Here is a 57,671-nt window from a genome sequence, read left to right on the forward strand (position 1 = left end):
GCGGCTACACCGTCGTGTCCAACGACCACGAGTACGTCGTGGACGCCCGGGACCGGCGTCTGCCGCTGGCCCACTGGCCGCTGTGCGGCCTGTTCATGGTGCTCGCCGCGGTGCGCATGGCCGCGACCGGCAACTGGGACGACGCGACGGGGTGGGCCGGCGTGCTGTTCTGGCCCGCCTTCGCCGCGTTCCTCAACGTGGTCGCGCTCATGCTGCCGAAGATGCGGCTGACACTGCGGATCGACCACTGGGGGATCGCCGTGTCCCGGGGCCGGCGGTCGGCGACGTACGCCTGGGAGGACGTTCTCGCCGTGCGTGTCCGGCAGGTGTATGTGCGGGGGCGCAATCAGCGGGTGTTCGGGCCGCATGTACGGCTGCGGCCGGGGGCCCCGGAGCCGCCGCGGATGTTCCGCGGGCGGGACGGGTGGTGGCTGGTGATGGCGCTGCACTTCCGGGAGAGCGTGCCGGCGGACCTGGCGGATGCGCTCAGCCGCTTCTCCGGGGGGCGATGGCGGGGTTGAGCGTGCCCCTGAAGACGAAAGACCGCGCAGTTCCCCGCGCCCCTGAAGGGGCGCGGGGAACTGCGCGGCCGACACCGACGCGCCCGCACCCTCTCACCGGCGGTCGCCTGGTGGTGGGGGGGGGGCGGCTACCCCCCGTGGCAGCCGCCGCCCCGAGCCCGGCAAGAGGCCTACTTGTTGTCCAGCAAGTTCTGCACCTTGCCGCGTATCTCGTCGTTCGCGAGCCCGCGGATCGTCAGCGTCGTACGGCGACGCAGCACGTCGTCCGCCGTCTCCGCCCACTCGTTGTCGCGCGCGTACACGACCTGCGCCCAGATCTCGGGCGCGTCCTCGTGCACACGCCCCGCCAGCTCCGGGTTGTCCTCGGCGAGCCGGGCGATGTCGAACGCCAGCGAACCGTAGTGCGTCGCCAGGTGCTTGGCGGTGTCGGCGCCCATCCGCGGACCGGCCGAGGGGGAGTCGACCAGGAGCCGGTGCGCGACCGCGCGCGGATTGGCGACACCGGGCAGCGGCAGCTTCTTCGGCAGCGCGGAGATCGGCTCGAAGTCCTCGCCGAGCGGCCGCCCCGGCAGCGTCTCCAACTGCTTCATGACGGTCCGGCCGATGTGCCGGAAGGTGGTCCACTTGCCGCCCGCGACGGACAGCATGCCGCCCCGGCCCTCGGTGACGACGGTCTCCCGCTTGGCCTTCGACGTGTCGCCGGGCCCGCCGGGCAGGACGCGCAGCCCCGCGAAGGAGTACGTGATCAGGTCGCGGGTCAGCTGCTTGTCGCGGATCGAGAACGCGGCCTCGTCCAGGATCTGGGCGATGTCCTTCTCGGTGACCGAGACGTCCGCCGGGTCGCCCTCGTACTCCTCGTCGGTCGTGCCGAGCAGCAGCATGTCCTCCCACGGGAGGGCGAACGTGATGCGGTACTTGTCGATCGGCGTGGCCAGCGCGGCCTTCCAGGGGGAGGTGCGCTTGAGGACAAGGTGCGCGCCCTTGGAGAGGCGGATGGACGGCGCCGCGTTCTCGTCCTCCATCTTGCGCAGGTGGTCCACCCACGGCCCGGTCGCGTTCAGCACGAGGCGCGCCGACACACCGAACTCGTCGCCGGAGAGCGTGTCCTTCAGCTCGGCGCCGGTCACCCGGCCCCGGGTGAAGCGCAGACCGGTGACCGCCGCGTGGTTGAGCACGGTGGCGCCCGACTCGACGGCCGCGCGGACCGTCATCAGCGCCATCCGCGAGTCGTTCATCTGGTCGTCGCCGTACACGGCCACGGCCTTCAGGTTGTCCGTACGCAGCTCGGGAACGTCCTGCGCGGCCTTCGACGGCGAGAGCAGATGCCCCACGCCGTCACCGAAGGCCGACAGCGCCGAGTACGCGAAGACACCCGCGCCCAGCTTCGCCGCGCCGTGCGGCCCGCCCTTGTACACGGGGAGGTAGAACGTGAGCGGGTTCGCCAGGTGGGGGGCCACCTGACGGGAGACCGCACGGCGCTCGAAGTGGTTCTCCGCCACCAGCTTCACCGCGCCGGTCTGCAGGTAGCGCAGACCGCCGTGGAGCAGCTTGGAGGAGGCGGAGGAGGTCGCGCCGGCGAAGTCGCCGGCGTCGACCAGGGCCACCCGCAGACCCGACTGCGCGGCATGCCAGGCGGTGGAGATGCCCAGGATTCCGCCACCGATCACCAGGAGGTCGTATGTCGACTTGGACAGCTGCTCCCGGGTCTCGGCGCGGCCCACTGCCTTCGCATGGAACGCGGCGGAGCCGTTGGCCGGGTGCGTCCCAAGAGCCGGGACACTCTGCAGGGTGGTCATTGCGAATTACTCCTCGTCAGCATCGTCTTCGAGCCAGCCCATGGTCCGTTCGACGGCCTTGAGCCAGCTCTTGTACTCACGGTCGCGGGTCTCCGCGGCCATGTTCGGGGTCCATTCCGCGGCCCGCCGCCAGTTGGCGCGCAGGTCCTCGGTGTTCGTCCAGAAGCCGACGGCGAGACCGGCGGCGTAGGCGGCGCCGAGGCAGGTGGTCTCGGCGACCATCGGGCGCACCACGGGGGCGTCCAGGACGTCGGCCAGGGTCTGCATCAGCAGGTTGTTGGAGGTCATGCCGCCGTCGACCTTGAGGGCCGTCAGCTCGACGCCGGAGTCCTTCGTCATGGCGTCGCTGATCTCACGGGTCTGCCAGGCGGTGGCCTCCAGGACGGCGCGCGCGATGTGCGCCTTGGTGACGTACCGGGTCAGGCCGGTGATCACACCGCGGGCGTCGGGACGCCAGTACGGGGCGAACAGACCGGAGAAGGCCGGCACGAAGTACGCGCCGCCGTTGTCCTCGACCGACAGCGCGAGCGTCTCGATCTCGGCGGCGGACTTGATGAGGCCCATCTGGTCGCGCATCCACTGGACGAGCGAGCCGGTGACGGCGATGGAGCCCTCAAGGGCGTACACCGGCTTCTGGTCGCCGATCTGGTAGCCGACGGTGGTCAGCAGGCCGCTGTACGAGTTGATCAGCTTGTCACCGGTGTTCATCAGCATGAACGTGCCGGTGCCGTACGTGGACTTGGCCTCGCCCTCGGCGAAACAGGTCTGGCCGAACAGGGCCGCCTGCTGGTCGCCGAGCGCGGAGGCGACCGGGATGCCGCCGAGCAGGTCGCCCAGCTTGCCGCCGGTGACCTCGCCGTAGACCTCGGCGGAGGAGCGGATCTCGGGCAGCATGTTCAGCGGCACGCCGATGGACTCGGCGATCTTCGGGTCCCACTGCATGGTGTGCAGGTTCATCAGCATCGTGCGGGAGGCGTTGGTGACGTCGGTGACGTGCCGGCCGCCGTTCACACCGCCCGTCAGGTTCCAGATGACCCAGCTGTCCATGGTGCCGAAGAGGATGTCCCCGGCCTCGGCGCGCTCGCGCAGGCCCTCGACGTTGTCGAGCAGCCAGCGGGCCTTGGGACCGGCGAAGTACGAGGCGAGCGGCAGGCCGGTCTCGCGGCGGAAGCGGTCCTGGCCGACGTTGCGGCCGAGTTCCTTGCAGAGAGCGTCGGTGCGGGTGTCCTGCCAGACGAGGGCGTTGTGGACGGGCTCACCGGTGTTCTTGTCCCACAGCAGCGTCGTCTCGCGCTGGTTGGTGATGCCGATGGCCTTGATGTCGTCGCGGGTGATGCCGGCCTTCTCGACGGCCGAGGCGACGACCTCCTGGACGTTGGTCCAGATCTCGGTGGCGTTGTGCTCGACCCAGCCCGGCTTCGGGAAGATCTGCTCGTGCTCCTTCTGGTCGACGGAGACGATCCGGCCGTCCCGGTCGAAGACGATGCAGCGGCTGGACGTGGTGCCCTGGTCGATGGCGGCGATGAAGGGGCCGGCGGTGTGCGCGTCGGTCACGGTGTGCTCCTGAAGGTCCGTGGGTTCCGTGGGTAAGAGGCTGGCTTACGGCGTATTGCTTCCGGCTCCGGCCGACGTCCGTCCCGTACCGGACGGACGTCGGCGCCGAGCGGACGTACGGCTCTAAGCAAATGCGACGTTGTAGATGCCGGCGGCGATCGCTCCGCCGATCAGCGGACCCACGACCGGGATCCAGGCGTAGCTCCAGTCCGACCCGCCCTTGTTGGGCAGCGGCAGCAGGGCGTGCACGATGCGCGGGCCGAGGTCACGGGCCGGGTTGATCGCGTACCCCGTCGGGCCACCGAGCGAGAGGCCGATGCTGACGACCACCAGGGCGGTGATCAGCGCGCCCAGCGTGCCGAGACCCTTGCCGCTGTCGTTGAGCCCCTGGGTGAGGACGGCGAGCACCAGCACGGTCGTGCCGATGACCTCCGTCGCGACGTTCTGCCAGGCGACCCGGACCTCCGGGCCGGTGGAGAAGACGCCGAGCACCGGGCCCGCCTTGGCCTCCCGCGCCTCCACGGACTTGACGTCCTGCGCACCGGGGCCGCCCACGATCTCGCGGTCGGTGAGGTGCGCGAGGAACTGTCCGTAGTACGCGATCCACACGAGCGCCGCGCCGATCATGGCGCCGAGGAGCTGGCCCGACCAATAGGTCAGGACGTTGCTCCAGTCGTCGTCCTTGATCGCGATGCCGAGGGTGACGGCCGGGTTCAGATGGGCACCGGAAAGAGGCGCCGAGGTGTACACGGCGGTCAGTACCGCGAAGCCCCACCCGAAGGTGATGGCGAGCCAGCCGGCGTTGCGTGCCTTGGAGGCCTTCAGCGTGACGGCGGCGCACACGCCACCGCCCAGCAGGATGAGTATGGCGGTACCTATGGTCTCGCCGATGAAGATGTCGGAGCTGGACACCCGCGACTCCTTTGTCCTTCGTCCAGGGGAAGGCGAACCCCGGGTCCCTCCGGTGGTTCGCGACCTCAGGTGAGGTCGTTGCCGGCCCTTGGCCTTGTCACACTCTAACGCGTATTGCCGGTAGGTGTTCGACAATGCCGACCGATGGACGGGAGTCTTGCTCTGCCAATACCACCTCGTCAAGGCCTCTGTTATCGAAAGCACGATCGTTATTGATTGCTGTGACCTATCGATCATGAGAACGGCCGCACACCGCGTGCGAGCAGGAACGTTCCGTGGCCGGGAGGGCACGAAGAAGGCCGGTACGTCGATGACGTACCGGCCTTCTTCCCACGATCGGGGGCCCGGACTCGGCCCGGCCCCGGTCAGGGTCCGCTCAGGGCCCGGCGCGGACCAGGCGCGGACCCGGCGCGGCCTCAGAACCGACCGGCGCCCAGGTCCCTGGAGACCGAGCGCGCGCAGTCGCGGACGGCGGCGATCAGCTCGGGACGCAGCTCGCCGTCCTTGTCGCAGACCCGCTCCACCGCCCCCGTGACCCCCACCGCGCCGACGGGCATCCGCCGCTGGTTGTGAATGGGCGCGGCCACCGAGGCCACGCCCGTCCAGGTCTCCTCGACATCGGCCGCGTACCCGCGCGCGCGGGTGAGGTCGAGGACGTGCTCGAACGCCTCGGGCGCGCTGACCGTGCGCGCCGTGAACTCCTCGCGCTCGGCCTCCAGCACCTCGCTGTGCGCCACCGGGTCGTACGCCGACAGGACCTTGCCCAGCGCCGTGGAGTGCAGCGGCTGCATGGCCCCGACCTCCAGCACCTGCCGGCTGTCGTCGGGCCTGAACACGTGGTGCACGATCAGCACGCCCTGCTGGTGCAGCACCCCCAGATAGACGCTCTCGCCGCTGGAGCGGGCCAGGTCGTCGGTCCACACCAGGGCGCGCGCCCGCAGTTCGTGCACATCGAGATAGGTCGTCCCCAGGCGCAGCAGCTCGGCGCCCAGCTGGTAGCGCCCGGAGGGCCCGTCCTGCTCGACGAACCCCTCCTGCTGCAGTGTGCGCAGGATCCCGTGGGCCGTGCCCTTCGCCAGACCCAGCGACGAGGCGATGTCCGACAGGCCGAGCCGTCGCTCCCCGCCCGCGAGCAGCCGCAGCATCGCGGCCGCCCGTTCGAGCGACTGGATGTTCCGTGCCATCGCCGTCGTGCCCTCCGTCCCCTTGGACCGTCGGTCGCCGCTTCGCTGCCACCGTTCGGCAATGTCGAACATTACCGCTCACCGTCGACCTCCCGCTAATGGGTGGTCGTGATGAGTTGCGAACGCATCCCACCCGGCGCCGGGTACGGATCGCACGTCCGTCCCGTGGACGCTCCCGCCCGTCCGGTGCCGCCGCGGGCTACCCTGACGGCGTGCGCCTTCCACAAGAAGCGCAAAGCCGACAGCCGTCGCACTCCAGGGAGCATCTTCCATGGCCTCGTTGCCGAACCCGTCCCTTCCGTCCGAGTCGGCCTACAGCCGGACTCGAACCGACGCCCTCCGCGAGGCGCTCGCCACCCGGGTGGTGGTGGCCGACGGCGCGATGGGCACCATGCTCCAGGCACAGGACCCGACCCTCGACGACTTCCAGAACCTCGAGGGCTGCAACGAGATCCTGAACCTCACCCGCCCCGACATCGTGCGCTCCGTCCACGAGGAATATTTCTCCGTGGGCGTCGACTGCGTCGAGACCAACACCTTCGGCGCCAACCACGCGGCCCTCGCCGAGTACGACATCGCCGAACGCGTCTACGAACTCTCCGAGGCCGGCGCCCGCATCGCCCGCGAGGTCGCCGACGAGTTCACCGCCTCCACCGGACAGCAGCGCTGGGTGCTGGGCTCCATGGGCCCCGGCACCAAGCTGCCGACCCTCGGCCACGCCCCGTACACGCTCCTGCGGGACGCCTATCAGCGCAACGCCGAAGGCATGATCGCCGGCGGCGCCGACGCGCTGCTCGTGGAGACCACCCAGGACCTGCTGCAGACCAAGGCGTCCGTGCTGGGCGCCCGCCGGGCCCTTGACACCCTCGGCGTGGACCTGCCGCTGATCGTCTCCGTGACCGTCGAGACGACCGGCACCATGCTCCTCGGCTCGGAGATCGGCGCCGCGCTCACCGCGCTCGAACCGCTCGGCATCGACATGATCGGCCTGAACTGCGCCACCGGGCCCGCCGAGATGAGCGAGCACCTGCGCTATCTGGCCCGCCACTCCCGCATCCCGCTGTCCTGCATGCCGAACGCCGGCCTCCCGGTCCTGGGCAAGAACGGCGCCCACTACCCGCTGACCGCGCCCGAACTCGCCGACGCGCAGGAAACCTTCGTCACCGAGTACGGCCTCTCCCTGATCGGCGGCTGCTGCGGCACGACCCCCGAACACCTGCGACAGGTCGTCGAGCGCGTACGGGACCTGACACCCGCCCCGCGCAACCCGCGCCCCGAGCCCGGCGCCGCCTCGCTCTACCAGACCGTGCCGTTCCGTCAGGACACCTCGTACATGGCGATCGGGGAGCGCACCAACGCCAACGGCTCGAAGAAGTTCCGCGAGGCCATGCTGGAGGCCCGCTGGGACGACTGTGTGGAGATCGCCCGCGACCAGATCCGCGAGGGCGCGCACATGCTCGACCTCTGTGTCGACTACGTGGGCCGCGACGGCGTCGCCGACATGGAGGAACTGGCCGGCCGCTTCGCCACCGCCTCCACCCTGCCGATCGTCCTCGACTCCACCGAGGTAGACGTCATCCGCGCGGGACTGGAGAAGCTCGGCGGACGCGCGGTCATCAACTCCGTCAACTACGAGGACGGCGACGGCCCCGACTCCCGTTTCGCGAAGGTCACCAAGCTCGCCCAGGAACACGGCGCCGCACTCATCGCCCTCACCATCGACGAGGAGGGCCAGGCGCGCACCCCCGAGCACAAGGTCGCGATCGCCGAGCGGCTCATCGCCGACCTCACCGGCAACTGGGGCATCCACGAGTCGGACATCCTCATCGACACCCTGACCTTCACCATCTGCACCGGCCAGGAGGAGTCCCGGGGCGACGGCGTCGCCACCATCGAGGCGATCCGGCAGCTCAAGCAGCGCCACCCCGACGTCCAGACCACCCTCGGTCTGTCGAACATCTCCTTCGGCCTCAACCCGGCCGCGCGCGTCCTGCTCAACTCGGTCTTCCTCGACGAGTGCGTCAAGGCCGGCCTCGACTCGGCGATCGTGCACGCCTCGAAGATCCTGCCGATCGCCCGCTTCACCGAGGAGGAGGTCACCACCGCCCTCGACCTCATCTACGACCGCCGCCGCGAGGGCTACGACCCGCTGCAGAAGCTGATGGCCCTCTTCGAGGGCGCCACCAGCAAGTCCCGCAAGGCGGGCCGCGCGGAGGAACTCGCCGCACTGCCCCTGAACGAGCGGCTCAAGCGGCGCATCATCGACGGCGAGAAGAACGGCCTCGAACAGGACCTGGACGACGCCCTGACGGAGCGCCCGGCCCTCGACATCGTCAACGAGACACTCCTCGACGGCATGAAGGTCGTCGGTGAACTGTTCGGTTCCGGCCAGATGCAACTGCCGTTCGTGCTCCAGTCCGCCGAGGTCATGAAGACCGCGGTGGCCCACCTGGAGCCGCACATGGAGAAGACCGACGACGAGGGCAAGGGCACCATCGTGCTGGCCACCGTGCGCGGCGACGTCCACGACATCGGCAAGAACCTCGTCGACATCATCCTCTCCAACAACGGCTACACCGTCGTCAACCTCGGCATCAAGCAGCCCGTCTCCGCGATCCTCGACGCCGCCCAGGAACACCGCGCCGACGTCATCGGCATGTCGGGCCTCCTGGTCAAGTCCACGGTGATCATGAAGGAGAACCTGGAGGAGCTCAACCAGCGCAAGATGGCCGCCGACTACCCGGTCATCCTCGGCGGCGCCGCCCTCACCCGGGCGTACGTCGAACAGGACCTCCACGAGATCTACGAGGGCGAGGTCCGCTACGCCCGCGACGCGTTCGAGGGCCTGCGCCTGATGGACGCCCTCATCGCCGTCAAGCGGGGCGTGCCCGGCGCGAGCCTGCCGGAGCTGAAGCAGCGCCGGGTGCGGGCCACCGCCCAGACGGTCGTCGAGGAACGCCCGGAGGAGGGCGCGGCCCGCTCCGACGTGGCCGTCGACAACCCCGTCCCCGAGCCGCCCTTCTGGGGTACCCGCGTCATCAAGGGCATCCAGCTCAAGGAGTACGCGACCTGGCTCGACGAGGGCGCCCTGTTCAAGGGCCAGTGGGGCCTCAAGCAGGCCCGCACGGGCGACGGGCCCACGTACGAGGAGCTGGTGGAGACCGAGGGCAGGCCGCGCCTGCGAGGCCTCCTGGACCAACTCCAGACGGGCAACCTCCTCGAAGCGGCGGTCGTATACGGCTACTTCCCCTGCGTCTCCAAGGACGACGACCTGATCCTCCTGGACGACCAGGGCAACGAACGCACCCGTTTCACCTTCCCGCGCCAGCGCCGCGGCCGCCGGCTGTGCCTGGCCGACTTCTTCCGCCCCGAGGAGTCCGGCGAGACGGACGTCGTCGGCCTCCAGGTCGTCACCGTCGGCTCCCGGATCGGCGAGGAGACGGCGAAGCTCTTCGAGGCGAACTCCTACCGCGACTACCTCGAACTGCACGGCCTGTCCGTCCAGCTGGCCGAGGCCCTCGCCGAGTACTGGCACGCGCGCGTGCGCTCCGAACTCGGCTTCGCGGGCGACGACCCGGCCGAGATGGAGGACATGTTCGCGCTCAAGTACCGCGGCGCCCGCTTCTCCCTCGGCTACGGCGCCTGCCCCGACCTGGAGGACCGCGCGAAGATCACCCGCCTCCTGGAGCCGGAGCGCATCGGCGTCCACCTCTCGGAGGAGTTCCAACTCCACCCGGAACAGTCCACGGACGCGATCATCATCCACCACCCAGAAGCCAAGTACTTCAACGCCCGCTGACCACAGGGGGCGCGGGGAACGGCGCAGTCTCTCTCGCCTTGAGGGGCGCGGGGAACGGCGCAGTCTTTCGCCTCGAGGGGCGCGGGGAACGGCGCAGTCTTTCGCCTCGAGGGGCGCGGGGAACGGCGCAGTCTTTCGCCCTTGGGGGCGCGGGGAACGGCGCAACCAACCACGACGCACCGCCACCCGCCCAGGCACCCCAGCCCCCGCCAGGGACCCGAGAAGCGCCGGCGCGAGCACAGACGTACACTGGTCGGTCCAGCGCAGGCCGGTTCCCCAGGAGGGAACCGGCCTTCTCGTCCCTTAAACGGAGGTGCGCCTATGACCAGTACGGTCCCCCCGCCCGGCACCCGGACGGCCGAAAGCTCCACCCTCCAGGCAGTCCTCCTGGACATGGACGGAACCCTCGTCGACACGGAGGGCTTCTGGTGGGACGCCGAGGTCGAGGTGTTCGCCCAGCTCGGCCACCGGCTGGACGACGCCTGGCGCCACGTCGTGGTCGGCGGCCCCATGACCCGCAGCGCCGGCTTCCTCATCGAGGCCACCGGCGCCAGAATCACCCTCTCCGAGCTGACGGTCCTGCTGAACGACGGGTTCGAGAACCGCATCGCCCGCTCCCTCCCTCTGATGCCCGGCGCCGCGCGACTCCTCGCGGAGCTGGCCGCGCACGGCGTCCCCACCGCGCTGGTCTCCGCCTCGCACCGCCGCATCATCGACCGCGTCCTGCTCTCGCTCGGCGCGCAGAACTTCACCCTGACCGTCGCGGGCGACGAGGTGGAGCGCACCAAGCCCTTCCCCGACCCGTATCTGATCGCGGCCGCCGGGCTCGGCGCGGATCCGACGAGGTGCGCGGTCATCGAGGACACCGCGACGGGCGTGGCCGCCGCCGAGGCCGCGGGCTGCCATGTGGTGGCCGTACCCTCCGTGGCCCCGATCGCACCGGCTGCCGGAAGGACCGTCGTACGGTCCCTCGAACAGGTCGACCTGCCTTTTCTTCGAGGGCTGATGACGGAAAAGCGCTAATCGTTCACCCACGGTGCACGAGTGAATGCGGAAAAACTGCGTGGTCACAGCAACGGAATAATTCGATCACCTACCGCGCGCCTCGGATGGCCGAATTCCGGTACTCCTACACACAGTTGAAGGTGTGACGTTCGCCACTGTGGAGGGGGTCGACAGCGGGCCCAAGGTGTGTCTGACGGGCCTGTGCGGTGGTCGCAGGCGTGCCCTTGTGTCCTTATTTGTGGAACGCTGTACGAATCCTTCCGCTGTCGGTTTTTCGGTGCGTCCACAGCCGGTCTCGCAGCGTGATGGGAACTCAACTCCGGTACCTGCGAACCGTCCTGCCGGTCCCGACTAATCTCATCGCGAGAACATCGACGTAACCCCCGTGAACCCGACCGCAACACCCCGGCATGCCGGGCCCGCGGGATCGACAGCTCTGGAGAACTTCGAGCATGAACCGTAAGCCTTTGGTGCTGCCGGCCGCGATCGGTCTGCTCGCCTCTGTCCTCGCCGCATGCGGCGGTTCCGACAGTGGGGGCGACGGCGGCGACGCGATCGTCGTCGGTACCACCGACCGGTTCTCTGCCTCGAAGGAGACACCGGCCCCGTTCGACCCGGCCTACGCGTACGACGTCGGCGCCTGGAACGTGCTGCGCCAGACGGTCCAGACCCTCATGGCCATGCCCAACGGCGGCGGTGACCCGACTCCGGAGGCCGCCGAGGAGTGCGGATTCACCGACTCCGGCAACGAGCGGTACGCCTGCACGCTGCGCAAGGACCTCAAGTTCTCCAACGGTGACCCGGTCACCGCCGAGGACGTGAAGTTCTCCATCGACCGCGCGCTGCAGATCAAGGCCGACACGGGTGTCTTCGCCCTGCTGTCGACCGTCGACGCCGTCGAGACCAAGGGCGACCGCGAGGTGATCTTCCACCTCAACAGCGCCGACGCGACCTTCCCGTTCAAGCTGTCCACGCCGGTCGCGGGCATCGTCAACCCCAAGGAATACGCCAAGAACAAGCTGCGGGACGGCTTCGAGGTCAGCGGCTCCGGCCCGTACAGCCTCAAGGCCGAGACCAAGGGCGACGACGTCACCAAGGTCGTCTTCACCAAGAACCCCTACTACCAGGGGATCTCGGACATCAAGAACGACAAGGTCGAGCTGGAGTCCTTCGAGGACACGGACTCCATGGGCGCCGCGCTCGACAAGGGCGACATCGACATGATGACCCGCACCATGTCGCCCGAGCAGATCAAGAAGCTGCAGAACGCCGAGGACAGCAAGATCGATGTGATCGAGCAGCCCGGCCTGGAGATCCGCTACATCGGCTTCGACGTCGAGAAGCCCTCCCTGAAGGACAAGGCGGTCCGCCAGGCGATCGCCCACATCGTCAACCGCGGCGAACTGACCTCCAAGGTCTACGGCACCGGTGCCGACCCGCTGTACTCGATGGTCCCGGCCACCGTCACCGGCCACGCCAACTCGTTCTTCAACGAGTACGGCGAGCCGGACGTCACCAAGGCCAAGAACCTCCTCACCGCCGCGAACATCACGACGCCGGTGAAGTTCACGATGAACTACACGACGGACCACTACGGCTCCGCCACGAAGGTCGAGTTCGAGACACTGCAGAAGCAGCTCAACGACACCGGCCTCTTCGACGTCGACATCAAGGGCGAGAAGTGGGAGACCTACCGCCCCAAGCAGCGTGAGGGCAAGTTCGCCGTCTACGGCATGGGCTGGTTCCCCGACTTCCCGGACGCGGAGACCTTCCTCACGCCGTTCCTCGACAAGGACAACACCATCGCGTCGCCGTACGTGAACAAGCGCATCCGCGAGACCCTGATCCCGGAGTCCCGCCGCGAGGCCGACCGCCTCAGCGCCTCGAAGAGCATCGAGGAGATCCAGAAGATCGTCGCCGACGACGTCCCGCTGCTGCCCCTGTGGCAGGGCAAGCAGTACGTCGCCGTACGGGACGACATCACCGGCGCCGAGTACGCGCTCAACTCGTCGGCCACGCTGCAGCTGTGGGAGCTGGGCCGCGGAGTGGGCAGCGACGACTGACGCACACATGAGAATGGCCGCCCCCTTCCGGAAGGGGGCGGCCATTCTTGTCGTATCGCCTCTTTGCTGTACCGCTGTACCGCTGTACCGCTGTACCGCTGTACCGCTGTACCGCTTGCTGTGCCGCGGTAGCGTTCCCGGCCGTCACCTCACGTCGGCGGGCGCACGGTCACTGCGCGCCGGGACGCACCAGACCGCTCTCGTACGCGTACACCGCGGCCTGCACCCGGTCCCGCAGCCCCAGCTTGGTCAGGACATGGCCCACATGCGTCTTGACCGTGGTCTCGCTGACGAACAGATCGGCGGCGATCTCCGCGTTCGACAGCCCGCGGGCCACCAGCTTCAGGACCTCGACCTCACGCTCGGTCAGCGTGTGCAAGGTGTCCGGCACCGGCTCGTCGCCCGAGGGCAGATGACCCGCGTACTTGTCGAGCAGCCGGCGGGTGATGCTCGGTGCCAGCATGGCCTCGCCCGCCGCCACCACCCGGATCGCCTGCACCAACTCGTTGGCCGGGGCGTCCTTCAGAAGGAAACCGCTGGCGCCGGCACGCAGGGCCTCCACCACGTACTCGTCGAGATCGAAGGTCGTCAGCACCAGCACCTTCGCCGGACCGTCCCGGCCGGGGCCGGTGATCTGCCGGGTCGCCTCGACCCCGTCCATCCTCGGCATACGGATGTCCATCAGAACCACATCGGGCTGCAGGGCACGTACTTGGTCGATCGCCTGGAGACCGTCACCGGCCTCGCCGACGACCGCGATGTCCTGCTCCGCCTCCAGAATCATCCGGAAGCCGGTGCGCAGCAGCGGCTGGTCGTCGACCAGTAGGACGCGGATGGCCACGTAAGTCTCCTTCGCTAGTCCGGCCCCATTCTGCCCTGCGGAGGTCACCCGCTCCGCCCGCGGGGCACGTCGGCGGCCCTGCGGCGACTCTCCGGCGGCCCTCCGCTCAGGCGTCGCCGGACCCGGGCGCCCGCACCGGCAGGGGGTACGGCGGGGGAGTACCGCCGAATTCCGGACAGACCGCCCGGTGATCGCACCAACCGCAGAGCTTGGTGGGCCGCGGACGCCAGTCACCCGTCTCCGTGGCGAGCCGGATCGCCTCCCACAACGAGTGCAACTTGCGCTCCACCCGCTCCAGATCGGCCGGCACCGGGTCGTACGTGAGCACGTCGCCGCTGCCCAGATAGACGAGTTGGAGACGGCGCGGCACGACCTGTTTCAGCCGCCACACGACGAGGGCGTAGAACTTCATCTGGAACAGGGCGCCCTCCGCGTACTCCGGACGCGGGGCCTTGCCCGTCTTGTAGTCGACGATGCGCACCTCACCCGAGGGCGCCACGTCCACCCGGTCGATGATGCCCCGCAGCTTCAGGCCGGAGTCGAGCTGCGCCTCCACGAACAGCTCGCGCTCCGCCGGCTCCAGCCGGGTCGGGTCCTCCAGCGTGAACCAGCGCTCGACCAGCCGCTCCGCCTCACCGAGCCAGCGCGTCAGCTTCTCGCCCGCGGTCTGCTCGTCGGAGTCCGCGAACAACTCGGCCAGTTCGGGCTTCGCCTCCCGCAGCCGGTCCCACTGACCGGGGATCAGCGACTTGGCGCGCGGGGCGGTGCGCTCGGTGGCCGGGGAGTCGAAGAGCCGCTCCAGGACCGCGTGCACCAGCGTCCCGCGGGTCGCCGCCTCGCTCGGCTTCTCCGGCAGCTTGTCGATCACCCGGAACCGGTACAGCAACGGACACTGCATGAAGTCCCCGGCCCGAGAGGGCGACAAGGAGGTCGGAGCGACGGGCTCCCTGACCCGCCCCGGCGCTCCGCCCTCGGCGGCCCCCACGACCGCCTCACCCGAGGGCCCGGCCGGCCGCGCCGATCCGGCCCTGGCGACGACGGGCATCGCCGCCGGATCCATAGGCCCGTCCACGGTCTGATCCACGGGCCGGGCCGCCGCGCTCGCGACCTGTCCGGGCGCGGTGCCGGCGGACGGCGCCTGCTCGTCCGGGGCCGACGCGTCGCCGTCCTCGCCCCCGGCGCCACCGGTCACCGGGGCCGGAACCCCCGCGGGCCCGATCGCGGCCCCCGACGATTCGGCCGGGGACCCGGTTGCGGACCCGGCCTCCGGGTCGGCGGGCCGAGGCACCACGGTTCCGGCCGTTCCGGCAGGGGACGCCGCGGGCGGCGCGGCCACGGCGTCGGACGGCTGGACCACGTCGTCCGCCGGTACGGCCTCAGAGCCGGACCGGGCGACGCCGTCGGTGCTGGTTTCCATGACGTCAGACCTTACGGCTCGCCACTGACACCGCGACACACGGTGACCTGCGCGCCGTACGGCCGCCCGGGAAACGGAGGGGGTGCCGGGGCCGAACACGCCGCGACGGCCGCATACCATCGACCACAAGACCTCTCGCGGGGCATGATCGCGAGCGGGATACGCGTCGAACGAGGGGACATCGTGGACGAGAGCGGCGGGAGCGGGCAGCCGCGATCCGGTACTGACGAGGCGGACGAGCGCCGCACGGGTCAGCCGCGACCCGGTGACCCGGCGACCACGACGGCCCGGCCGCCCTCCGACCAGCAGCCGCACGATGCCGGCCCCCAGGCGGAACCAGGCGGAGCGACGGGCCCGGCCCGTCCCGGACCGGCCGACGACCAGGCCGGCGAGGAGCGGACGCCCGCCCCGCCCACCGGTACGAGCCACCATCCAGCCCCGGCCCCCGCGGACCCGCCGACCGACAGCCACGCGACCGAACAACCGCCCACCACCCGCAGAACCGAGGCCCACAGGTCCGAGGCCCACACCACCCCGCCCCCCGGCGGCAAGCAGGGCAGGAAGGGCCCCGCTCCGAAGCGGCCCAAGGAACCCGGTGGCGGCCTCCTCATGGGACGCCCCTTCGGCGTACCCGTGTACGTGGCACCCAGCTGGTTCCTCGTCGCCGCCCTCATCACCTGGGTCTTCGGCGGCCAGCTCGACCGCGTCCTGCCCGAGCTGGGCATGGCCCGCTACCTCGTCTCGCTCTTCTTCGCCGTCGCCTTCTACGCCTCCGTACTCGTCCACGAACTGGCGCACACGGTCGCGGCCCTGCGCTTCAAGCTGCCCGTGCGCCGCATCCAGCTGCAGTTCTTCGGCGGCGTCTCCGAGATCGAGAAGGAGACCGAGACACCCGGACGCGAGTTCGTCCTCGCCTTCGTCGGCCCCCTGCTCTCCCTCGTCCTCGGCGGCCTCTTCTACCTCGCCCTCCAGACCGTCGAACCCGGCACCGTCCCCGGTGTCCTGCTGGGCGGCCTGATGATCTCCAACCTGATCGTCGCCGCGTTCAACCTGCTCCCCGGCCTGCCTCTCGACGGCGGCCGCATGCTGCGGGCCGTCGTCTGGAAGATCACCGGCAAACCCATGAGCGGCACCATCGCCGCCGCCTGGGTCGGCCGCGCCCTCGCGATCTCCGTACTCATCGGACTGCCCCTGCTCACCCACTCCGGCGGCCTCGGCACCGACGCCCAGGACATCGGCGGCATGGACACCGTCATGGACGCCCTGCTCGCCGCGATCCTCGCCGCGATCATCTGGACCGGCGCCGGGAACAGCCTCCGCGTGGCCCGCCTGCGCGAACACCTGCCCGAGCTGAGGGCCCGCGCCCTCACCCGGCGCGCGGTCCCCGTCGAGACCCACACCCCGCTCTCCGAAGCACTGCGCCGCGCCAACGAGGCCGGTGCCCGCGCCCTGGTCGTCGTGGACGCCGACGGAGACCCCCTCTCCCTCGTCCGCGAGGCCGCCATCGTGGGCGTACCGGAACACCGCCGCCCCTGGGTCGCCGTCAGCGGACTCGCCCAGGACCTCACCGACGGCATGCGCGTCTCCGCCGAACTGGCCGGCGAGGACCTCCTCGAAGTCCTGCGCGCCACCCCGGCCACCGAGTACCTCGTGGTCGAGGACTCCGGCGAGATCTACGGAGTCCTCTCGGCCGCGGACGTCGAGAAGGCCTTCGTCAAGGCAATGGCCCGCCCGAGCTGACCCCCGCGCCCTGGGCGCCCTTCAGGGGCGCGGGGAACCGCGAATCCAGCCACGACGCACCCGCACCCCGCCATGCTTCCCAGCACCCCGGGTGGGTGGTCGGCGCCCCTCACAATCGCCGGTAGGCTGGCGCACATGTCCGAACCGACCGGTGCCGCCCGCCGACGCGGGCCCTTCAAGGTCGGGGACCAGGTACAGCTGACCGACCCCAAGGGCCGCCACTACACGTTCACGCTCGAAGCAGGGAAGAACTTCCACACCCACAAGGGTTCCTTCCCGCACGACGAGCTGATCGGCGCACCCGAGGGCAGCGTTGTCCGCACCACGGGGAACGTCGCCTATCTGGCGCTGCGCCCCCTGCTCCCCGACTACGTCCTGTCCATGCCCCGCGGCGCCGCCGTGGTCTACCCCAAGGACGCGGGGCAGATCCTGTCCTTCGCCGACATCTTCCCCGGCGCCCGCGTCGTGGAAGCCGGCGTGGGCTCCGGCTCCCTCAGCACCTTCCTGCTCCGCGCCGTCGGCGACCAGGGCATGCTGCACTCGTACGAGCGCCGCGAGGACTTCGCCGAGATCGCCCAGCAGAACGTGGAGCGCTACTTCGGCGGCCCCCACCCCGCCTGGCAGCTCACCGTCGGCGACCTCCAGGACAACCTCTCGGACACCGAGGTCGACCGCGTAGTCCTCGACATGCTCGCCCCCTGGGAGTGCCTGGAGGCCGTCTCCAAGGCACTCGTCCCCGGCGGCATCGTCTGCTGCTACGTGGCGACCACCACCCAGCTCGCCCGGACCGTCGAGTCCATCCGCGAGATCGGCTGCTTCAACGAGCCGAGCGCCTGGGAGTCGATGGTCCGCAACTGGCACATCGAGGGCCTGGCCGTCCGCCCCGACCACCGGATGATCGGCCACACCGGCTTCCTGCTCACCGCCCGCCGCCTCGCGGACGGCGTCGAGCCGCCCATGCGCCGCCGCCGCCCCTCCAAGGGCGCGTACGGCGACGACTACACCGGACCCAACGCCGACGGCGGCGCCCCCGGCCGCTGAAGCGGCCCCGTGCCGCACACAACGCGCAAGCACCGTGGCCGAGTTCCCGAGGACCCCTCGGGAACTCGGCCACAGCGCATTTCCCTTGACGTTCCGCCAGTACCGTCGACCCCACCGTTCCCTCGCGGTGTGACGTGTGGCACCATTCTGGCCACCCCACCGGCACAGCCCTCACGGGAGACACTTCCTAGTGCAGCATTCCGCCGTCCCGGAACTGGCCCACACGCACACCCGCCCCATCCACTGGGTCGCCACGGCAGCGGCGCTCGCCGCGGTGGTCGCGGCCTCGGGCTTCCTGCAGCCCGACAAGGCCACGGCCGCCCAGCACGGCATCGAGGCCAAGAGCGCCCCGGCGGCCACGACACCCCCCGACCCCGCCCGCGCCGACTTCCCCCTCGACTGCGGCCCCGCGAAGGTCCTCATCCAGAAGAAGGCCTCGGGCGACCTCGACGGCGACGGCCTCCCCGAGACGGTCGCCGTGGTCCGCTGCGACGCGGGATCCGGCACTCCGCCCAGCGGCATCTACGTCCTCACCGCGTCCGGAGGCACCTCGAAACCCAGAGTCGTGGCCACCCTGGTGGATCCCGAGGACCGACTGTCCGTCCAGGACTTCGCCGTCCGCGACGCCACCGTCACCGCGACCCTGCTCGGCTACTCCTCACCCGACGTACCGAGTTGCTGCCCCGACGTGAACGAGAGCGCCAAGTGGCAGTGGAAGAACGGCGCCTTCGTACGCTCGACATCCCCCGCGGCCCGCAGTATGTGAGACCGGGGCACCGGAGCGGGAAGCCGGACATGTGAGAAGAAAGACAATCCGGAGGAACCGGGCACCTGTGTCACGCGAGGTGCCCGTCCGCTCACTCCGCGTCGGGACCGTAGACCTCGACGCTGTCCGACACGCGGCGTACATGGATGCAGTCGCCCGGACACTCCTTCGCCGAGTCGGCGACATCACGCAGAAGCGTCAGGGGTACGGGCGTTGTCGCCCCCGGGGTCTGCAGAAGCTCGTCACCCGGGCTCTTCACATAGGCCAGCCCGTCGATGTCCAGTTCGAACACCTCGGGCGCGTACTGGGCACAGATCCCGTCGCCGGTGCACAGGTCCTGGTCGATCCAGACCTCAAGCGCCTCGCCGTCGACTCCGGCCTCCTGCTGCACGGTCATTTCTCCTGCCGTTTCCTGCGCAGAGCCGCCTCAGGACGGGGAATCCGGCCAGCTCTGACGGGTGTTGAACACTTCGACCCTACCTCCGTCGGCTTCCCAATCATGTTGGGTGGGTATTCCACTGGCGTGAGGGAGAGCGCAAGGGTGAAGATCGGACACACCCCGACAGTCTTTTGATCTAGGGGTTTCAATCGACACCCACCCAGGTAGGGTCTGGAAGCGTCCAGCTCCCCTTGGAGGAGGTGAGGACCGTGGCAGCCCACGACGACGACATGAACCGCGGCATCCGCCCGGGACGAGGGTCCGACGACCCGTCCGGGCAGATTGCCTACCTTGAGCAGGAGATCGCCGTCCTGCGACGCAAGCTCGCCGACTCTCCGCGACACACGAGGATTCTCGAAGAGCGGATCGTCGAGCTGCAGACCAACCTGGCCGGCGTCTCCGCGCAGAACGAGCGGCTGGCCAACACCCTCCGAGAGGCCCGCGACCAGATCGTGGCACTCAAGGAGGAAGTCGACCGGCTCGCACAGCCGCCGGCCGGCTTCGGAGTCTTCCTCGCAGCGAACGAGGACGGCACCGCCGACATCTTCACCGGAGGCCGCAAACTCCGGGTGAACGTCAGCCCAAGCGTCGAGCTCGAAGAGCTCAGGCGCGGCCAGGAACTGATGCTCAACGAAGCTCTCAACGTGGTCGAGGCCATGGAGTACGAGAGCGTCGGCGACATCGTCACCCTCAAAGAGATCCTCGAGGACGGCGAGCGCGCCCTCGTACAGGGGCACACCGACGAGGAACGGGTGGTCCGGCTCGCCGAACCACTCCTGGACGTAGTCATCCGTCCGGGCGACGCCCTCCTCCTCGAACCCCGCTCCGGCTACGTCTACGAGGTCGTGCCCAAGAGCGAGGTCGAAGAACTCGTCCTCGAAGAGGTCCCCGACATCGGCTACGAGCAGATCGGCGGTCTGGGCGGCCAGATCGAGATGATCCGCGACGCGGTCGAGCTGCCCTACCTCTACCCCGACCTGTTCAAGGAGCACGAACTGCGGCCGCCCAAGGGCGTACTGCTGTACGGGCCCCCCGGTTGCGGCAAGACACTCATCGCCAAGGCCGTCGCCAACTCCCTGGCCAAAAAGGTCGCGGAAGTGACCGGACAGGCCACCGGCAAGAGCTTCTTCCTCAACATCAAGGGCCCCGAACTCCTCAACAAGTACGTCGGTGAGACCGAGCGGCAGATCCGCCTCGTCTTCCAGCGCGCCCGTGAGAAGGCCAGCGAGGGCACCCCCGTCATCGTCTTCTTCGACGAGATGGAATCCCTCTTCCGCACCCGCGGATCAGGCGTCAGCTCGGACGTGGAGAACACCATCGTCCCGCAGCTGCTCGCCGAGATCGACGGCGTGGAAGGCCTGCAGAACGTCGTGGTCATCGGTGCCTCGAACCGCGAGGACATGATCGACCCCGCCATCCTGCGCCCCGGCCGCCTCGACGTGAAGATCAAGATCGAGCGTCCGGACGCCGAAGCGGCCAAGGACATCTTCGCCAAGTACCTCACCGAGCGGCTCCCGCTGCACCCCGAGGACGTCGGAGAGCACGGAGGCAGCAAGAGCACCACCGTCCAGAGCATGATCCAGACCGCCGTCGAGCACATGTACACCGAGTCCGAGGAAAACCGCTTCCTCGAGGTCACGTACGCCAACGGCGACAAGGAAGTCCTCTACTTCAAGGACTTCAACTCCGGCGCCATGATCGAGAACATCGTCGGCCGCGCCAAGAAGATGGCGATCAAGGACTTCCTCGAACACAGCCAGAAGGGCCTGCGGGTCTCCCACCTGCTCCAGGCCTGCGTGGACGAGTTCAAGGAGAACGAGGACCTGCCGAACACCACCAACCCGGACGACTGGGCCCGCATCTCCGGAAAGAAGGGCGAACGGATCGTTTACATCCGGACACTCATCACCGGAAAGCAGGGCGCGGACACCGGACGCTCCATCGACACGGTGGCGAACACCGGTCAGTACCTGTAAAAGACAGGGTGGCTGCGGGTGCCCTCACCGGGTACCCGCAGCCAACTGTTTTCCAGGGCACAGCTGGAGCTGAGCAATGACGCAAATGATCTCCCCACCAGCGCAAAGGCGCTCTAGGCTCTTCGGTACCGCCGAGTCGCGCAGTGCGGGGACGGGCACCGCACACGCACCGGAGCGCCAGCGGTACTTGAGCGGCGTCCCCGACCGAGGACGCCGCCGGGCAAGGAGGGCCGCATGACCGTACGGCGAGTAATGGGCATCGAGACGGAATACGGGATCTCCGTCCCCGGCCACCCCAACGCCAATGCCATGCTCACCTCGTCCCAGATCGTCAACGCCTACGCGGCGGCGATGCACCGGGCCCGGCGGGCCCGCTGGGACTTCGAGGAGGAGAACCCGCTGCGGGACGCGCGGGGCTTCGACCTCGCCCGCGAGGCCGCCGACTCCAGTCAGCTCACCGACGAGGACATCGGCCTCGCCAATGTCATCCTCACCAACGGGGCACGGCTGTACGTCGACCACGCACACCCCGAATACAGCTCCCCCGAAGTGACCAACCCACTGGACGCCGTCCTGTGGGACAAGGCCGGCGAACGCATCATGGCCGAAGCCGCCGAGCGCGCCGCCCAGCTCCCCGGCGCCCAGCCGATCCACCTCTACAAGAACAACACCGACAACAAGGGCGCCTCCTACGGCACGCACGAGAACTACCTGATGAAGCGGGAGACCCCCTTCTCTGACATCGTGCGCCACCTCACGCCGTTCTTCGTCTCACGCCAGGTCGTCACCGGAGCGGGCCGCGTCGGTATCGGTCAGGACGGCCACGAACACGGCTTCCAGCTCAGTCAGCGCGCCGACTACTTCGAGGTCGAGGTGGGCCTCGAAACCACCTTGAAGCGCCCCATCATCAACACCCGCGACGAGCCGCACGCGGACGCCGAGAAATACCGCCGCCTGCACGTGATCATCGGCGACGCGAACCTCTCCGAGATCTCGACCTACCTCAAGCTCGGCACCACGGCCCTCGTCCTGTCCATGATCGAGGACGGCTTCATCGCCGTGGACCTCGCCGTCGACCAGCCGGTGCGCACCCTGCACCAGGTCTCGCACGACCCCACCCTCAAGCGCCTGATCACCCTCCGCAGCGGCCGGACACTCACCGCGGTCCAGCTCCAGATGGAGTACTTCGAACTGGCGCGCAAGTACGTCGAGGAGCGCTACGGGGCCGACGCGGACGAGCAGACCAAGGACGTGCTGACCCGCTGGGAGGACGTCCTGGGCCGGCTGGAGACCGACCCGATGAGCCTGTCAGGCGAACTGGACTGGGTGGCCAAGCGGGAGCTCATGGAGGGCTACCGGCGCCGTGACGACCTCGACTGGGACGCCGCCCGGCTGCACCTGGTCGACCTCCAGTACGCCGACGTACGGCCCGACAAGGGCCTCTACAACCGTCTGGTGGCCCGCGGCCGCATCAAGCGGCTGCTGGACGAGACGGGCGTCGAACGGGCCGAGACGAAGCCGCCGGAGGACACCCGCGCGTACTTCCGCGGGCGCTGCCTCGAACAGTACGCGGATGACGTCGCGGCGGCCTCCTGGGACTCGGTGATCTTCGATCTGCCGGGCCGGGACTCGCTCCAGCGCGTTCCAACCCTGGAGCCGCTTCGCGGAACGCGTAATCACGTCAAGGAGCTCCTCGACCGTTGTCGCACGGCAGAAGACCTGGTCAAGGTCCTGTCGGGCGGCTGAACCGGTCACCGGGCCGATCCCGCCCGACAGGGTGGAAATGCCGCCGTTCGGGAATCATCGAGATGGCTCCCGGACGTTGTAGCAACTGCGGGGCCGATGTCGGACCCTGCTTGTAGGGTCTGATCAAGAACGTCGAAACCGAGCGGGGTGAGGGTTATGGCGACCAAGGACACCGGCGGCGGACAGCAGAAGGCGACGCGCGAGACCGAACAGGTCGAGGAGGCGCCCGAGGTACAGGCATCCGAGGACCTCAAGGAGCGCCAGGAGAAACTGAGCGACGACGTCGACTCGGTCCTGGACGAAATCGATGATGTCCTTGAGGAAAATGCGGAGGACTTCGTTCGGAGCTTCGTTCAAAAAGGCGGGGAGTAAAGGCTGATCGCGTAATTCACCTTCGAAGCGAAGGTTCGGGGGATGGCGGGAAGGCTGCCGGAGAAGCGTTGCTCGGGCTGCGAGAGGGTTCTCCCTCTCGCTGCCTTCGCACGGGACAGGAACCGACTCGACGGCCTTCAGGTGCGATGCAGGGAGTGCGTGGCCGAATACGGCGCAGCGCACTACCGGCGCCGACGCGAGGCCGAAGGAAAAGCAGTTCGGGAAAAGGTGGACGTTCCGGCCGGGCGCAAGCTGTGCCGGACATGTGGCGAGGTCAAGCCGCACCGCGAACGGCACCGCAACTCGTCCGCGTCGGACGGGCTGTCCACACGCTGCAAAGCGTGTCGGGTCGTGCAGGGGCGGCAGGGCCACCTGAAGCGCCAGTACGGCATGACCGAAGCCGAGCGTGACGAGATGGTTGCCCCGCAGATGGGGCTCTGCGTGATCTGCCTGAAAGCTCCGGCCGTTCATGTGGATCACTGCCACGAGACGGGTAGGGTCCGTGGCGTACTGTGCTTCAACTGCAATTCGGCCATCGGCAAGTTGGGAGATGATCCCGACGCAGTTCGTCGGGCTGCCGCCTACTTGGAGGGATCCTCGTGGAAGCCAACACTCGTAGCACCGGGCGTCTACCAGCTGCCTTCCTGACGCCCGGGTCGTCGTCCTTCATGGACTTCCTGTCCGACCATCAGCCCGAGATGCTCCCGGGCAAGCGGCAGTTGCCGCCCACGCAGGGAGTCATCGAGGCCCCGCACGGCACGACCATCGTCGCCGTCACCTTCGCCGGCGGTGTCGTTCTCGCCGGTGACCGGCGGGCCACGATGGGCAATGTCATCGCGCAGCGGGACATCGAGAAGGTGTTCCCGGCGGACGAGTACTCGGCCGTCGGTATCGCCGGTACGGCAGGCCTGGCCGTCGAGATGGTGAAGCTGTTCCAGCTGGAGCTGGAGCACTTCGAGAAGGTGGAGGGCACCACGCTCTCCCTGGAGGGCAAGGCCAACCGCCTCTCCACGATGATCCGTTCGAACCTCGGCATGGCCATGCAGGGCCTCGCCGTGGTCCCGCTCTTCGCCGGTTTCGACGTCGACCGCGACAAGGGCCGCATCTTCTCCTACGACGTGACGGGCGGCCGCTCCGAGGAGCACGGCTTCGCGGCCACGGGCTCCGGCTCGCTCTTCGCGCGCGGGGCCATGAAGAAGCTGTTCCACAAGGACCTGACGGAAGAGCAGGCCACGACGCTCGTCGTGCAGGCGCTGTACGACGCGGCAGACGACGACTCGGCGACCGGTGGTCCCGATGTCGCCCGCCGGATCTACCCGATCGTCACCGTGATCACCGAGGACGGCTTCCGCCGGCTCACGGACCAGGAGTCCTCCGAGATCGCCGGTGCGATCATCGAGCGGCGCCTGGAGCAGCCCGACGGTCCGCGGGCCGCGCTGCTCTAGCGGCGGCCCGTTTACAAGGTGATCCAGTGACTTCCACAGAAAGGGACGGATAGCCGGTGTCGACGCCGTTCTATGTATCACCCCAGCAGGCCATGGCCGACCGGGCGGAATACGCCCGCAAGGGCATCGCCCGTGGCCGCAGCCTCGTTGTGCTGCAGTTCGCCGACGGCATCGTGTTCGTCGGCGAGAACCCGTCCCGTGCGCTGCACAAGTTCAGCGAGATCTATGACCGGATCGGCTTCGCGGCCGCCGGCAAGTACAACGAGTACGAGAATCTCCGGATCGGCGGTGTGCGCTATGCCGACCTGCGGGGTTACACGTACGACCGTGACGATGTGACCGCCCGTGGTCTGGCCAACGTCTATGCCCAGACGCTGGGCACGATCTTCTCGTCCGCGGCGGAGAAGCCGTACGAGGTGGAGCTGGTGGTCGCCGAGGTGGGGGAGACCCCCGAGGGCGACCAGATCTACCGGCTTCCGCACGACGGGTCGATCGTGGACGAGCACGGTTCGGTGGCGGTCGGCGGCAACGCCGAGACGATCAGCACGTACCTCGATCAGCGGCATGAGGACGGGATGTCGTTGGCCGAGGCGCTGAAGCTGGCGGTTCAGGCGTTGTCGCGTGACACGAACGGCAGCGAGCGGGAGATTCCCGCGGAGCGGCTGGAAGTCGCCGTGCTGGACCGGACGCGGCCGCAGGCGCGGAAGTTCAAGCGGATTGTGGGGCGGCAGCTTGGGCGGTTGCTGGAGGAGGGGGGAGCCTCCACGGCTGCGGAGGCGGAGGATCCTGAGGACGAGGAGTGACCTCCTCGGCTTTCTGACCGCCTTCACCCCCGTGTGCCCGTGCCCTCGGCCTCTTCAGGCCGGGGGCACGTGGTGTTCTGCGGGCCGGTGAGGGCTGGTCGCGCCGTTCCCCGCGCCCCCTGAAAGTGACAAGATTGCGCCGTTCCCCGCGCCCCTAAAAGATCAAAAGATTGCGCCGTTCCCCGCGCCCCTGACAGGCAAAAGATTGCGCCGTTCCCCGCGCCCTAGGAGGTTGCCGGTGGGGCTGTGGAGCCTCGGAGTATCAGGGTTACCGGGATGTCTTCCTGGGTGAGGGGGTGGGTGTTCAGGACCGCCAGGAGGGCTTGCATGCCGCGTTCGCCGAAGAGTTCGGCGTCCAGGCGGACCGTGGTGAGTTCGGGGTCGAGGGCGGTGGCGAGGGCCAGGTCGTCGAGGCCGGTGACGGAGAGGTCGTCGGGGATGCGCAGGCCGAGGCGGCGGGCGGCCTTGTAGGCGCCGGCGGCGAGTTTGTCGTCGTCGCAGACGAGGGCCGTGGGGCGGGGGCCGGGGGCGGAGAGGGCGGTTTCCGCGGCGGCCCGGGCGTCGTCGATCGAGATGGGGGCCGAGGCCGTGCGCAGCTCGGTGCCGGGGACCGCGGCGAGGCGTTCGGCGAGTTCGCGGGCGCGAATGTCGAAGGTCCAGGACGGGATGTCCGCCGCGAGGTGTAGGAAGCGGCGGTGGCCGAGGGCCAGGAGGTGTTCCGCGACCTGTCGTACGCCGTCGCGGATGTCGAGGTTGACGGTCGCGGCTCCGGTGCTGCCCGCCGGGTCGCTGTCGAGCATGACCAGGGGGAGCTGGTCGCCGCGGATGGCGGTGAGGGCGTCGGCGGCCATGGAGGAGGCGATGACGCCGTCGAGGGCGGCCTGCGCGGAGGCGAAGGGGTCGCGGGCCGGTCCGATGCCCTCGGGGGAGGGGTAGAGCAGGACGCCGAATCCGTGTTCGGCGGCGACGCGGGCCGCGCCGGTGTACACGCCCGCGAAGAACTCCGTGGTGAGGGCGGGGACCACCAGGAGCACGGTGCGGGTGCTGCCGAGGCGGAGGTTGCGGGCGGCGAGGTTGGGCCGGTAGCCGAGTTCCCGGGCGGCTTCGCGTACGCGTTCGGCGGTGCGTTCGGAGACGCGTCCGCGCCATTTGTCGCCGAGCACGAGGGAGACGGCCGCCTGGGACACCCCGGCGGCCTGGGCGACGTCACGGCTCGTGGGGCGGGGGCTGCCTGCTGCCACCGTCGACCTGTCTTTCTGCTGGACTCGCGGACAGCGCACATGGTACGTATGACGAGCGACGTTATACGTACAACCTCCGGCGTTCACCACAGAGCGGACGGGGCTCCGACGGGACAGAGGGGCGGGACATGGCCGCGGGGTACCTGGAGATTCTCCGGACGAGACATGCCACACGGCTGCTCGTGGGCACTCTGGTGGGCCGGTTGCCGAACGCCGCGGGCGCCATCGCCGTCGTGCTCTTCGTGCGCGCCGAAGGCGGCAGCTACAGCCTGGCGGGAGCGCTCACCGCGGTCTACGGAGTGTCGAACGCCGTGGGGCAGCCGCTGCTCGGCCGGCTCGTGGACCTGCACGGGCAGCCGCGGATCCAGTTGCCCGCCGCGCTCGTCTCCGCCCTCGGTGTGAGCGTGTTCGCCCTGACCGGCATCCAGTCGCTTCCGCTCGCGTACCTCCTGATGGTGGTCGCCGGATTCTTCACGCCGCCGCTGGAGGGCGGTCTGCGGGCGCTGTGGCCGTCGGTCCTGCGCAAGGAGGGGCAGGTGCACACGGCGTACGCGATGGACGCCGTGGCGCAGGAAGTCATGTTCACCGTCGGGCCGTTGCTGGTGACCCTCTGCGTGTCCCTGTGGTCCGCCCAGGCCGCCCTGGTCGTCATCAACGTCATCGGGGTCCTCGGGGCCCTCTCCGTGGTCGTCTCGGGGCCCTCGCGCGCGTGGCGTTCGGCGCCCCGCGAGGCGCACTGGCTCGGCGCGCTGCGCTCGCCCGGACTGATCGCGTTGCTCGGCGCGTTCCTTTTTGTGGGTATCGCGCTGGGTTCCATCACGGTCGCGGGTGTGTCGTACGCGGACGACCACGGGGGTGACGCGACGTACGGCTGGCTGATGGCCGCGCTCGGGCTCGGCGCGCTCGTCGGTGGCACGGTCTACGGGGCGCGGCAGTGGGGTGGTGCCCCGGAGCGGCGGCTGCGGGTGCTGGTGGCGCTTCTGGCGGTGTGTTACCTGCCGCTGATGCTCATGCCGGGGGCGGTGGCGATGACAGGGCTGGTCGCGCTGGCAGGGGTGTTCCTGGCGCCCTGTATCGCGTGTGCGTTCATCATCGTCGACCGGCACGCGCCGAGGGGCACGGTCACGGAGGCGTTCTCCTGGCTGGTGACGACGTTCACGGTGGGCGCGTCGGTCGGAACGGGTCTCGCGGGACCGGTCGTCGAGTGGGGCGGGGCGGTGCGTGGCTTCGCCGTACCGGGGGTCGCGGGGGGTGCCGCGCTGCTCGTTCTGCTGGCCACGGGGCGGGTCCTCGCAGCTACGAGCGGCAGTGCGGTGGTGGAGGGAAGTTCGGAAATGATCGAAACGTAGGAGCCGAACCCCGTTTCAGCACAGGCCTTCAGGCGTAATGTTCAGTCATGGACCGCCGCATTTTCGGGCTGGAGAACGAGTACGGCGTCACGTGTACGTTCAGGGGACAGCGGCGCCTGTCTCCCGACGAGGTGGCGCGGTACCTCTTCCGCCGTGTCGTGTCATGGGGCCGCAGCAGCAATGTCTTTCTGCGAAACGGTGCCCGCCTCTATCTAGACGTGGGATCACATCCGGAATATGCCACTCCTGAATGTGACAACCTGACGGAACTCGTCACCCACGACAAGGCCGGCGAACGCATTCTGGAAGGACTCCTGGTAGACGCGGAACGACGCCTGCACGAGGAAGGAATCGCGGGCGACGTCTACCTCTTCAAGAACAACACCGACTCGGCGGGCAACTCCTACGGCTGCCACGAGAACTATCTGGTGGCCCGTCACGGGGAGTTCTCCCGGCTCGCGGACATTCTGATCCCCTTCCTCGTCACGAGGCAGCTCCTCTGCGGTGCCGGAAAGGTGCTGCAGACCCCGCGGGGCGCGGTCTACTGCGTCAGCCAGCGGGCGGAGCACATCTGGGAGGGCGTCTCCTCGGCGACGACCCGCTCCCGGCCCATCATCAACACCAGGGACGAACCGCACGCGGACGCCGAGCGCTACCGCAGGCTGCACGTCATCGTCGGCGACTCGAACATGTCCGAGACGACCATGCTCCTCAAGGTCGGTGCCACCGACCTCGTGCTGCGCATGATCGAGGCGGGCACGGTGATGCGTGACCTGACCCTGGAGAACCCGATCCGGGCGATCCGCGAGGTCAGCCATGACATCACGGGCCGCCGCAAGGTGCGCCTGGCCAGTGGCCGGGAGGCATCCGCGCTGGAGGTACAGCGCGAGTACTACGAGAAGGCCGTGGACTTCGTGGAGCGCCGCGGTATCCGTACGGGCGTCGTGGACCAGGTTCTGGAGCTGTGGGGCCGCACGCTGGATTCGATCGAGTCCGAGGACCTCGACCGGATCGGTACCGAGATCGACTGGGTGATGAAGTACAAGCTCATCGAGCGGTACCGCGCCAAGCACAACATGACGATGTCGCATCCGCGCGTCGCCCAGATAGACCTCGCCTACCACGACATCCACCGTCGCCGGGGTCTCTACTACCTGCTGGAGAAGCGGGGTCAGGCCGCGAGGATCTGCAACGACCTGAAGATCTTCGAAGGCAAGTCCGTGCCGCCGCAGACCACTCGGGCCCGGCTGCGGGGTGACTTCATCCGGCGCGCGCAGGAGCAGCGCCGTGATTTCACCGTCGACTGGGTGCATCTGAAGCTCAATGACCAGGCGCAGCGCACGGTGTTGTGCAAGGACCCGTTCCGGTCCGTCGACGACCGGGTGGAGAAGCTGATCGCCGGGATGTAGGAGTTCGTCAGCACGGCAGGGGTCCCGCACACCGTGGGTGTGCGGGACCCCTGTCACGTTCTCCGTTACGTCCTCCGTATGTCTCGGTGGGTACGGTCGGTTCCGCCTGCCCCGGCCCGGTGGTGTGAGGGCCTAGAGTGGCCGGACCCCATTCGAGCGACCTGAGGATCGATGTGCGACGCCGACTTGCTGCTCTCCTGATCGTGCCTGCCCTGGCGCTGACCGCGTCCGGCTGCGGAAGTGACGACGACAAGGGCGACAAGGACAAGGCCGATTCGTCGGCGTCGTCCTCCCCGTCCGCCGCTGCGGCGCCGAAGCCGGTGGACTCGGCGTCGCCGATGCCCGAGGTGAAGGGCGCGTTCGGCAAGAAGGCGACGATCGACGTGCCCAAGGCCGACCCGAGCGACAAGTTCGTCGTGCACACGGTCTCCGAGGGCGACGGCTCGGTGGTGAAGAAGGACGACCTGGTGTCGATGAACTTCACCGGCAAGGTCTGGAAGAGCGGCAAGGACCTCGGCTCCTCGTACCAGGAGGGCGGGGCGCCGCAGTTGATCACGGCCGGCTCCGAGACGGTCATCCCGGCGTTCTCCCAGGCGCTCGTGGGGCAGAAGGAGGGCAGCCGGGTCCTGGTCGTCGCGCCGCCGGCCGCCGGTTTCGGCAGCCAGGGCAACCAGCAGGCCGGGGTCTCGGGCACCGACACCCTGGTCTTCGCGCTGGACGTGGGCGACGTCGTCCCCAACAAGGTCGAGGGCAAGCAGGCCGCGATCCCGTCGGACCTGCCGCAGATCAAGGCCGACGACGAGGCGCCCGCCACGATCACCGTGCCGAAGAACGACCCGCCGGCCAAGCTCGTCGACAAGGTCCTCATCGAGGGCAAGGGCGCCGAGGTGAAGAGCGGCCAGTCGGTCACCATGCAGTACAGCGGCGCCGCGTGGAAGCTCAACGAAGGCAAGGCGAAGGCCACGCTCTTCGACTCGTCGTGGAAGACCGGCCAGCCCTTCAGCACCGTCATCGGCCAGGGCCAGGTCATCGCGGGCTGGGACAAGGGGCTCGTCGGCAAGCACGTGGGGGACCGGGTCCTGCTGGTGATTCCGCCGGCCCAGGCGTACGGCGACGAGGCCAAGGGTGAGGAGCTGCCCGCCAAGTCCACCCTCGTGTTCGTGGTCGACATCCTGGCCGCGAGCTGAGGATGACAGACTGTCCGGGTTGTCCCACCGAGAACGAGCAGGAGCACTGACGTGAGCATCGAGAAGCCCGAGATCGACTTCCCGGGCGGCGAGCCCCCCAAGGACCTCGACATCAAGGACATCTGGGAGGGCGACGGCCCGGTGGCCAAGGCGGGCGACACCGTCTCGGTCCACTACGTCGGTGTGGCCTTCTCCACCGGCGAGGAGTTCGACGCGTCCTGGAACCGCGGTACGCCGCTCAGCTTCAAGCTGGGTGTCGGTCAGGTCATCGCGGGCTGGGACCAGGGCGTGCAGGGCATGAAGGTCGGCGGTCGCCGCCAGCTGGTCATCCCCTCGCACCTCGCGTACGGCGACCGCGGCGCCGGTGGCCGTATCGGCCCCGGCGAGACGCTGATCTTCGTCTGTGACCTCGTAGGGGTCTGAGGTTCCGATTTCCGTAGGTCGTGTGATCGCTGTCCGACTGGATTCGATCACTTGGGGTCCATGCCTGTCCGGGCATGGGCCCTCGGCTTTTGCCACGACACCCCGGGGCGGTACGGTCATCGGTCGGAAGCACCATAGGAAGGGCGTCGATGGCCATTGCCAAGGCAGAGCGGCTGATGAACCTGGCGCTGTGTCTGCTCGGGACGCGGCGACCGCTCAGCAAGCGCGAACTCCGTGAGTCCATCGAGGCCTATCTGGAGGCCGGCTCGGACGACTCCTTCAACCGGATGTTCGAGCGGGACAAGGACGATCTGCGCGAACTCGGCCTGGTCATCGAGACGGTGGAGAACCTCGACGGCGAGGTCGGCTATCTGGCCCGCCGCGACAGCAACCGGCTGCCGCCCATCACGCTCGACGCCGAGGAGGCCGCGGCCCTCGGGCTCGCCGCCAAGGTCTGGCAGCAGGCCCGGCTCGCGGGCGCGGCGAGCGGCGCCCTGCAGAAGCTGCGCGCCGCGGGCCTGCCCGAGGGCGTCGACCCGTACGAGCCCCATGGGGCCCTGGAACCGCGCATCCCCGTGCACGAGGCTGCCTTCGAGCCGCTGATGCTCGCCTGCCGCGACCGGCGTCCCGTCACCTTCGACTACCGCAAGGCGACCGCGGCCCGCCCCGGGCCCCGCCATGTCGAGCCCTGGGCCCTGGAGTGCTGGCGCGGCCACTGGTACCTGGCCGGCTGGGACCGCGACCGGGGGGCCGAGCGCGTCTTCAGGCTGTCCCGGATCACCGGCAAGGTCCGTACCCGCAGTGGCAGGTACACGGCCGAGGTGCCCGACGTCGTCACCGTGCGGGAGACCGTCGCGGGCTGGGCCGGGGACATCACCGACCGCTCCGCGCTGATCCGGCTGCGGACGGGCTCGGGATACCCGCTGCGCGCCAAGGCGGCCTCCGTACGGGAACTCGGTGACGGGTGGGACGAGTTGGAGGTTCCGTACGGGCACGGTCTGGACGCCTGGCTGGTGGAGTTCGGGCCCGACGTGGTGGTCCTGGAGCCGGCCGAGCTGCGGGCCGACGTCGTGGACCGGCTGCGCGCTGTGGCCAAGGGCTGAGGGGGACGTAGGAAAGTGGCAGGAAAACCGGCCAGGCCCACGAACGCGATCGACCAGACGCGGCGGATGCTGTCCCTGGTGACGTATCTGCGGGAGCGGCCCGGCGCGCGGATCGAGGACGTGGCGCGGGCCTTCGGGATCACCGAGGACGAGCTGATCTCCGACCTCGACGTGCTGCCGCTGTGCGGGACCAGCTTCCGCGGCGGCGACCTGCTCGACATCGACACCGACGGCGACCGGATCTGGTGGCACAACCCCGACGACGTCGCGGAGCCGCTGCGGATCGCCGCCGACGAGGCGACCGCGCTCCTCGTGGCCGCGCGGGCCGTGTCGACCCTGCCGGGACTGCGCGAGGGCGACCGGCAGGCGCTGCTGCGGGCCACCGCGAAGGTGGAGGCCGCCTCCGGCGAGGCGGCGAGCGCCAGCTCCCGGCTGTCGGTCACCTTCGAGGCGGAGGGCGGGGTCTTCGCCGACGTCGACCGGGCCATCTCCGAGCGGCGCAGGCTGTGGATCCGCTACTACTCGCCGTCGCGGGACGAGCTGAGCGAGCGCGAGATCGACCCGATCCGCCTGGTCAGCGTCGGGCACACGTACGTGGAGGCCTGGTGCCGCCGCTCGGAGGCGCGGCGCACCTTCAGGCTGGACCGGGTCGCCGAGATCAAGATCCTCGACGAGCCGTCCGCGCCGCCCGAGATCGAGCTGCGGGACCTCTCGGAGGGCCTGGTGCAGCCGGCCGCCGAGGACCCCGAGGTGGTCGTGGAGGTCGGCCCCGGCGGACGCTGGGTCGCCGAGTACTACCCCCACGACAGCGCCGAGGAACTGCCGGACGGCGGCCTGCTCATCACACTGCGCACCCCGGACCCCGCGTCGCTGCGCCGCCTCGCCCTGCGGCTCGGGCGCGACGGCCGGATCGTCTCGCCGCCGGAGGTCGCCGACAGCGCCCGCCGGGCGGCCCGTGAGGCGCTCGCGGCCTACGACGGACCGCTGGACGCGTACGACGCCGGGAGCGTGCCGCAGGCCCTCCCAGGGGCACCGCGCGACGGCGTCACGGATGCTCCCTCCGGTGGTGACGGGGGAGTGCGGCGCCCGGAGAGCGGGCCGCACGGAGTTCATGACGGGCTGTACGGCAGGCAGGAGCAGGGGCTGTGAGCGGGTCGGCAATGTCTGGTACGAGTGAGATGTCCGTGGCGTCCGCGTTCTCCGGGATGACGAGAGTGGACCCCGTGGTGTTCAAGGCCGCGTGCCCGGACTGCCGGGGCGGCTTTGAGCTTGCCGCGAGCGCCCTGCGCCTGGTCGTCGGCGCCACACATCGGACCACTTTCTACTCCTTCACCTGCCCGGAGTGCCGTACGGCGGTCCGTAAACCGGCCGGGGAGCGCATCGTCGAGCTGCTCACCGGAGGAGGGGTGCGGGCCCTGCGTCTGCAGAGGACGGGCCGGGGGGCTTAGGGTCGAGCCATGTTCTGGCCGATGTTCGCGATCGCTGTGGGTTTCCTGGGAATCGCCGTGCTCGGCGTGCTCGCCGTCCGTGTGTTCCTGGAGGCGGAACGTCTGGGCAGGCAGGTCGACGAATCCGCACGCCGGATCAGCCGCGCGGCCGAGGATCTGGAGCACGCGTCCGTGGGAGTGGCACGTTCCGCGGACGCACTCTGAGTCTTCCTGTCCGTACGCTTTGAGTCACTCTGACCTGTCAACTTCGCAGGGTCGGCAGGTACGCTGCTGGTCGCGGCCCGGAGAGTGAGGCGCCGACCGCGAACTGGGAGTACGCACAGGGATTGCCTCCCGTTCACCCCTGAGCGTTACGATCGCTGCCAGCGCGACCCTCGGACAGACGTCCGACCGGTCGGGCAGCAACCCAACCACGCCGCCTCGGTGAGAAGGTAAAAGCTTATGTTCGGAAGGCTCGGCGCTCCCGAGATCATTCTCATCCTCGTCGTCGTCATCCTGCTGTTCGGCGCGAAGAAGCTTCCCGACATGGCCCGCTCCCTGGGCAAGTCCGCCCGCATCCTCAAGAGCGAGGCCAAGGCGATGAAGAGCGAGGGCAAGGACGACGCCGCCGCTCCGGCCGCGCCCCCGCACGACGACCAGCAGCCCCAGCGCACGATCCAGGCCGCACCCGGCGACGTGACCAGTTCCCGCCCGGTCACCGAGCCCACGGACACGACCAAGCGCTGACCTAGGGGGCCGGTGACCGCCGGCCTGCCGCACGAGATGGGAACGTGGGTTGCTGAAGTCCGCCCGCAAGAAGGAAGAGAAGGATCCGGAGGGGCGGATGCCCCTCGCGGAACATCTTCGTGAGCTCCGCAACCGGCTCGCGAAGGCGATGCTGGCCATCGTCCTCGTCACGGTCGTCGCCGCCTTCTTCTACAACGACATCATCAACTTCTTCACGGAGCCGATCCTCAAAGAGGTCGGCTGCGACAAGACCTTCCAGCAGCTGGCGAAGTCGTCGTCCGACGACCCCTGTGCGCAGATCACGATCAACGGTCTGCTGACGCCCTTCACGCTGGCCCTGAAGGTCTCCCTGATGGCCGGTGTCGTGCTGGCCTCGCCGGTCTGGCTCTACCAGCTCTGGGCGTTCGTCGCGCCGGGCCTGCACCGCAGCGAGAAGAAGTACGCGTACGCGTTCGTCGCGTCGGGTGTCCCGCTCTTCCTCGGCGGCGCGTTCTTCGCCTACAAGGTGCTTCCCACCACCGCGAAGGTCCTGATCGAGTTCACGCCGTTCGGCGTCGACAACCTGCTGCCGCTGGACGACCTGCTCGACCTCGTGACCCGCATGGTCGTCGTCTTCGGTCTCTCCTTCGAGCTCCCGCTGCTCCTGGTGATGCTCAACATGACCGGCGTGATCACCGGCAGGCGCATGGCCGGCTGGTGGCGCGGCATGATCATGGGCATCACCGTCTTCGCGGCCATCGCCACGCCCAGCACCGACCCGCTGACGATGCTGGCGCTCGCCGGACCCATCTGGATCCTGTACTTCGCGGCCACCGCCTTCTCCCTGCTGAACGACCGCCGCAGGGCCCGTCGTGAGGCCGAGGGCCCCGACGACGACGAGGCCTCCGAGCTGGACCTCACCCCCGAGGACATCGGTGAGATCGAACCCGTGGCGGCCAACCGCGCGCTGCCCGCGCAGGCGGAGGGCGAGCGGGAGCGGGAGCGGATCAACGGTTACGACGACGTGACCTGACGTCGCCGCCGACCTTGTAAGGTCCGGGCCGTGACCAGCGAGATCACCCTCTTCGTCAATCCCACCGCGGGACGCGGCCGGGGCGCCCGCGCGGCGCAGCCGGCCGCTTCGGCTCTCCGGGCCGCGGGCTTCTCCGTGCGTACGGTCCTCGGGGAGAACGCCCGGGACGCCCTCACGCGCGCGCGTGCCGCCGTGGCGGCCGGCACCGGCGCCCTGGTGGCCGTCGGGGGCGACGGCATGGCGGGCCTCGCTCTGCAGGCCGTCGCCGGGACGGACACGCCTCTGGGACTGGTCGCCGTCGGTACCGGGAACGACTTCGCACGGTCCCTGGGGCTGCCCGTGCGGGATCCGGCAGCCGCGGGGCGCGTGGTCGCCGGGGCGCTCAAGGAGGGCCGCCTGCGGGACATCGACCTCGGGCGGGTGGGCGGCACGTGGTTCGGCACGGTCCTCGCCTCCGGCTTCGACTCGCGGGTCAACGACCGCGGCAACCGGATGCGTTGGCCCACCGGGCGGTTCAAGTACGACCTCGCGATGCTCGCCGAACTCGCCGCCTTCAAGCCCTTCCCGTACCGGATCACGCTGGACGACGGCGAGGTCCGGGAGATCGAGGCGACGCTCGTGGCCGTCGGCAACGGGTCCTCGTACGGAGGCGGTATGCAGATCTGCGCGGACGCGGACCTCACCGACGGGCTCTTCAACATCACGGTGGTCGGCGCGTGCGGCCGTGCGTCACTGCTGCGGGTCTTCCCGCAGGTCTACAAGGGCACGCATCTGAGCCACCCGATGGTCAGCATGTACCGGGCCGCGAAAGTCGAACTGGCCGCGGAGGGGATCACGGGGTACGCGGACGGCGAGCCGCTGGGGCCGCTGCCGCTGGTCGCGGAGTGCGTGCGGGGGGCTGTGCGGGTCGCTGGGCCCTGAGCGGGCCCGGCCCCCCCCGGGGGTGGTGGGGCTGCTTGCGCCGTTCCCCGCGCCCCTGAGGGCAAGGGCGAAAGATTGCGCCGTTCCCCGCGCCCCTGAAGGCAAAGGCCAAAGATTGCGCCGTTCCCCGCGCCCCCAGGGGCTGGGGTGCAGGTGTGGCTCCGGAGGGGGTGGGTGGACACACCGGTGGGAAGCGGGTGTAGTCGGATCAGGGTGTTCCGATCGGATAATGATCGTCCTGTTGTCAGTGGTGGCCGGTAGTCTCGAAAGCACGATGACAGACGACCTCTCACCGGCCGAGCGGTACGCGGCAGCACGGAAGCGCGCTGTCGAGCAGGCCACCGCGCTCGCGGGCTTCCGCGAGATGTACGACTTCGGCCTCGACCCCTTCCAGATCGAGGCCTGTAAAGCTCTTGAAGGGGGCAAAGGAGTCCTGGTGGCCGCGCCCACCGGCTCGGGCAAGACGATCGTGGGCGAGTTCGCCGTCCATCTCGCCCTACAGCAGGGCAAGAAGTGCTTCTACACGACACCCATCAAGGCCCTGTCGAACCAGAAGTACGCGGACCTGTCCCGTCGTTACGGCGCGGACAAGGTGGGCCTCCTCACCGGCGACAACAGCGTCAACAGCGACGCCCCCGTGGTCGTGATGACCACCGAGGTGCTGCGCAACATGCTGTACGCGGGCTCGCGGACCCTCCTGGGCCTCGGGTACGTCGTCATGGACGAGGTGCACTACCTCTCGGACCGCTTCCGGGGCGCCGTCTGGGAGGAAGTGATCATCCACCTCCCGGAGTCGGTCACGCTGGTGTCGCTGTCGGCGACCGTGTCGAACGCGGAGGAGTTCGGGGACTGGCTCGACACCGTCCGCGGCGACACCGAGGTGATCGTCTCCGAGCACCGGCCCGTCCCGCTGTTCCAGCACGTGCTCGGCGGCCGGCGGATGTACGACCTCTTCGAGGAGGGCGAGGGCCACAAGAAGGCCGTCAACCCCGACCTCACGCGCCTGGCGCGCATGGAGGCGAGCCGTCCGTCGTACCAGGACCGCAAGCGGGGCCGCGCGATGCGCGACGCCGACCGGGAGCGCGAGCGCAGGCAGCGGTCCCGGGTGTGGACACCGGGCCGGCCCGAGGTCATCGAGCGGCTCGACTCCGAGGGGCTGCTGCCCGCCATCACGTTCATCTTCAGCCGCGCGGCCTGTGAGGCGGCCGTCCAGCAGTGTCTGTACGCGGGCCTGCGGCTGAACGACGAGGACGCCAGGGAACGGGTCCGTGCCCTCGTCGAGGAGCGCACGGCGTCCATCCCGGACGAGGACCTGCACGTCCTGGGCTACTACGAGTGGCTGGAAGGCCTGGAGCGCGGCATCGCGGCCCACCACGCGGGCATGCTGCCGACGTTCAAGGAGGTCGTCGAGGAACTGTTCGTACGCGGCCTGGTGAAGGCCGTGTTCGCCACCGAGACCCTGGCGCTGGGCATCAACATGCCCGCCCGTTCGGTGGTGCTGGAAAAGCTCGTCAAGTGGAACGGCGAGCAGCACGCGGACATCACTCCCGGCGAGTACACCCAGCTCACCGGGCGGGCCGGCCGCCGTGGCATCGATGTCGAGGGCCACGCGGTGGTGCTGTGGCAGCGCGGTATGAACCCCGACCACCTCGCGGGACTCGCCGGCACGCGCACGTACCCGCTGCGCTCCAGCTTCAAGCCCTCGTACAACATGGCGGTGAACCTCGTCGAGCAGTTCGGGCGGCACCGCTCGCGTGAGCTGCTGGAGACGTCCTTCGCGCAGTTCCAGGCCGACAAGTCGGTCGTCGGGATCTCCCGTCAGGTGCAGCGCAACGAGGAGGGTCTTGAGGGCTACAAGGAGTCGATGACCTGCCACCTGGGCGACTTCGACGAGTACGCGCGGCTGCGGCGCGAGCTGAAGGACCGGGAGACCGAGCTGGCCAAGCAGGGCGCCTCCCAGCGGCGGGCCGAGGCGGCCGTCGCGCTGGAGAAGCTCAAGCCGGGCGACATCATCCACGTGCCGACCGGCAAGTTCGCGGGACTCGCGCTGGTCCTGGACCCGGGGCTGCCCGCGGGGCGCTCCAACGGCCACCGGGGCTTCGAGCAGCACGACGGGCCCCGGCCGCTGGTGCTGACCGCCGAGCGGCAGGTCAAGCGGCTCGCGTCGATGGACTTCCCGGTGCCCGTGGAGGCCCTGGAGCGGATGCGCATCCCGAAGTCGTTCAACGCGCGCTCGCCGCAGTCGCGCCGCGATCTGGCCTCCGCGCTGCGGACCAAGGCCGGGCACATCGTGCCCGACCGGCACCGCAAGAAGCGGGCCGAGGCCGCCGACGACCGCGAGATCGCCCGTCTGCGGACCGCCATCCGCGCCCACCCCTGCCACGGGTGCAGCGACCGCGAGGACCACGCCCGCTGGGCGGAGCGCTATCACCGGCTGCGGCGCGACACCGCGCAGCTGGAGCAGCGCATCGAGGGCCGGACGAACACCATCGCCCGCACCTTCGACCGCATCGTCGCGCTGCTGACCGAGATGGACTACCTGCGGGGCGACGAGGTCACCGAGCACGGCAAGCGGCTCGCCAGGCTGTACGGCGAGATGGACCTGCTCTCCAGCGAATGCCTGCGCGAGGGAGTCTGGGAGGGCCTGGCGCCGGCCGAACTGGCCGCGTGCGTCTCGGCGTTGGTGTACGAGTCCCGGGTCGGCGACGACGCGATGGCGCCCAAGCTGCCGTCCGGCAGGGCGAAGGCCGCGCTGGGCGAGATGGTCCGCATCTGGGGCCGGCTCGACGCCCTGGAGGAGGACTTCCGCATCACCCAGACCGAGGGCGTGGGCCAGCGCGAGCCCGACCTGGGCTTCGCCTGGGCGGCGCACGAGTGGGCGTCGGGCAAGGGCCTGGACGAGGTGCTGCGCGAGGCGGAGATGCCCGCCGGTGACTTCGTGCGCTGGTGCAAGCAGGTCATCGACGTGCTCGGGCAGATCTCGGCGGCGGCGCCGATCTCCGGCGCGGCGAGCTCGACGGTGGCGAAGAACGCCCGCAAGGCCGTCGACCAACTGCTGCGCGGAGTGGTGGCGTACTCGTCGGTGGGCTGACGCGCCGAGACGCTGAGCCGTTGGACGGACCCGGGCCCGCACCGTGAGGGTGCCCGGGTCCGGGTCTGTTCCGTGGCGGTGCGAAAACCGTCATCACCCCTTCTGATGAGGGGTTTTCGTATGCCCGTACGCTGTCACTCTGGGTGTTCGCTTGGATGCGTGGCGTGTAAATGGGGCAGAGCGTACTCCTGTTGCGGGGGCGATTTCAGGTGGTTGCTGAATATGACACAGCGATGATCCGGTCGGACTAAGCTCGCCCGCAGCGCACCGAGTTGAGATGAATTCGTGCGCTTGTTCCCCCAAGTTCTGTAGATCCAGTTACCTCCCCCCGACCTCCAGTCGACTTGTCTCAGAGGGCATACATGGTGAGTGTTCAATTGCCTCCCGGTGGCCGCGAAGTTCCCTACGCGCGCGTGCTGTTGCTGCCGGCCATAGTGATGGCCGCCGCGACCGGCACCGCCGTCGCCCTGGTGACGCAGCCGGCTCGCGCGGCCGTCGGCTGGTGCGGAGCCATCGCGACCCTGCTCGTGATCGCCACAGCCGCGGAAGCGGTCCGGCGCGGCCGGGTCATCCGCGCGGCTCGGGCCGAACTCGCCCGCCGCACAGAGTCCATGGAACGGCGCGTCTCCCTGCACGACGCCGAGATCGACCATCTCCGCGAGCACCTGCTGCCCACCGTCCTCAAGGCGATGCGCGGCGGCAGGTCGCCCGAGGAGACGGTCCGGCGGCTGATCGACAACGACCCCGCCCAGCGGAACATCCCCCGCTCCCAGCGCGCACTCCTGATCGAACTGCTGCGGATCATCGACAACGAGGAACTGCAGCGCGAGGCCGCGCAGCGCTCCTTCGTCAACATCGCCCGCCGTGTGCAGGCGATCGTCCACCAGCAGAACGTGGAACTCCGCGAGATGGAGGAGGACCACGGGCGCAACCCCGAGGTCTTCGACGACCTGCTGCGCATCGACCACGGCACCGCGCTGATCGGCCGCCTCGCCGACTCCATCGCCGTGCTCGGCGGCGGCCGCCCCGGCCGCCAGTGGCCCGCGCCGGTCCCGCTGTACAGCGTGCTGCGCGGTGCCATGTCCCGCATCCTGGAGTACCGGCGCATCGAGCTGCACTCCATCGCCAAGGTGAGCGTCGACGGCATCCACGTCGAGCCGGTCATCCACGCCGCCGCCGAACTCCTCGACAACGCCACGCGGTACTCGCCGCCGCACACCAAGGTGCACGTCACCGCCGTCGAGGTGCAGACCGGCGTCGCCATCGAGATCGAGGACGCCGGCGTCAGCCTCAGCGAGGAGGCCCGTACCCGGGCCGAGCGGATGCTCGCGCAGGCGGCGGAAGGGCCCGACCTCAACCAGCTCGGTGAGGACCCCCGGCTGGGCCTCGCCGTCGTCGGCCGCCTCATGGACATGTACGACATGCAGGTCTCCCTGCGCCAGTCCGCGTACGGCGGCGTACGCGCGGTCCTCGTCGTACCGCGCAAGCTGCTCACCGAGGACAACGCCCCCGCTCTCGCCCACGGCATCGGCGCGGCGGCCGTACCCAAGGTCGACTTCGACGGCGTCGAGGGCCCCAAGCGCGTCGAGAAGAAGCGCCGTCCCACCACCGGACCGCGTACCTCCCGGCCGGACGAGATGGAGGACGACGTCCCCGAGGTCACCGAGTGGACGGCCAACGGGCTGCCGCAGCGCCGCAGCCGCGTCACGGTCCCCTACAGCCAGCGCGTGAAGGAGGCCAGGGCCGCCGCGGCGGAGGCGGAGGCCGCGCGCAAGGAGGGCCGCCCCGTCATCGACTGGACCCGGTCGTCCACCCAGGTGCCCAAGAAGAAGAAGGAAGAGAAGGAACCCGGGCTGTGGGTCGAGGCGTTCATGGCCGGCCTCAAGGGCGACGGAGACCAGCAGCAGACACCCGGAGCGACGAACAGTCCGGCCCGTACCGAGGCCGACGACGAGGGGGACCTCAAGTGATCCAGCAGCGCGCCAATTTCGACTGGATGCTCAAGGAGCTGTCCGACGGGGTGTACGGCACCCGGCAGGTGGTCGTCCTCTCCGCCGACGGTCTGCGCATCGCCCGGTACGGCGGCGACCCCGACGCCGCCGACCGCATCGCCGCGGCCTGCGCCGGACTCCAGAGCCTCGCCGGGGCCGTCGCCACCGAGATCCCCGACACCGACGGCAAGATGCGCATGGTCATCATCGAGATGGAGGGCGGTTACTTCTACATGATGGCCGCGGGGCCCAACGCCTATCTCGCGGTGCTGGCCGAGGCCCACGTCGACGCCGGACTCATGAGCGCCCGGATGCGTGACCTCGTCGTCCGGATCGGCGCACACCTCACGAGTCCGCCCCGGCGCAACGGGCAGACCGTATGAGTCCTCCCCAACGACGCCGGCGCCTGCCCAAGGCGGCGCCCAGGCCGAAACCCGCGCCGCCGCCGGAAGGACCCGGCGGAGCGACCGGGCCGGGCGCGCAGGGCCGGCCCCGCGAGCCGGAACGGCTGTATGTCGTCACCGGCCAGGTCGAGGGCGGCGACCGTGCCGAACTCGACCTGGTGACCTTAATCGTGGCGTGCGCCGACGCCCCGCCCACAGCCCAGCCGGAACAGTCGGCGCTGCTCCGGCTCTGCCAGGCCCCCATGTCCGTGGCCGAGGTCTCGGCCTATCTCAATCTGCCGTTCAGCGTGGTGACCGTACTGCTGACCGAGCTGCTGACGGCTGAACTGGTACAGGCGCGCGCTCCCATCGTCCGCGCGGAGCTGCCCGACCGATCCCTTCTCGAAGCGGTGATGCATGGACTTCAAAAGCTCTGACACCGTCCCGGGGCCCCGCGCCGAGGACCATCTCCCGCACACGGCGACCGCCGCGGTGAAGATCGTGATCGTGGGCGGATTCGGGGTCGGCAAGACGACGATGGTGGGTTCCGTCAGCGAGATCAGGCCGCTGACCACCGAAGAGACCATGACGCAGGCCGGCATCGGGGTCGACGACAACTACGGCTCCGACACGAAGACGGCGACCACCGTCGCGATGGACTTCGGCCGCATCAGCATCACCGAACAGCTGGTGCTGTACCTGTTCGGCACCCCCGGACAGGAGCGCTTCTGGTTCCTGTGGAACGGCCTGTTCGAGGGCGCTCTGGGCGCGGTCGTCCTGGTCGACACCCGGCGCCTGGAGGTCAGCTTCGACGTCATCGGACGCCTGGAGGAGCGCGGCGTGCCGTTCGTCGTCGCCGTCAACGACTTCCCGGACGGCCCCCGTTACCCCATGGAGGACCTGCGGGCGGCGCTCGACCTGTCCGAGGAGATCCCCATGATGCAGTGCGACGCGCGCCGGCGGGCCTCCAGCCGGGACGTCCTGATGACGTTGATGCGGTTCCTGCACTCGATCGCCATGGCGTCGGCCTAGGCGCTCCGTTGTGGGCGTGGAGACGACCCGCGTGCCCGGTGGGGGCTCGGCGCGCCCACGCGGCGGAGCCGCAGGTCGACACAGCCCCGCGCCCCTTCGGTGCCTTGCCGGGCAAGGCACCGACCGAACATCCGATCCAGCTCCGAAAGCGATCACCGTGACGCCTGAACCCTCTTCCCTGACCGGTACGGACGACCCCATGTCCGGGCCGCCGCCGGGCTGCCCCGCCCACGGCACGGGCCCCGGCGGACTGCGCCGGCTCTACGGACCCGACGCGCAGGACCTGGCGGGCCTGTACGAGAAGCTGCGCGCCGAGCACGGCGCCGTCGCGCCGGTGCTGCTCCACGACGACGTGCCCATCTGGATGGTGCTCGGACACGGCGAGAACCTCCACATGATCAGCAACCCCTCGGTCTACACCCGCGACAGCCGTATCTGGACGCCTCTCCTGGACGGCACGGCGGGCGCCGACCACCCGCTGATGCCGCTCATCACCTGGCAGCCCATCTGCTCCCACGCCGAGGGCGACGAGCACCAGCGGCTGCGCGGCGCGGTGATGGGCGCCATGTCGACCATCAACTCCCGCGACCTGCGCCGCCACATCAACCACTGGACCCAGGAGCTGGTCAACCACTTCTGCCACCGCGGCACCGCCGACCTGGTCTCGCAGTTCGCCGAGCACCTGCCGATGGCCGTGCTGTGCGAGATCCTCGGCATGCCCGAGGAGTACGACGACCGGATGGTGCAGGCCACCCGCGACCTCCTCAAGGGCACCGAGACCGCGATCGCCAGCAACGAGTACGTCATGAGCGTGCTGATGCGGCTCACGGTCCGCCGCCGGGCCGAGCCCGCCGAGGACTTCACCAGCCATCTCATCAACCACCCGGCCGGACTCACCGACGAGGAGGTGGGCCAGCACCTGCGGGTCGTCCTCCTCGCCGCGTACGAGGCCACGGCGAACCTCCTGGCCAACGTGCTGCGCGTGGTTCTCACCGACCCGGGCTTCCGCGCCCAGCTCAACGGCGGGCAGATGACGGTGCCCCAGGCGGTGGAGCAGTCCCTGTGGAACGAGCCGCCGTTCAGCAACGTCCTCGGCTACTTCGCCAAGCAGGACACGGAGCTGGGCGGGCAGCGCATCCGCAAGGGTGACGGGCTGCTCCTCGGGATGGCGGCGGGCAATGTCGACCCGCATGTCCGCCCGGACCTCAAGGCGAACATGATGGGCAACCGCTCGCACCTCGCCTTCGGCGGCGGCCCGCACGAGTGCCCCGGCCAGGACATCGGCCGTGCCATCGCGGACGTCGGTGTCGACGCGCTCCTCAAGCGGCTTCCCGACGTGCGGCTCGCCGTGGACGAGGACGACCTGACGTGGACCGCGTCGATCTCCTCGCGGCATCTGGCGGAACTGCCGGTCGTGTTCGCCCCGGCTTCGCCGCAGGACGTCATGGAGCGGCCCGGCGTCAGCGAGGTGCCCCGCCCGCGGCCGGACTGGGACCTCTCCGACCCGTCCCTGGAGGCCGCTCCGGTGCCGCGTCCCACCATCGACCTGCCGGACCCCCCGGCCGCCGATCCGGCCGCCGACCCGGGGCACCGGCTCGGTGCCTGGCAGCGCTTCGTGCGCTGGTGGCGCGGCTACTGAGCCCGACGGCCACCGACGTCACCGGGCCGGTCCTTCACCGGCCCAGTCGTCGTGGGCGGACCAGGCCAGGAGCGTCCGTCCGCTGCGGAACGCATGGCTGTGCCCCGTGACCGGATCGGTGAACTCCAGTACCCGCGCCAGCAGTTGGAGCGGGCGCCGGAAGTCACCGGCTGGCACGGGGCCGGTGACCACCGGGTACAGCGGGTCGCCGAGGATCGGCACGCCCAACGCGCTCATGTGCACCCGCAGTTGATGGGTCTGGCCGGTGTGCGGCAGCAGCCGGTAGCGGGCCCGGCCCTCCCGGTGCTCCACCAGCTCGACCCGGGTTACGGCGTTCGGCTCGCCCGGCACCTCCTGGGCGGCGAGCACGCCCCGCTCCTTGTGGATCCGGCTGCGGACCGTGACGGGCAGGTCCAGCGCCGGCGCGTACGGAGCCACCGCCTCGTACTCCTTGTGTACGAGGCGGTCGCGGAACAGTGACTGGTAGGCGCCCCGTTCCTCGGGCCGCACCGTGAACAGCACGAGCCCGGCGGTGAGCCGGTCGAGCCGGTGCGCGGCGCCCAGCGTCGGCACTCCGAGTTCGCGCCGCAGCCGGGCGAGAACCGTCTCGGTGACATGACTGCCCCGGGGTGTCGTGGCGATGAAGTGCGGTTTGTCGGCGACCACGATGTGCTCGTCACGGTGGACGACCTCGACGGGGAACGGCACCCGCTCCTCGTCCGGCAGCTCGCGGTGGAACCACACGAACATCCCCGGCACGTACGCCGTGTCCGCCCCCACCGGCCGCCCGCCCGCGTCCACGATCCGTCCCGCGGCGAGCATCTCGTCGATCACCGCGGCCCGTGGTGCGAGCCGCTCCGCCAGATACTCCCGCACGGTGCTCCAGGCCCCGTCGGCCGGGAGGCGCACCCGCACCGGATCCACCCCTTCGCGCTGGGGCAGGGGAGAGGGCGGAATCCTGTTCTTACGTCTCACCTGGTCAAGCGTACGCAGCGGCCGCACGGCCCTTCAGGGGCGCGGGGGACTGCGCGGGCGCTGGGAAGTGCGCGGGCGCGGGGGATTGCGCGATTAGCCCCCGCCGACCCGCTGACGAATGTCCACCCCGCTCCGGAGGGAACCCCCTCAGGTCGAGGCGACCGGAGGCGCGCCCTCCTGCTCGGCCTCGACCTGAGCGTTCCAGTCGCGCTTCGCGGCCTGCCACCCGTCCTCGTTGTGCCCCAGGCGCCAATACCCCGAGATCGAGATGTCCTCGCGCGGGATCCCGCGCTCGACCCGCAGCAGCCGCCGCAGCTCCTTCACGAAGCCCGCCTCGCCGTGCACGAACGCGTGCACCCGGCCCGCCGGGAACTCCAGTGCCCGGACGGCCGCCACCAGCGCCTCACCGACCGGCCGGTCACCGCGGTGCAGCCAGACGACCTCCGTGGCGGAGTCGAACTTCTGCTCCTCCTCGGGGCCCGACACCTCCACGAAGGCGCGTACCCGCGCTCCGTCGGGCATGCCCTCCAGGGAGGCGGCGATGGCGGGCAGCGCGCTCTCGTCCCCGGCCAGCAGATGCCAGTCGGCCTCGGCGTCCGGGGCGTACGCCCCACCCGGTCCGAGGAACCGCACCAGCTCGCCCGCCCGGACGTGGGCCGCCCAGGGCCCGGCAAGGCCCTCGTCGCCGTGGATCACGAAGTCCAGGGTCAGCTCACGCTGCTCGGGGTCCCAGGCGCGCACGGTGTACGTCCGCGTGACGGGCCACTGCTCACGGGGGAACTCCTCGCGGATCCGCGCCATGTCGAAGGGCTCCGGATACGTCACGCCCTCGGCGCCGAACAACAGCTTCACGTAATGGTCGGTGCTGGTGCCCGCGGTGAAGTCGGCGAGACCCTCGCCGCCGAGGACCACGCGCTGCATGTGCGGAGTCAGCCGCTCCGTACGGACGACCCGCGCGGAGTGCGGCTTGGGAGCCTTGCGTGCCGGACGCTCTGCCATAACGGCCTCCTGGGTAAGTTCGCTAAGGCTTACCTAAGTTAGCACCTCTCCCTGTGCCGCACCTCGGTGACACGCCTCAGTTGAACAGGGGGCAGTGGTGCGACCCCACGCGTCCAGTGTCCCTCTCACGACCCCAGAGTCGACAGCAGGCGTGTCAACGAGCCGCCGAGGCCCCAGCGCGCCGCCAGCGCGTCGAGGGCCGCCGGATCGCGTGGTGCGCGGGGCACCGCGGTGTCCACCTCCGGCAGGGGCACGTCACCGGCCACCTTGACGACCTTCGGCGCGACCGACACGTACGGCCGTGACTCGTCCAGGCGCTTGCGCTGCGACGGGGTGAGTTTGGCCTTCGGGTCGTCCACCGCCGCCATGATCCCGGCCAGGTCCCCGAACTCGGCCAGCAGCTTGGCGGCCGTCTTCTCGCCGATGCCCGGCACGCCCGGCAGCCCGTCGCTGGGGTCGCCGCGCAGCAGTGCGAGGTCCGCGTACCCCGGCCCGTCCACGCCGTACCTCTCGCGCAGCCAGGACTCGTCCGTGAGCTGCAGGGAGCCGACGCCCTTGAGCGGGTACAGCACGCGGATGCCCCGCTTGTCGTCCACCAGTTGGTACAGGTCGCGGTCGCCGGTGACGATGTCGACCGGGCCCGTGGCGCGGCCGGCGAACGTGCCGATCACGTCGTCCGCCTCGTACCCCTCGACCCCCACGCGCGCGATGCCCAGCGCGTCCAGGATCTCCTCGATGACCGGCACCTGCGGCGACAGGGTGTCGGGCACCTCCTCCTCGTCGGGGCCCGTCTCCGTCTCCTCGGCGACCCGGTGCGCCTTGTACGAGGGGATCAGGTCGACCCGCCACTGCGGGCGCCAGTCCGCGTCCATACAAGCCACCAGGTCGTCCGGCCGGTGGTCCTTCACCAGGCGGTCGATGAACTCGAGAAGTCCCCGCACCGCGTTCACGGGAGTGCCGTCCGGGGCCTTCACGGATTCCGGCACCCCGAAATAGGCGCGAAAGTACAGGGAGGCGGTGTCGAGGAGCATGGTTCGCCGGAGCTGCTGCGTCTGCTGCGTCACGCCTCGCATCATGCCGTACGCCACTGACAGTCACCGTGCGGCGCGGACCGTGCGGAAGAGGCCCGGCGTGGAGGAGCGAACCGGCACGAGTTCCGCAACCGTGCACAAGTAAACAAAATGTGAACTGGGACACGGTCGGGTTTGCGCCAGAGGAGTCGGGGCAGGGGCGCATCCGGAGCGACCCGGTCGCATTTTCAACCACACCTGAACATGCGCGGACCGGATGAGCGGGCGGAACCCGCATCGCTCCACGGCCCGCCGGCGGGGGAGGCGGGCCGTCTTCGTTCGACCGGAGAGGTACTTGTGTCATCCAGGCTGCAGGCGGAACGGCTCTACAAAGTGTTCGGCAGACGACCCGGCGAGGCCGTCGAGCGACTGCGAGGGGGAGTCGACCGCGAGGAACTGCGCGCCGACGGCATCACCGCCGCGGTGATCGACGCCTCTTTCACGGTGGAACCCGGCGAGATCTTCGTCGTGATGGGACTCTCAGGATCCGGCAAGTCCACGCTGCTGCGCATGCTCAACGGGCTCCTTGAGCCCACCGAGGGGCGCGTGGTCTTCGACGGACAGGACCTGACCGCGCTGAACGACCGTCAGATGCGCGAGGTCCGCTCCCGCAAGGTGAGCATGGTCTTCCAGCACTTCGCGCTCTTCCCGCACCGCAGCGTCCTGGAGAACGCCGCGTACGGCCTCGAAGTACAGGGGGTGCCGCGCGCCGAGCGCCACGAGCGCGCCAACAAGGCCCTGATCCTGGCCGGGCTCGCCGGCTGGGAGAAGTCCTGGCCCGACGAACTGTCCGGCGGTATGCAGCAGCGCGTGGGCCTCGCCCGGGCGCTCGCCACCGACGCCGACCTGCTGCTGATGGACGAGTCCTTCAGCGCGCTCGACCCGCTGATCCGCCGCGACATGCAGGACCAGCTGATCGAACTCCAGAAGAAGCTGAAGAAGACCATCGTCTTCATCACCCACGACCTCAACGAGGCCATGCGCCTGGGCGACCGCATCGCCGTCATGCGGGACGGCCGGATCGTGCAGATAGGCACCGCCGAGGACATCCTCGTACGCCCCGCGAACGACTACGTGGCCTCCTTCACCCAGGACGTCGACCGCTCCAGGGTCCTCACCGCGGCCTCCGTCATGGAGACGGAGCTGCGCGGCGACGAGGCGGACTGCGGCTGCGAGACCGCGAGGCCCGACACCTCGTTCGGCGAACTGTGCGCCGTCAGCGCGCGGCTGGCGCACGCCGTCGCCGTCGTCGACAAGAAGGGGAAGCTGGTCGGCCGTGTGCCCCGGCAACGGCTCGTCGCCTTCCTCGGCGACGAACAGGGCGAACCCGCGCCCTGCGACAACCCGCGTGACAAGACCCTCGGAGCGGTGAAGACCGATGCCTAGAATCCCCTTCGGCGACTGGGTCAACGACGCGGTCGACTGGCTGCTGAACCACATGGCGTGGCTCTTCGACTTCTTCAAGACCGTCTTCCTGGGCGCCTACGACGGCATCAACGCCGTCCTCCAAGCCCCCGAACCGCTCCTCCTCGCGGGTATCTTCGCGGTCATCGCCTTCTGGCTGCGCGGCACCTCGGCAGGTCTCCTCACCTTCGTGGGATTCGCGTTCATCGACTCCCTCGAACTGTGGGAGAACGCGATGGTGACGCTGTCGCTCGTCCTGGTGGCGACGATCATCGCGCTCGTCATCTCCGTGCCCGTCGGCATCTGGGCGGCCCGCTCGGACCGGGTAAGCGCCATTGTGCGGCCCGTGCTCGACTTCATGCAGACGCTGCCGGCGATGATCTACCTGATCCCGGCGATCCTGTTCTTCGGCACCGGCGCCCCCGCGGGCATCGTGGCCACCCTGATCTTCGCGCTGGCACCCGGCGTCCGGATGACCGAACTGGGCATCCGGCAGGTCGACAAGGAACTGGTCGAGGCCGCCGACGCGTTCGGCACCACCCCCGGCAACATCCTGCTGCGCGTCCAGCTGCCGCTGGCCCTGCCCACCGTCATGGCGGGCGTCAACCAGGTCATCATGCTGGGTCTGTCCATGGCCGCCATCGCGGGGATGGTCGGCACCGGCGGCCTCGGCGGTGACGTGAACGAGGCCATCGGCCAGCTGAACGTCGGCCTCGGCTCCGAGGCGGGCGTCGCCATCGTCATCCTCGCCATCTACCTGGACCGGATGACCAGCGCGCTGGGCACCCAGGTCTCGCCGCTCGGCCGGCGCGCCGCCGCCAAGCTGCGTGCCGCGCAGGGCCTGAAGATCTGGACCTATCGTCCCCAGCCCACCGTCGCCGTGATCGGTGTCGTCGTCCTCGCGCTCGTCGCGGGCGGCATGGGCGTGTTCGGCTCCGACGACAGCGAGACCACCGCGTCCGACTCCAAGAACGTCGGCCAGGGCAAGAAGATCACCATCGGTTACATCCCCTGGGACGAGGGCGTGGCCTCCACCTTCCTGTGGAAGGAGATCCTGGAGCGGCGCGGCTACGACGTCGAGGTCAAGCAGTTCGACGCGGGCCCCCTCTACACCTCCCTCGCACAGGGAGACATCGACTTCCAGACGGACTCGTGGCTGCCCACCACCCACGCCGAGTACTGGAAGAAGTACGGCAAGCAGCTCGACGACCTGGGCTCCTGGTTCGGCCCGACGTCCCTGGAACTGAGCGTGCCCGCCTACATGAAGGGCATCGACTCCCTGGAGGACCTCAAGGGCAGATCGGACGAGTTCGGCGGCAAGATCACCGGCATCGAGTCCAGCGCCGGAATGATGGGCCTGCTCAAGACGAAGGTCCTCAAGGAGTACGGGCTCGACAAGGAGTACAAGGTCGTCGACAGCTCCACGCCGGCGATGCTGGCCGAGCTGAAGCGCGCGTACGCCAAGAAGGAGCCGTTCGTCGGCACGCTCTGGTCGCCGCACTGGGCGTACAGCGAGTACGAGCTGAAGAAGCTCAAGGACACCAAGGGCGCCTGGGGCAAGGGCGACGGAGTGCACACGCTGTCCCGCAAGGGCTTCGCGAAGGACGAACCGGTCGTCGGCAAGTGGCTCAAGAACTTCAAGATGACCGAGAAGCAGCTCACCGGTCTTGAGGCGGAGATCAACAAGGCCGGCAAGGGCGCTCAGCAGGACGCCGTGCGCACCTGGCTGAAGACCAACTCCGACGTCGTGGACAAGCTGGCCCCGGTCGCGGGCTCCTCGTCGGGGACCCCAGCCGAGGCGAAGAACGCCATCGACGTCGCCTGGTTCCCGTGGGACGAGGACGTCGCCGTCACCTACCTGTGGAAGAACGTGCTGGCCCGGCGCGGCTACACGCTGAACCTGAAGCAGATGGACGTCGGCCCGGTCTACACGGGCCTGGCCTCCGGTGACATCGACCTCAACTTCGACGCCTGGCTGCCGTACGCGCAGTCGAACTACTGGAACAAGCACAAGGACAACCTGAAGGACCTCGGCACCTGGTACGAGCCGACGTCCCTGGAGGTCTCGGTGCCCTCCTACGTCAAGGGCATCAAGTCCCTGGCGGACCTCAAGGGCAAGGCCGACACCTTCGACGGCAGGATCATCGGCATCGAGCCGGGCACCGGCGAGATGAACCTCCTCAAGAAGGACGTGCTTCCGGGCTACGGCCTCGACAAGGAGTACAAGGTCGTCGACGGCTCCACGCCCGCGATGCTCGCCGAGCTGAAGCGCGCGTACGCCAAGAAGGAGCCCGTCGCCGTCGTCCTGTGGTCCCCGCACTGGGCCTACAGCGAGTACGAGCTGACCAAGCTGTCGGACGAGAAGAAGCTGTTCGGTGAGGGCAACACGATCCGGACGATCTCCAACAAGAAGTTCCCCGGGCAGTATCCGCAGCTCACCAAGTGGATCAAGAACTTCAAGATGAGCGAGGACGAACTCGGCAGCCTGGAGGCCGAGATCAAGGACCGCGGCCAGGGACACGAGGAGGACGCCGTCGCCGCGTGGCTCAAGGAGCACCCTGACATGGTGGAACGCATGACTCCGTAGCAGCGGACGCACACAGTACGGCGAGGGGCGGACGGCACTGTACGGTGCCGTCCGCCCCTCGCGGCATATACACGACCGATGAGGCAATGTTTACGGGGATGTGACGGCCGCATGAAACGGTTTGCCGAACACCCGTAGGGTGCAGACAACACATCAGGAACCCGCGAGACATGGGCGCGCAAGCCATGGGAAACCGCGCAGCCACCGCACCTCACGCACCGACGACGCACAGGGGGGAGCCGAAGCGATGGACGACAACAAGGAGACCCTTCGAGTGGGCGCGGCCGTCAGGCGGCGCCGCCGGGCGCTGGAGCTCACCCTCGCCGTCGTCGCCGAGCGCAGCGGTCTCTCGGTGCCCTTCCTCAGCCAGGTCGAGAACGAACGGGCCCGGCCCAGTACGCGTTCCCTGGAACGCGTGGCCGATGCCCTCGGCACCACCCGCGTGGAGCTGCTGGCGGCAGCCGACCCGGCGCGCAGTGTCGACGTGGTGCGCGCCGACGACTCCGAGTTCACCCATGAGCCCCGTGTGCGCCCCCTGGTGCGCGGTCACCACCAGTTGCACGCCATGGAGTTCTCCGGCGACCAGGACGCCGGCCGTGAGTTCCAGCACCGCAACGACGAGTTGATGTACGTGGCCGAGGGCTTCGTCGAGGTCGAGGCGGAGGGCCGCGCGTACCGCCTGGGCAAGGGCGACACCCTGTATCTCACCGGGGGGGTGCGCCATCGCTGGCGGGCCACCGAGGAGGACACCCGCGTCCTGGTCGTCGCGGTCGCGGACCACGTCGAGGCGGTCGACGATCTCAGCCGGTGAGCGCAGCGCGCGGGCTCCGCGCACACGCCCCGCCCCGGCGCCGAGGGTGGTGTCGCTGGTCCCGTCCCTGACCGAGGCCGTCGCCGTGTCCGCGCCGGGGACCCTCGTCGGGGCGACCGACTGGTGCAGCCACCCCGCCGGGCTCGACGTCGTACGCGTCGGCGGCACCAAGAACCCGGACGTCGAGCGGGTCGTCGCCCTCGCCCCCGACCTCGTGATCGCCAACGAGGAGGAGAACCGCGAGCCCGACCTGACAGCGCTGCGGCGAGCGGGCCTGGAGGTCCTGGTCACCGAGGTACGGGACCTGCCGGGCGCCTTCCGCGAACTGGAGCGCGTGCTCGGGGCGTGCGGCGTCCGCGGACGGCCCCGCTGGCTGGACGAGGCCGAGACGGTGTGGCTCGACCCGCCCTGCCCGTCGATCCGGCCGCGCGCGGCCGTGCCCATCTGGCGGCGCCCCTGGATGGTGCTCGGACGGGACACCTTCGCGGGGGACCTGCTGGCACGGCTGGGCGTCGACAACGCGTACGCCGACCACGCCGAGCGCTATCCGCGCATCCCCGCCGACGCACTGCGCGCCGCCCGCCTCGACCTGCTCGTCCTGCCCGACGAGCCGTACCGCTTTACCCGGGAGGACGGCCCCGAGGAGTTTCCCGGGGTGCCCTGCGCGCTCGTCGACGGACGCCATCTCACCTGGTACGGGCCGTCGTTGGCGCGGGCCCCGCGGGTACTGGCCGAGGCGCTGCGAGCAGCCGTCCGCTGAGCAGGCCCCGGGCGGTGTGCACGGCGGCCACGGTCCAGGCGGCGAGCAGCAGGGCGTACAGGGCGACGGCGATCCCGTCGTAGACGACGAGCCCGGTGTGCCGCGCGAGGCCCTCGGCGCCCGTCACACACGTACCGACCGGGAAGGTGAAGGCCCACCAGGTCATCGTGAAGCGCATGCCCCGGCGGTGGGCGCGCACCACCATCGCGCCGGCCAGCGCGAGCCAGAACAGCGCGAACCCCATCACCGGTACGCCGTAGAGCACCGCGAGGACGGCGAAGCCCTGCTCGTACGGGGCGGGCACCACCCCTTGCGCGGCGCCGGCGAACTTGTCGACGGCCGTCGTGGACTGCCCCAGCGGACCCAGCACCAGGAACAGGGCCGGGGTCAGGGCGAGCGGCAGCGGGCCGTCCGTGAGGAGCCGGGCGAAGATCATCGGCAGCATCACCAGCGTGGCCAGCAGACTGAGGCCGAACATCGCGAAGCAGGCGAGCAGCAGGGTCGCGCGGGGCGCGCCGGCCGGCAGATGCGGTACGAGCAGCGGGCCGAGGGCCGCGGACACCATCGGGGCGACCACGGGGAGCAGCCATACGGGACTGACCTGGGACGGGATCCGGGAGGCGGCGTCCGTCCGGGGGCGCACGACCATCAGGTAGGGGACGGCCACGGCCACCGTCAGCCCGGTCAGGGTGCCGGCGGTGAACAGGACGGCGTCCAGGGCGACCGCCGCCGGGGTGCCGATCCAGTCGTGGCCGACGACGAGGGCGCCGCCGCCGACGGCCAGCAGGGCCATCGAGAGGCACCCGTAGAACGGTGCCGTCGCCGGGTCCATGAGCTGGGCCCTCGCCCGGCCCCCGTGATGGATCCAGTGCGCCGCCCGCGCGACGAGCAGGCCGACGAGCAGGACGAGGGAGAGCGCCCAGAACGCCGCGCAGACGGTACGCAGGCCGGGGGCGCCGAACGGGAGGCCGGCGCCGGCCGTGGCGATGATCGCGGTGCCCATGACGGGGGCGTACCAGTTGGGTCCGAGGTGGCGGACGGCGGTGGCGCGGGGGTGGGCGGTCCGGCGGATCTGTCCGGTACGAGCGGTGCGCCCTCTGAGGGTGGGAGGGCTGGGGACGGCGGTGACCATGACTCCACGGTGCTCCCCGGGCGGGGTGGCCACCAGGGAGTACCGGTCTATGGGGGCATAAGGTGGGCTTATGAGTTGGAGCGACGGTACGGACGACCAGCCGGTGCGCGCAGCGGGAGCGGCGCCGGGCGGGGGGCTGTCGCACCGGGTGCCCGAGCTGGGCGCGCTGGAACTGCTGCTCGCCGTGGCGCGGCTCGGCAGTCTGGGGCGGGCGGCGCGGGAACTCGGCATCACCCAGCCCGCCGCCAGCAGCCGGATCCGGTCCATGGAACGGCAACTGGGGGTCGGGCTGGTGGACCGTTCGCCCAGGGGGTCACGGCTCACCGACGCGGGGGCGCTGGTCACGGACTGGGCCCGGCGGGTGGTGGAGGCGGCGGAGGCGTTCGACGCGGGGGCGCAGGCGCTGCGGGACCGGCGGGACTCGCGGCTGCGGGTGGCGGCGAGCATGACGATCGCCGAGTACCTGTTGCCGGGGTGGCTGATCGCCCTGCGCGGGCAGCGGCCGGACACGGCGGTGTCGCTGCTCGCCGGGAACTCCACGGTGGTGGCCGGGCGGGTGCTGTCGGGCGAGGCGGACCTGGGGTTCGTGGAGGGGGTGTCCGTGGCGGACGGACTCGACTCCGTGGTGATCGCCCACGACCGGCTGATCGTCGTCACCGCGCCCGGGCACGCGTGGGCGCGGCGGAGGCGGGCGCTCGACGCGGGGGAGTTGGCGGCCACGCCGCTGATCCTGCGGGAGGAGGGGTCGGGGACGCGGCAGGTGCTGGACGCGGCGCTCGGCGGGCTGGCCCGCCCGCTGATCGAGCTGTCGTCGACGACGGCGGTGAAGGCGTCCGCGGCGTCGGGGGCGGGGCCGGCGGTGCTGAGCGAACTGGCTCTCGGTGAGGAGCTCTCCGCGCGGCGGCTGGTGGAGATTCCGGTGGAGGGGGTGCGGTTGAGCCGGGACCTGCGCGCGGTGTGGCCGACGGGGCATCGTCCGGCGGGGCCGGCCCGCGACCTCCTGACCTTGACGCGGTCGTAGGAACGGGCGGCGGACGACGGGCGGCGGACGACCCACGCCTTGCGCCGTTCCCCGCGCCCCTGGGGTGGCTCCGGCCGGGTTGCCGGCTGCGCAGTTCCCCGCGCCCCTGGGTGAGTGGGGCTTGCGGCGGGTTTGTCGGGTGCGGGTTCGCTGTGGTTGGTTGCGCAGTTCCCCGCGCCCCTGGGTGGGTGGGGGTGGGGGTTGGTTCGTGGGTTCGGGAGGGTGGTTGCGGCCTGCATACGGCCCGCGGCCCCGGCCCCCTAGGGGCGCGGGGAACGGCGCAAGCCCCCCGCCCCGCCGCTACGTGGGGTCCGAGCCCCGCCCCGAGGCGTAGGCGGTAGCCGTATGTACCAAGCCCTTCATCACGCGTAGGTCCAGCGCCATCTCCGGGTGCCATTGGACGCCCAACGCCCAGCCGGGCCCGGGGAGTTCCAGCGCCTCCACCGTCCCGTCCTCCGCGAACGCGCTCGCCACCAGCCCCGTCCCCAGCCGCCCCACCGCCTGGTGGTGGTACGTCGGCACGGACGACTCCTCCGTGCCGACCAGCCCCGCGCACAGCGACCCCGGCACCGGCTTCACCACATGCCGTCCGAACACCCCCACCGCCTCGACATGCCCGTCGATGTGCTGCACGAGCGTCCCGCCGAGCGCGACGTTCAGCAGCTGCATCCCCCGGCAGATGCCGAGCAACGGCGTCCCGGACGCCAACGCCGCCTCGATCAGCGCGAGTTCCCAGCTGTCACGGGCCCGCGCCTGTGGCCCGCAGCGCGGGTCGCGCTCGGCCCCGTACCGCGCCGGATCCACGTCGGGACCGCCCGCGATCACCAGCCCGTCGAGCCGGGCCACGGCCCCGCCGGCGTACGCCGGTTCGTCCGGCGGCAGCATCGCGGCCACCCCGCCCGCCGCCTGGACCAGCCGCGGATAGCCGGCCGGCAACAGCGTGGCCTCCAGCTCCCACACCCCCCACCGCGCCGTCTCCAGGTACGTACTCACTCCGATCAGCGGCCGGTCGGCCATCCCCACGCTCCCCACAGTCCCCGTGTGCCTCACATTCCTACTCTCCCTGTGCGCCGCCTGCTCCGCAAAGAATGCGAACCCATACCTTTGCGGCGGACGCAGGCGGACGCAGTCAGGCACGGGTCGGCTACGTCAAGAAGCCGCGCAGCAGTGCCGCCGTGCCCGCGCAGTGCTCCCGCATCGCCCCGCGTGCCCCCTCCGCGTCCCCGGCCAGCACCGCCTCGACCAGTGCCGCGTGCTGACGCTGCGAATGGTCGAGGTTGCGTACCAGGAGGGGGATGCAGTCGAGGAGGTCGTTCACGGTCGAGCGGACGGCCGCGTACTGGGCGGTGAGGGTCGGCGAGCCGCACAGTTCGGCGAGGGTCAGGTGGAAGAGCGTGTCGAGACGCCGGTACTCCGCCAGCGGGGCGTCCTGCGTGCGGGCCAGCGCCTCACGCAGGGACCGGGCCCGCGCCCCGGAGAGGCCGTGCGCCGCGCACAGTTCCGCCGCCCCGACCTCCAGCACCTCACGGAAGCGCAGTACGTCCTCGATGTCGACCCCCTCGACGCGCCGCCGCAGTTCGGCCCCGTCCGTCGCCCCGGAACGGGCCCGCACGAAGGTGCCCCCGTACCGGCCGCGCCGGGACTCGACGAGCCCCTGGTCCTGCAGCACCTTCAGGACCTCGCGGAGCGTCACCCGGCTGATCCCGAGCCGCTGCGCCAACTCGCGCTCGGCGGGCAGCCGTTCGCCCGCGGGGACCAGGCCGAGCCGGACGACCTGGAGGATCTGCTCCAGTGCCTCCTCGAAGCCGTTGCCCGCGCGCACCGGCCGCAGCACCGGCGCCAGCCGGTCGTCGTGGCCGTGGCTGCGGCCGTGTGGATCAGAGTGCGACATCCGGCCGCGCCCCCTTCCCAAGCAATGGTTCTCGGCAATACCTTATGGCCATCGCCGATCATTGACGGCCCGGGACGGCTGGGGACGGTTCCAGGCCGACCGAAGGAGGCCTTTTCCGTGGCAGACCGCACACCACCGCTCACCGTCGAGGAACTGCACGCCCTCGTCGCGAGCGGCGAGATCGACACGGTCGTCCTGGCCTTCCCGGACATGCAGGGCCGGCTCCAGGGCAAGCGGTTCGCCGCCCGCTTCTTCCTCGACGAGGTCCTGCGGCACGGCACGGAGGGCTGCAACTACCTCCTCGCGGTCGACGCCGACATGAACACCGTCGAGGGCTACGCGATGTCGTCCTGGGAGCGTGGGTACGGCGACTTCGCCATGCGTCCGGACGTGAGCACGCTGCGCCGCGTCCCGTGGAACGACGGCACGGCGATGCTCGTCGCCGACCTCGCCTGGAACGACGGCTCTCCCGTGGTGGCCGCGCCCCGCCAGATCCTGCGGCGCCAGCTGGAGCGGCTCGCCGAGCACGGTTTCACCGCCCAGGTGGGCACCGAGCTGGAGTTCATCGTCTTCAAGGACACCTACGAGCACGCCTGGGACGCCAACTACCGCGGTCTGACGCCCGCCAACCAGTACAACATCGACT

At 69.9% G+C, this 57,671-nt stretch carries 48 protein-coding genes and 2 pseudogenes (1 of these 50 running past the window's edge); 36 read left to right on the forward strand and 14 right to left on the reverse strand.

All coding sequences use genetic code 11. The features are described 5' to 3' along the window. Positions 1–521 (forward strand): annotated as a pseudogene (locus IE278_RS36945) (NACHT domain-containing protein); the annotation flags it as partial. Between the two features lie 170 nt (positions 522–691). Here the strand turns inward: IE278_RS36945 and IE278_RS36950 are convergent. The 4 genes from IE278_RS36950 to IE278_RS36965 form a co-directional block, all read right to left on the reverse strand. Further along, positions 692–2,317 carry a glycerol-3-phosphate dehydrogenase/oxidase gene (locus IE278_RS36950; RefSeq protein WP_189779297.1) on the reverse strand — a complete coding sequence of 542 codons (1,626 nt, stop codon included), beginning with the start codon at positions 2,315–2,317 and terminating at the stop codon, positions 692–694. 6 nt (positions 2,318–2,323) lie between these two features. Beyond that, positions 2,324–3,871: a glycerol kinase GlpK gene (gene glpK, locus IE278_RS36955; RefSeq protein ID WP_189779299.1), complete on the reverse strand. Its 1,548-nt coding sequence runs from the start codon at positions 3,869–3,871 to the stop codon at positions 2,324–2,326. Positions 3,872–3,994: 123 nt separating this feature from the next. Further along, positions 3,995–4,783 (reverse strand): MIP/aquaporin family protein, encoded by a 789-nt coding sequence (locus IE278_RS36960; protein ID WP_189779301.1) that lies wholly within the window; start codon positions 4,781–4,783, stop codon positions 3,995–3,997. Between the two features lie 416 nt (positions 4,784–5,199). Next, on the reverse strand, positions 5,200–5,967 hold the full coding sequence (locus IE278_RS36965; RefSeq protein WP_189779379.1) for an IclR family transcriptional regulator: 768 nt from the start codon (positions 5,965–5,967) through the stop codon (positions 5,200–5,202). Between the two features lie 271 nt (positions 5,968–6,238). Here IE278_RS36965 and metH point away from each other — a divergent pair, with 271 nt between their 5' ends. The 3 genes from metH to IE278_RS36980 all read left to right on the forward strand — a co-directional run bounded on the left by metH (position 6,239) and on the right by IE278_RS36980 (position 12,834). Beyond that, positions 6,239–9,766, forward strand: coding sequence for a methionine synthase (gene metH, locus IE278_RS36970; protein WP_189779303.1), 3,528 nt, complete (start codon positions 6,239–6,241; stop codon positions 9,764–9,766). 321 nt (positions 9,767–10,087) lie between these two features. Then, positions 10,088–10,789 (forward strand): HAD family hydrolase, encoded by a 702-nt coding sequence (locus tag IE278_RS36975; RefSeq protein ID WP_189779305.1) that lies wholly within the window; start codon positions 10,088–10,090, stop codon positions 10,787–10,789. A 434-nt stretch (positions 10,790–11,223) separates the two neighbouring features. Then, complete coding sequence (locus IE278_RS36980; RefSeq protein ID WP_189779307.1) at positions 11,224–12,834, forward strand: ABC transporter substrate-binding protein; 1,611 nt, start codon at positions 11,224–11,226, stop codon at positions 12,832–12,834. Between the two features lie 169 nt (positions 12,835–13,003). On the opposite strand, the gene IE278_RS36985 is transcribed toward IE278_RS36980, so the two are convergent. After that, positions 13,004–13,675, reverse strand: a complete 672-nt coding sequence (locus IE278_RS36985; protein ID WP_107019862.1) for a response regulator — start codon at positions 13,673–13,675, stop codon at positions 13,004–13,006. A gap of 106 nt (positions 13,676–13,781) precedes the next feature. Beyond that, positions 13,782–14,735, reverse strand: coding sequence for a RecB family exonuclease (locus IE278_RS36990; RefSeq protein ID WP_373312199.1), 954 nt, complete (start codon positions 14,733–14,735; stop codon positions 13,782–13,784). A gap of 540 nt (positions 14,736–15,275) precedes the next feature. Between IE278_RS36990 and IE278_RS36995 the strand changes: the two genes are divergently transcribed. The 3 genes from IE278_RS36995 (at position 15,276) to IE278_RS37005 (ending at position 18,639) form a co-directional block, all read left to right on the forward strand. Then, complete coding sequence (locus tag IE278_RS36995; RefSeq protein ID WP_189779381.1) at positions 15,276–16,832, forward strand: site-2 protease family protein; 1,557 nt, start codon at positions 15,276–15,278, stop codon at positions 16,830–16,832. Positions 16,833–16,967: 135 nt separating this feature from the next. Next, positions 16,968–17,873, forward strand: a complete 906-nt coding sequence (locus tag IE278_RS37000; RefSeq protein WP_189779311.1) for a tRNA (adenine-N1)-methyltransferase — start codon at positions 16,968–16,970, stop codon at positions 17,871–17,873. 190 nt (positions 17,874–18,063) lie between these two features. Then, positions 18,064–18,639: a hypothetical protein gene (locus IE278_RS37005; protein WP_189779313.1), complete on the forward strand. Its 576-nt coding sequence runs from the start codon at positions 18,064–18,066 to the stop codon at positions 18,637–18,639. Between the two features lie 91 nt (positions 18,640–18,730). On the opposite strand, the gene IE278_RS37010 is transcribed toward IE278_RS37005, so the two are convergent. Further along, positions 18,731–19,036, reverse strand: a complete 306-nt coding sequence (locus IE278_RS37010; RefSeq protein WP_189779315.1) for a ferredoxin — start codon at positions 19,034–19,036, stop codon at positions 18,731–18,733. Positions 19,037–19,287: 251 nt separating this feature from the next. On the opposite strand from IE278_RS37010, the gene arc reads away from it, so the two are divergent. From arc to prcA, 6 genes are all read left to right on the forward strand, one after another. After that, a complete protein-coding gene (gene arc / locus IE278_RS37015; RefSeq protein WP_189779317.1) occupies positions 19,288–21,054 on the forward strand; it encodes a proteasome ATPase in 1,767 nt (588 codons plus the stop codon). Between the two features lie 234 nt (positions 21,055–21,288). Next, positions 21,289–22,800: a depupylase/deamidase Dop gene (gene dop, locus IE278_RS37020; RefSeq protein ID WP_349294312.1), complete on the forward strand. Its 1,512-nt coding sequence runs from the start codon at positions 21,289–21,291 to the stop codon at positions 22,798–22,800. Positions 22,801–22,956: 156 nt separating this feature from the next. Continuing rightward, entirely contained in the window at positions 22,957–23,172 is a 216-nt protein-coding gene (locus tag IE278_RS37025) for a ubiquitin-like protein Pup (RefSeq protein WP_189779319.1), read from the forward strand. A gap of 42 nt (positions 23,173–23,214) precedes the next feature. Further along, complete coding sequence (locus IE278_RS37030) at positions 23,215–23,820, forward strand: endonuclease VII domain-containing protein (RefSeq protein WP_189779321.1); 606 nt, start codon at positions 23,215–23,217, stop codon at positions 23,818–23,820. Beyond that, positions 23,772–24,617 (forward strand): proteasome subunit beta, encoded by an 846-nt coding sequence (prcB, locus tag IE278_RS37035; protein ID WP_189779323.1) that lies wholly within the window; start codon positions 23,772–23,774, stop codon positions 24,615–24,617. Before IE278_RS37030 ends, prcB begins: the two co-directional genes overlap by 49 nt. A gap of 56 nt (positions 24,618–24,673) precedes the next feature. Then, on the forward strand, positions 24,674–25,420 hold the full coding sequence (prcA, locus tag IE278_RS37040) for a proteasome subunit alpha (protein ID WP_189779325.1): 747 nt from the start codon (positions 24,674–24,676) through the stop codon (positions 25,418–25,420). A 224-nt stretch (positions 25,421–25,644) separates the two neighbouring features. Here prcA and IE278_RS37045 read toward each other — a convergent pair whose 3' ends face one another. Beyond that, positions 25,645–26,661, reverse strand: a complete 1,017-nt coding sequence (locus tag IE278_RS37045; protein WP_189779327.1) for a LacI family DNA-binding transcriptional regulator — start codon at positions 26,659–26,661, stop codon at positions 25,645–25,647. A gap of 128 nt (positions 26,662–26,789) precedes the next feature. On the opposite strand from IE278_RS37045, the pseudogene IE278_RS37050 reads away from it, so the two are divergent. The 17 genes and pseudogenes from IE278_RS37050 to IE278_RS37130 all read left to right on the forward strand — a co-directional run bounded on the left by IE278_RS37050 (position 26,790) and on the right by IE278_RS37130 (position 44,375). Beyond that, positions 26,790–28,048 (forward strand): annotated as a pseudogene (locus tag IE278_RS37050) (MFS transporter). 9 nt (positions 28,049–28,057) lie between these two features. Next, a complete protein-coding gene (pafA, locus tag IE278_RS37055) occupies positions 28,058–29,419 on the forward strand; it encodes a Pup--protein ligase (protein ID WP_149512755.1) in 1,362 nt (453 codons plus the stop codon). A gap of 173 nt (positions 29,420–29,592) precedes the next feature. Continuing rightward, entirely contained in the window at positions 29,593–30,606 is a 1,014-nt protein-coding gene (locus IE278_RS37060) for an FKBP-type peptidyl-prolyl cis-trans isomerase (RefSeq protein ID WP_189779329.1), read from the forward strand. Positions 30,607–30,657: 51 nt separating this feature from the next. Then, on the forward strand, positions 30,658–31,029 hold the full coding sequence (locus IE278_RS37065) for an FKBP-type peptidyl-prolyl cis-trans isomerase (RefSeq protein WP_189779331.1): 372 nt from the start codon (positions 30,658–30,660) through the stop codon (positions 31,027–31,029). Between the two features lie 149 nt (positions 31,030–31,178). Beyond that, complete coding sequence (locus tag IE278_RS37070) at positions 31,179–32,132, forward strand: helix-turn-helix transcriptional regulator (protein ID WP_189779333.1); 954 nt, start codon at positions 31,179–31,181, stop codon at positions 32,130–32,132. A 15-nt stretch (positions 32,133–32,147) separates the two neighbouring features. After that, complete coding sequence (locus IE278_RS37075) at positions 32,148–33,281, forward strand: helix-turn-helix transcriptional regulator (RefSeq protein WP_189779335.1); 1,134 nt, start codon at positions 32,148–32,150, stop codon at positions 33,279–33,281. An 11-nt stretch (positions 33,282–33,292) separates the two neighbouring features. Continuing rightward, entirely contained in the window at positions 33,293–33,580 is a 288-nt protein-coding gene (locus IE278_RS37080) for a hypothetical protein (protein WP_189779337.1), read from the forward strand. Between the two features lie 9 nt (positions 33,581–33,589). Continuing rightward, positions 33,590–33,784, forward strand: coding sequence for a hypothetical protein (locus IE278_RS37085; protein ID WP_107019847.1), 195 nt, complete (start codon positions 33,590–33,592; stop codon positions 33,782–33,784). 237 nt (positions 33,785–34,021) lie between these two features. Further along, positions 34,022–34,306, forward strand: a complete 285-nt coding sequence (tatA, locus tag IE278_RS37090) for a Sec-independent protein translocase subunit TatA (protein ID WP_189779339.1) — start codon at positions 34,022–34,024, stop codon at positions 34,304–34,306. Positions 34,307–34,355: 49 nt separating this feature from the next. Next, the gene (tatC, locus tag IE278_RS37095; protein WP_189779341.1) at positions 34,356–35,318 is read left to right on the forward strand and encodes a twin-arginine translocase subunit TatC; all 963 of its coding nucleotides are present in this window, start codon (positions 34,356–34,358) and stop codon (positions 35,316–35,318) included. A gap of 30 nt (positions 35,319–35,348) precedes the next feature. Continuing rightward, positions 35,349–36,239: a diacylglycerol kinase gene (locus tag IE278_RS37100; RefSeq protein ID WP_189779343.1), complete on the forward strand. Its 891-nt coding sequence runs from the start codon at positions 35,349–35,351 to the stop codon at positions 36,237–36,239. Between the two features lie 229 nt (positions 36,240–36,468). After that, entirely contained in the window at positions 36,469–39,330 is a 2,862-nt protein-coding gene (locus IE278_RS37105) for a DEAD/DEAH box helicase (protein ID WP_189779345.1), read from the forward strand. 362 nt (positions 39,331–39,692) lie between these two features. Then, a complete protein-coding gene (locus IE278_RS37110) occupies positions 39,693–41,300 on the forward strand; it encodes a sensor histidine kinase (protein WP_189779347.1) in 1,608 nt (535 codons plus the stop codon). Beyond that, a complete protein-coding gene (locus IE278_RS37115) occupies positions 41,297–41,704 on the forward strand; it encodes a roadblock/LC7 domain-containing protein (protein ID WP_107019841.1) in 408 nt (135 codons plus the stop codon). Before IE278_RS37110 ends, IE278_RS37115 begins: the two co-directional genes overlap by 4 nt. Continuing rightward, positions 41,701–42,141: a DUF742 domain-containing protein gene (locus IE278_RS37120; protein WP_189779349.1), complete on the forward strand. Its 441-nt coding sequence runs from the start codon at positions 41,701–41,703 to the stop codon at positions 42,139–42,141. Before IE278_RS37115 ends, IE278_RS37120 begins: the two co-directional genes overlap by 4 nt. Continuing rightward, a complete protein-coding gene (locus tag IE278_RS37125; RefSeq protein WP_189779351.1) occupies positions 42,122–42,736 on the forward strand; it encodes a GTP-binding protein in 615 nt (204 codons plus the stop codon). The genes IE278_RS37120 and IE278_RS37125 overlap by 20 nt, the downstream gene beginning before the upstream one ends. 157 nt (positions 42,737–42,893) lie before the next feature. Continuing rightward, complete coding sequence (locus IE278_RS37130; RefSeq protein ID WP_189779353.1) at positions 42,894–44,375, forward strand: cytochrome P450; 1,482 nt, start codon at positions 42,894–42,896, stop codon at positions 44,373–44,375. Between the two features lie 18 nt (positions 44,376–44,393). On the opposite strand, the gene IE278_RS37135 is transcribed toward IE278_RS37130, so the two are convergent. The 3 genes from IE278_RS37135 to IE278_RS37145 form a co-directional block, all read right to left on the reverse strand. Further along, on the reverse strand, positions 44,394–45,350 hold the full coding sequence (locus tag IE278_RS37135; RefSeq protein ID WP_189779355.1) for an RluA family pseudouridine synthase: 957 nt from the start codon (positions 45,348–45,350) through the stop codon (positions 44,394–44,396). Between the two features lie 147 nt (positions 45,351–45,497). Beyond that, a complete protein-coding gene (locus IE278_RS37140; RefSeq protein WP_189779357.1) occupies positions 45,498–46,349 on the reverse strand; it encodes a siderophore-interacting protein in 852 nt (283 codons plus the stop codon). A gap of 125 nt (positions 46,350–46,474) precedes the next feature. Further along, complete coding sequence (locus tag IE278_RS37145; RefSeq protein WP_189779385.1) at positions 46,475–47,422, reverse strand: 5'-3' exonuclease; 948 nt, start codon at positions 47,420–47,422, stop codon at positions 46,475–46,477. Positions 47,423–47,716: 294 nt separating this feature from the next. Between IE278_RS37145 and IE278_RS37150 the strand changes: the two genes are divergently transcribed. The 4 genes from IE278_RS37150 (at position 47,717) to IE278_RS37165 (ending at position 52,981) form a co-directional block, all read left to right on the forward strand. Next, on the forward strand, positions 47,717–48,805 hold the full coding sequence (locus IE278_RS37150; protein ID WP_189779359.1) for a quaternary amine ABC transporter ATP-binding protein: 1,089 nt from the start codon (positions 47,717–47,719) through the stop codon (positions 48,803–48,805). Next, positions 48,798–51,410: an ABC transporter permease/substrate binding protein gene (locus IE278_RS37155; RefSeq protein WP_189779361.1), complete on the forward strand. Its 2,613-nt coding sequence runs from the start codon at positions 48,798–48,800 to the stop codon at positions 51,408–51,410. Before IE278_RS37150 ends, IE278_RS37155 begins: the two co-directional genes overlap by 8 nt. Before the next feature lie 247 nt (positions 51,411–51,657). Next, entirely contained in the window at positions 51,658–52,221 is a 564-nt protein-coding gene (locus IE278_RS37160; protein WP_189779363.1) for a helix-turn-helix domain-containing protein, read from the forward strand. A 49-nt stretch (positions 52,222–52,270) separates the two neighbouring features. Then, entirely contained in the window at positions 52,271–52,981 is a 711-nt protein-coding gene (locus IE278_RS37165; RefSeq protein WP_246571295.1) for a helical backbone metal receptor, read from the forward strand. Here IE278_RS37165 and IE278_RS37170 read toward each other — a convergent pair. After that, the gene (locus tag IE278_RS37170; RefSeq protein WP_189779365.1) at positions 52,908–54,113 is read right to left on the reverse strand and encodes a TDT family transporter; all 1,206 of its coding nucleotides are present in this window, start codon (positions 54,111–54,113) and stop codon (positions 52,908–52,910) included. The genes IE278_RS37165 and IE278_RS37170 overlap by 74 nt on opposite strands. A 70-nt stretch (positions 54,114–54,183) precedes the next feature. Here IE278_RS37170 and IE278_RS37175 point away from each other — a divergent pair, with 70 nt between their 5' ends. Beyond that, positions 54,184–55,134 carry a LysR family transcriptional regulator gene (locus IE278_RS37175; RefSeq protein WP_189779367.1) on the forward strand — a complete coding sequence of 317 codons (951 nt, stop codon included), beginning with the start codon at positions 54,184–54,186 and terminating at the stop codon, positions 55,132–55,134. A 300-nt stretch (positions 55,135–55,434) separates the two neighbouring features. On the opposite strand, the gene IE278_RS37180 is transcribed toward IE278_RS37175, so the two are convergent. Next, positions 55,435–56,151: a gamma-glutamyl-gamma-aminobutyrate hydrolase family protein gene (locus tag IE278_RS37180; protein ID WP_189779369.1), complete on the reverse strand. Its 717-nt coding sequence runs from the start codon at positions 56,149–56,151 to the stop codon at positions 55,435–55,437. A gap of 127 nt (positions 56,152–56,278) precedes the next feature. Beyond that, positions 56,279–57,025: a FadR/GntR family transcriptional regulator gene (locus IE278_RS37185; RefSeq protein WP_189779370.1), complete on the reverse strand. Its 747-nt coding sequence runs from the start codon at positions 57,023–57,025 to the stop codon at positions 56,279–56,281. Positions 57,026–57,142: 117 nt separating this feature from the next. Here IE278_RS37185 and IE278_RS37190 point away from each other — a divergent pair, with 117 nt between their 5' ends. Then, on the forward strand, positions 57,143–57,671 hold the beginning of the coding sequence (locus IE278_RS37190; RefSeq protein ID WP_189779372.1) for a glutamine synthetase family protein. Its footprint extends 872 nt past the window's final position; 529 of the gene's 1,401 nt are visible here — the first part of the coding sequence; it begins with the start codon at positions 57,143–57,145; its stop codon lies beyond the right edge, outside the window.

The organism is Streptomyces tauricus (genome assembly GCF_014650955.1).
Classification (GTDB): domain Bacteria; phylum Actinomycetota; class Actinomycetes; order Streptomycetales; family Streptomycetaceae; genus Streptomyces; species Streptomyces tauricus.

What these genes read in the sequence shown, in the direction of transcription:
- IE278_RS36950 (WP_189779297.1), bottom strand. Translation starts at nt 2,317, where the DNA reads ATGACCACCCTGCAGAGTGTCCCGGCTCTTGGGACGCACCCGGCCAAC.
- IE278_RS36965 (WP_189779379.1), bottom strand. Translation starts at nt 5,967, where the DNA reads ATGGCACGGAACATCCAGTCGCTCGAACGGGCGGCCGCGATGCTGCGG.
- metH (WP_189779303.1), top strand. Translation starts at nt 6,239, where the DNA reads ATGGCCTCGTTGCCGAACCCGTCCCTTCCGTCCGAGTCGGCCTACAGC.
- IE278_RS36975 (WP_189779305.1), top strand. Translation starts at nt 10,088, where the DNA reads ATGACCAGTACGGTCCCCCCGCCCGGCACCCGGACGGCCGAAAGCTCC.
- IE278_RS36980 (WP_189779307.1), top strand. Translation starts at nt 11,224, where the DNA reads ATGAACCGTAAGCCTTTGGTGCTGCCGGCCGCGATCGGTCTGCTCGCC.
- IE278_RS36990 (WP_373312199.1), bottom strand. Translation starts at nt 14,735, where the DNA reads ATGGATCCGGCGGCGATGCCCGTCGTCGCCAGGGCCGGATCGGCGCGG.
- IE278_RS37000 (WP_189779311.1), top strand. Translation starts at nt 16,968, where the DNA reads ATGTCCGAACCGACCGGTGCCGCCCGCCGACGCGGGCCCTTCAAGGTC.
- IE278_RS37010 (WP_189779315.1), bottom strand. Translation starts at nt 19,036, where the DNA reads ATGACCGTGCAGCAGGAGGCCGGAGTCGACGGCGAGGCGCTTGAGGTC.
- dop (WP_349294312.1), top strand. Translation starts at nt 21,289, where the DNA reads ATGACCGTACGGCGAGTAATGGGCATCGAGACGGAATACGGGATCTCC.
- IE278_RS37025 (WP_189779319.1), top strand. Translation starts at nt 22,957, where the DNA reads ATGGCGACCAAGGACACCGGCGGCGGACAGCAGAAGGCGACGCGCGAG.
- IE278_RS37030 (WP_189779321.1), top strand. Translation starts at nt 23,215, where the DNA reads ATGGCGGGAAGGCTGCCGGAGAAGCGTTGCTCGGGCTGCGAGAGGGTT.
- pafA (WP_149512755.1), top strand. Translation starts at nt 28,058, where the DNA reads ATGGACCGCCGCATTTTCGGGCTGGAGAACGAGTACGGCGTCACGTGT.
- IE278_RS37070 (WP_189779333.1), top strand. Translation starts at nt 31,179, where the DNA reads ATGGCCATTGCCAAGGCAGAGCGGCTGATGAACCTGGCGCTGTGTCTG.
- IE278_RS37080 (WP_189779337.1), top strand. Translation starts at nt 33,293, where the DNA reads ATGTCTGGTACGAGTGAGATGTCCGTGGCGTCCGCGTTCTCCGGGATG.
- IE278_RS37085 (WP_107019847.1), top strand. Translation starts at nt 33,590, where the DNA reads ATGTTCTGGCCGATGTTCGCGATCGCTGTGGGTTTCCTGGGAATCGCC.
- tatA (WP_189779339.1), top strand. Translation starts at nt 34,022, where the DNA reads ATGTTCGGAAGGCTCGGCGCTCCCGAGATCATTCTCATCCTCGTCGTC.
- IE278_RS37105 (WP_189779345.1), top strand. Translation starts at nt 36,469, where the DNA reads ATGATCGTCCTGTTGTCAGTGGTGGCCGGTAGTCTCGAAAGCACGATG.
- IE278_RS37110 (WP_189779347.1), top strand. Translation starts at nt 39,693, where the DNA reads ATGGTGAGTGTTCAATTGCCTCCCGGTGGCCGCGAAGTTCCCTACGCG.
- IE278_RS37120 (WP_189779349.1), top strand. Translation starts at nt 41,701, where the DNA reads ATGAGTCCTCCCCAACGACGCCGGCGCCTGCCCAAGGCGGCGCCCAGG.
- IE278_RS37125 (WP_189779351.1), top strand. Translation starts at nt 42,122, where the DNA reads ATGGACTTCAAAAGCTCTGACACCGTCCCGGGGCCCCGCGCCGAGGAC.
- IE278_RS37140 (WP_189779357.1), bottom strand. Translation starts at nt 46,349, where the DNA reads ATGGCAGAGCGTCCGGCACGCAAGGCTCCCAAGCCGCACTCCGCGCGG.
- IE278_RS37145 (WP_189779385.1), bottom strand. Translation starts at nt 47,422, where the DNA reads ATGCGAGGCGTGACGCAGCAGACGCAGCAGCTCCGGCGAACCATGCTC.
- IE278_RS37155 (WP_189779361.1), top strand. Translation starts at nt 48,798, where the DNA reads ATGCCTAGAATCCCCTTCGGCGACTGGGTCAACGACGCGGTCGACTGG.
- IE278_RS37160 (WP_189779363.1), top strand. Translation starts at nt 51,658, where the DNA reads ATGGACGACAACAAGGAGACCCTTCGAGTGGGCGCGGCCGTCAGGCGG.
- IE278_RS37170 (WP_189779365.1), bottom strand. Translation starts at nt 54,113, where the DNA reads ATGGTCACCGCCGTCCCCAGCCCTCCCACCCTCAGAGGGCGCACCGCT.
- IE278_RS37175 (WP_189779367.1), top strand. Translation starts at nt 54,184, where the DNA reads ATGAGTTGGAGCGACGGTACGGACGACCAGCCGGTGCGCGCAGCGGGA.
- IE278_RS37180 (WP_189779369.1), bottom strand. Translation starts at nt 56,151, where the DNA reads ATGGCCGACCGGCCGCTGATCGGAGTGAGTACGTACCTGGAGACGGCG.
- IE278_RS37185 (WP_189779370.1), bottom strand. Translation starts at nt 57,025, where the DNA reads ATGTCGCACTCTGATCCACACGGCCGCAGCCACGGCCACGACGACCGG.